This is a genomic window from Marinifaba aquimaris (genome assembly GCF_013328345.1).
GTDB lineage: Bacteria > Pseudomonadota > Gammaproteobacteria > Enterobacterales > Alteromonadaceae > Marinifaba > Marinifaba aquimaris.
Genome location: NZ_JABULX010000009.1, coordinates 1 through 57671, shown reverse-complemented (window position 1 = coordinate 57671; position 57671 = coordinate 1). Strand labels below are relative to the sequence as shown.

45 protein-coding genes and 1 pseudogene are annotated in these 57671 nt (G+C 40.9%); 26 read left to right on the top strand and 20 right to left on the bottom strand.

Going from position 1 to position 57671, the window contains the following annotated elements:
• Positions 1–13 precede the first annotated feature (13 nt).
• Positions 14–670, top strand: coding sequence for a response regulator (locus HR060_RS07790; protein ID WP_174199737.1), 657 nt, complete (start codon positions 14–16; stop codon positions 668–670).
• Between the two features lie 25 nt (positions 671–695).
• Here the strand turns inward: HR060_RS07790 and HR060_RS07785 are convergent, their stop codons facing one another.
• From HR060_RS07785 to norR, 3 genes are all read right to left on the bottom strand, one after another.
• Positions 696–3053 carry an ATP-binding protein gene (locus tag HR060_RS07785; RefSeq protein WP_174199736.1) on the bottom strand — a complete coding sequence of 786 codons (2358 nt, stop codon included), beginning with the start codon at positions 3051–3053 and terminating at the stop codon, positions 696–698.
• Between the two features lie 182 nt (positions 3054–3235).
• Complete coding sequence (locus HR060_RS07780; protein WP_174199735.1) at positions 3236–5698, bottom strand: reprolysin-like metallopeptidase; 2463 nt, start codon at positions 5696–5698, stop codon at positions 3236–3238.
• 196 nt (positions 5699–5894) lie between these two features.
• Complete coding sequence (gene norR / locus HR060_RS07775) at positions 5895–7496, bottom strand: nitric oxide reductase transcriptional regulator NorR (RefSeq protein ID WP_174199734.1); 1602 nt, start codon at positions 7494–7496, stop codon at positions 5895–5897.
• 189 nt (positions 7497–7685) lie between these two features.
• On the opposite strand from norR, the gene HR060_RS07770 reads away from it, so the two are divergent.
• The 4 genes from HR060_RS07770 to HR060_RS07755 all read left to right on the top strand — a co-directional run bounded on the left by HR060_RS07770 (position 7686) and on the right by HR060_RS07755 (position 11039).
• On the top strand, positions 7686–7958 hold the full coding sequence (locus tag HR060_RS07770) for a hypothetical protein (RefSeq protein ID WP_174199733.1): 273 nt from the start codon (positions 7686–7688) through the stop codon (positions 7956–7958).
• Between the two features lie 9 nt (positions 7959–7967).
• Positions 7968–9203: an NnrS family protein gene (locus HR060_RS07765; protein WP_174199732.1), complete on the top strand. Its 1236-nt coding sequence runs from the start codon at positions 7968–7970 to the stop codon at positions 9201–9203.
• Positions 9204–9239: 36 nt separating this feature from the next.
• Entirely contained in the window at positions 9240–10421 is a 1182-nt protein-coding gene (hmpA, locus tag HR060_RS07760) for an NO-inducible flavohemoprotein (RefSeq protein ID WP_174199731.1), read from the top strand.
• 123 nt (positions 10422–10544) lie between these two features.
• Positions 10545–11039, top strand: a complete 495-nt coding sequence (locus HR060_RS07755) for a cupin domain-containing protein (RefSeq protein ID WP_174199730.1) — start codon at positions 10545–10547, stop codon at positions 11037–11039.
• A 7-nt stretch (positions 11040–11046) separates the two neighbouring features.
• Here the strand turns inward: HR060_RS07755 and HR060_RS07750 are convergent, their stop codons facing one another.
• From HR060_RS07750 to cyaY, 9 genes are all read right to left on the bottom strand, one after another.
• Positions 11047–11481 carry a hypothetical protein gene (locus HR060_RS07750; RefSeq protein ID WP_174199729.1) on the bottom strand — a complete coding sequence of 145 codons (435 nt, stop codon included), beginning with the start codon at positions 11479–11481 and terminating at the stop codon, positions 11047–11049.
• Positions 11482–11490: 9 nt separating this feature from the next.
• Positions 11491–12036 (bottom strand): hypothetical protein, encoded by a 546-nt coding sequence (locus tag HR060_RS07745; RefSeq protein WP_174199728.1) that lies wholly within the window; start codon positions 12034–12036, stop codon positions 11491–11493.
• A 17-nt stretch (positions 12037–12053) separates the two neighbouring features.
• Positions 12054–13265 carry a heme biosynthesis protein HemY gene (locus tag HR060_RS07740; protein WP_174199727.1) on the bottom strand — a complete coding sequence of 404 codons (1212 nt, stop codon included), beginning with the start codon at positions 13263–13265 and terminating at the stop codon, positions 12054–12056.
• Positions 13262–14725, bottom strand: a complete 1464-nt coding sequence (locus HR060_RS07735; RefSeq protein ID WP_174199726.1) for a uroporphyrinogen-III C-methyltransferase — start codon at positions 14723–14725, stop codon at positions 13262–13264. The genes HR060_RS07740 and HR060_RS07735 overlap by 4 nt, the downstream gene beginning before the upstream one ends.
• A gap of 13 nt (positions 14726–14738) precedes the next feature.
• Positions 14739–15509: a uroporphyrinogen-III synthase gene (locus HR060_RS07730; RefSeq protein WP_174199725.1), complete on the bottom strand. Its 771-nt coding sequence runs from the start codon at positions 15507–15509 to the stop codon at positions 14739–14741.
• Entirely contained in the window at positions 15493–16425 is a 933-nt protein-coding gene (gene hemC / locus HR060_RS07725; protein ID WP_174199724.1) for a hydroxymethylbilane synthase, read from the bottom strand. The genes HR060_RS07730 and hemC overlap by 17 nt, the downstream gene beginning before the upstream one ends.
• 116 nt (positions 16426–16541) lie before the next feature.
• A complete protein-coding gene (locus HR060_RS07720; protein ID WP_174199723.1) occupies positions 16542–17414 on the bottom strand; it encodes a DUF2914 domain-containing protein in 873 nt (290 codons plus the stop codon).
• A 12-nt stretch (positions 17415–17426) separates the two neighbouring features.
• Entirely contained in the window at positions 17427–18110 is a 684-nt protein-coding gene (locus HR060_RS07715) for an alpha/beta hydrolase (RefSeq protein WP_174199722.1), read from the bottom strand.
• Between the two features lie 9 nt (positions 18111–18119).
• Positions 18120–18467 carry an iron donor protein CyaY gene (gene cyaY / locus HR060_RS07710; protein ID WP_246283117.1) on the bottom strand — a complete coding sequence of 116 codons (348 nt, stop codon included), beginning with the start codon at positions 18465–18467 and terminating at the stop codon, positions 18120–18122.
• Between the two features lie 75 nt (positions 18468–18542).
• Here cyaY and lptM point away from each other — a divergent pair, with 75 nt between their 5' ends.
• The 4 genes from lptM to HR060_RS07690 all read left to right on the top strand — a co-directional run bounded on the left by lptM (position 18543) and on the right by HR060_RS07690 (position 21396).
• The gene (gene lptM, locus HR060_RS07705) at positions 18543–18686 is read left to right on the top strand and encodes an LPS translocon maturation chaperone LptM (RefSeq protein ID WP_174199720.1); all 144 of its coding nucleotides are present in this window, start codon (positions 18543–18545) and stop codon (positions 18684–18686) included.
• Positions 18687–18703: 17 nt separating this feature from the next.
• The gene (lysA, locus tag HR060_RS07700; protein ID WP_174199719.1) at positions 18704–19948 is read left to right on the top strand and encodes a diaminopimelate decarboxylase; all 1245 of its coding nucleotides are present in this window, start codon (positions 18704–18706) and stop codon (positions 19946–19948) included.
• Positions 19949–20176: 228 nt separating this feature from the next.
• The gene (locus HR060_RS07695; protein ID WP_174199718.1) at positions 20177–20851 is read left to right on the top strand and encodes a helix-turn-helix domain-containing protein; all 675 of its coding nucleotides are present in this window, start codon (positions 20177–20179) and stop codon (positions 20849–20851) included.
• A 137-nt stretch (positions 20852–20988) separates the two neighbouring features.
• Complete coding sequence (locus HR060_RS07690; protein WP_174199717.1) at positions 20989–21396, top strand: hypothetical protein; 408 nt, start codon at positions 20989–20991, stop codon at positions 21394–21396.
• Here the strand turns inward: HR060_RS07690 and HR060_RS07685 are convergent.
• From HR060_RS07685 to HR060_RS07675, 3 genes are read right to left on the bottom strand one after another with little or no spacing between them, the layout of a single operon-like run.
• Positions 21378–22736, bottom strand: coding sequence for a serine hydrolase domain-containing protein (locus tag HR060_RS07685; RefSeq protein ID WP_174199716.1), 1359 nt, complete (start codon positions 22734–22736; stop codon positions 21378–21380). The two genes, HR060_RS07690 and HR060_RS07685, sit on opposite strands and share 19 nt — an antisense overlap.
• Before the next feature lie 59 nt (positions 22737–22795).
• Positions 22796–23119 (bottom strand): hypothetical protein, encoded by a 324-nt coding sequence (locus tag HR060_RS07680; RefSeq protein ID WP_174199715.1) that lies wholly within the window; start codon positions 23117–23119, stop codon positions 22796–22798.
• Positions 23120–23177: 58 nt separating this feature from the next.
• Positions 23178–24950 carry an ABCB family ABC transporter ATP-binding protein/permease gene (locus tag HR060_RS07675; RefSeq protein ID WP_174199714.1) on the bottom strand — a complete coding sequence of 591 codons (1773 nt, stop codon included), beginning with the start codon at positions 24948–24950 and terminating at the stop codon, positions 23178–23180.
• 86 nt (positions 24951–25036) lie between these two features.
• Between HR060_RS07675 and HR060_RS07670 the strand changes: the two genes are divergently transcribed.
• The 7 genes from HR060_RS07670 to HR060_RS07640 all read left to right on the top strand — a co-directional run bounded on the left by HR060_RS07670 (position 25037) and on the right by HR060_RS07640 (position 35781).
• Positions 25037–25735, top strand: a complete 699-nt coding sequence (locus tag HR060_RS07670) for a M48 family metallopeptidase (RefSeq protein WP_174199713.1) — start codon at positions 25037–25039, stop codon at positions 25733–25735.
• Positions 25736–25744: 9 nt separating this feature from the next.
• On the top strand, positions 25745–27574 hold the full coding sequence (locus HR060_RS07665; protein ID WP_174199712.1) for a dipeptidase: 1830 nt from the start codon (positions 25745–25747) through the stop codon (positions 27572–27574).
• A gap of 27 nt (positions 27575–27601) precedes the next feature.
• Positions 27602–28288, top strand: coding sequence for a VC0807 family protein (locus tag HR060_RS07660; protein ID WP_174199711.1), 687 nt, complete (start codon positions 27602–27604; stop codon positions 28286–28288).
• Positions 28289–29195: 907 nt separating this feature from the next.
• A complete protein-coding gene (locus HR060_RS07655; RefSeq protein ID WP_174199710.1) occupies positions 29196–31784 on the top strand; it encodes a TonB-dependent receptor in 2589 nt (862 codons plus the stop codon).
• A gap of 156 nt (positions 31785–31940) precedes the next feature.
• Complete coding sequence (locus tag HR060_RS07650) at positions 31941–33503, top strand: tryptophan halogenase family protein (protein ID WP_174199709.1); 1563 nt, start codon at positions 31941–31943, stop codon at positions 33501–33503.
• Between the two features lie 10 nt (positions 33504–33513).
• The gene (locus tag HR060_RS07645) at positions 33514–35067 is read left to right on the top strand and encodes a tryptophan halogenase family protein (RefSeq protein WP_174199708.1); all 1554 of its coding nucleotides are present in this window, start codon (positions 33514–33516) and stop codon (positions 35065–35067) included.
• Between the two features lie 21 nt (positions 35068–35088).
• Complete coding sequence (locus tag HR060_RS07640; protein WP_174199707.1) at positions 35089–35781, top strand: SapC family protein; 693 nt, start codon at positions 35089–35091, stop codon at positions 35779–35781.
• A 43-nt stretch (positions 35782–35824) separates the two neighbouring features.
• On the opposite strand, the gene HR060_RS07635 is transcribed toward HR060_RS07640, so the two are convergent.
• Positions 35825–38488, bottom strand: coding sequence for a TonB-dependent receptor (locus HR060_RS07635; RefSeq protein WP_174199706.1), 2664 nt, complete (start codon positions 38486–38488; stop codon positions 35825–35827).
• 211 nt (positions 38489–38699) lie between these two features.
• Here HR060_RS07635 and HR060_RS07630 point away from each other — a divergent pair, with 211 nt between their 5' ends.
• The gene (locus HR060_RS07630) at positions 38700–40832 is read left to right on the top strand and encodes a winged helix-turn-helix domain-containing protein (RefSeq protein WP_174199705.1); all 2133 of its coding nucleotides are present in this window, start codon (positions 38700–38702) and stop codon (positions 40830–40832) included.
• On the opposite strand, the gene HR060_RS07625 is transcribed toward HR060_RS07630, so the two are convergent.
• Positions 40829–42208 carry a TonB family protein gene (locus HR060_RS07625; RefSeq protein ID WP_174199704.1) on the bottom strand — a complete coding sequence of 460 codons (1380 nt, stop codon included), beginning with the start codon at positions 42206–42208 and terminating at the stop codon, positions 40829–40831. The two genes, HR060_RS07630 and HR060_RS07625, sit on opposite strands and share 4 nt — an antisense overlap.
• 229 nt (positions 42209–42437) lie before the next feature.
• On the opposite strand from HR060_RS07625, the gene dapF reads away from it, so the two are divergent.
• The 6 genes from dapF (at position 42438) to HR060_RS07595 (ending at position 49896) form a co-directional block, all read left to right on the top strand.
• Positions 42438–43268, top strand: a complete 831-nt coding sequence (dapF, locus tag HR060_RS07620; RefSeq protein WP_174199703.1) for a diaminopimelate epimerase — start codon at positions 42438–42440, stop codon at positions 43266–43268.
• Positions 43265–43948, top strand: a complete 684-nt coding sequence (locus HR060_RS07615; protein WP_174199702.1) for a DUF484 family protein — start codon at positions 43265–43267, stop codon at positions 43946–43948. The genes dapF and HR060_RS07615 overlap by 4 nt, the downstream gene beginning before the upstream one ends.
• Positions 43949–43950: 2 nt before the next feature.
• Positions 43951–44850 (top strand): tyrosine recombinase XerC, encoded by a 900-nt coding sequence (gene xerC / locus HR060_RS07610; RefSeq protein WP_174199701.1) that lies wholly within the window; start codon positions 43951–43953, stop codon positions 44848–44850.
• 113 nt (positions 44851–44963) lie between these two features.
• Entirely contained in the window at positions 44964–47144 is a 2181-nt protein-coding gene (gene uvrD, locus HR060_RS07605) for a DNA helicase II (protein WP_174199700.1), read from the top strand.
• A gap of 270 nt (positions 47145–47414) precedes the next feature.
• Positions 47415–48647, top strand: a complete 1233-nt coding sequence (locus tag HR060_RS07600) for a diguanylate cyclase (protein ID WP_174199699.1) — start codon at positions 47415–47417, stop codon at positions 48645–48647.
• A gap of 1 nt (position 48648) precedes the next feature.
• Positions 48649–49896, top strand: a complete 1248-nt coding sequence (locus HR060_RS07595) for a GGDEF domain-containing response regulator (protein ID WP_174199698.1) — start codon at positions 48649–48651, stop codon at positions 49894–49896.
• 17 nt (positions 49897–49913) lie between these two features.
• Here the strand turns inward: HR060_RS07595 and rarD are convergent, their stop codons facing one another.
• Positions 49914–50840 (bottom strand): EamA family transporter RarD, encoded by a 927-nt coding sequence (gene rarD, locus HR060_RS07590; protein ID WP_174199697.1) that lies wholly within the window; start codon positions 50838–50840, stop codon positions 49914–49916.
• A 271-nt stretch (positions 50841–51111) separates the two neighbouring features.
• On the opposite strand from rarD, the gene recQ reads away from it, so the two are divergent.
• Positions 51112–52950: a DNA helicase RecQ gene (gene recQ, locus HR060_RS07585; RefSeq protein WP_174199696.1), complete on the top strand. Its 1839-nt coding sequence runs from the start codon at positions 51112–51114 to the stop codon at positions 52948–52950.
• 141 nt (positions 52951–53091) lie between these two features.
• Positions 53092–53973, top strand: a complete 882-nt coding sequence (locus tag HR060_RS07580; RefSeq protein WP_174199695.1) for a MipA/OmpV family protein — start codon at positions 53092–53094, stop codon at positions 53971–53973.
• 59 nt (positions 53974–54032) lie between these two features.
• Here HR060_RS07580 and HR060_RS07575 read toward each other — a convergent pair whose 3' ends face one another.
• Both HR060_RS07575 and hemN read right to left on the bottom strand, forming a co-directional pair.
• Positions 54033–55583 carry a methyl-accepting chemotaxis protein gene (locus tag HR060_RS07575; RefSeq protein ID WP_174199694.1) on the bottom strand — a complete coding sequence of 517 codons (1551 nt, stop codon included), beginning with the start codon at positions 55581–55583 and terminating at the stop codon, positions 54033–54035.
• Between the two features lie 34 nt (positions 55584–55617).
• On the bottom strand, positions 55618–57036 hold the full coding sequence (hemN, locus tag HR060_RS07570) for an oxygen-independent coproporphyrinogen III oxidase (protein WP_174199693.1): 1419 nt from the start codon (positions 57034–57036) through the stop codon (positions 55618–55620).
• 219 nt (positions 57037–57255) lie between these two features.
• On the opposite strand from hemN, the pseudogene HR060_RS07565 reads away from it, so the two are divergent.
• A pseudogene (locus tag HR060_RS07565) lies at positions 57256–57642 on the top strand (helix-turn-helix domain-containing protein); the annotation flags it as partial.
• Positions 57643–57671 lie beyond the last annotated feature (29 nt).

Sequence of the window (57671 nt, the reverse complement as noted above, 5' to 3'; positions counted from 1 at the left end):
CGGAGAAAAACTCATGACGCGGATTTTGATTGTTGAAGATCACGCTTTGACACTTGAATTGATCGCACAAGGTGTTCAACAAAACTTCGCAGATATAGAAGAAGTCGTTCAGGCTGACTCAGTCGCGAAAGCCAAACAACTTATTAAGACCAAGGTTTTTGATATTGCCTTAATCGATATCAACTTAACAGATGGCAAAGGCATTGAATTATTGCCGCTATTGAATGCTGAGCCGCACAAAGCGGAATGTATTATGCTAACGGTAGAAGATGAGCGTGATGTCATCGTTGACTGCCTAAAACACGGCGCGCAGGGGTATTTGCTGAAAAATCAGCACATCGATGTGATCATCAGTGAATTGGCGAAACGCGTATCTGATTCTCCGGCCATTACACCGTCAGTGACGAAAAAGATTCTTTCTTACTTGCACAAACCTGAACGAGAAATCGAGCACGAAATTGAGCAAGATCGTCTTTATGAAAGCTTAACTGGCAGACAAAAAGACGTACTTAAACTGATGGCAAAAGGCTTTACTCACAAAGAGATCGCTAAATTCCTAGACATCTCGAACTATACTGTGTCCGATCACGTCAAAGCCATCTATAAAAAGCTGAATGTGAATTCAAGCGCAGAAGCGATTCAATTTGCCGTCAAACACGGTGACAACTAAATATCATCGCTTACACATCACGCTTTTATTTCTCAGCCATCACCAATAATTTTAGTCTTGCTAATAAATGCTCAACATCTTGTTGGGCGCTATCATCGTATGCGCGCTTTAACTGCTTTTCAGTCTTGTGCGCTAATTGACTAATTTCCTGATATCCCATTAACCCTGTTACGCCAACTAAACTATGAATATGCTTTTGCAAGCACTGCCAGTCTTTGACTTTGAGCGCGTGACTGAGCTCAGCAAGTGTTTGTGATAAACCTTCAATAAAGCTATCTTGATACAGACTAATATCGGTATTAATAGCGACTGCGCGCTGTTTTTTCGAAATTTTAATATATTCCGCAACTTTGACTAATAACTCTTCACGACTGACAGGTTTAGCTAAATAGTCACTGAAACCATGGCGCATTAATTTGCTGACTTCCGAGTCCAGTGTTTTACCAGTAAAGGCCAAAATAGGTAATGACAAACCGTTATTGCGCATCATCAACATGGTCTCTACACCATTGATAATTGGCATTTCAATATCCATCAAGATCAAGTCAAAACTGTCTTGCTCAGCCAATCGAATAGCCTGATAGCCATCATCAGTAGCAGTTACTTCATGCCCAATCGCTTCAAGCATTGTTTGCACAACAATACGATTATCAAACTGATCATCAACAACTAAAATTTTACCCGTTTCTGATAGTTTTCTTTGGTTTTGATTTTCATTCATATCGAGGTTTTGATTCAGCTCTTTGGCTGATTTAATCCATTCATTAGATCGAGGGATAGAGCAAGGTAAACTGACAGTAAACACACTGCCCTGCCCAACTTGGCTTTCGACATTAATTTCGCCTTGCATCTGTTTTACTATGTTTTTGCACAGATATAAACCTGAGCTGCCAAATTGTAATGTATCCGATAAATCATCATCGTGATGTCTACTTTCAAACATGCGCTGGCACTGTTGTTCTGACATACCAATACCGGTATCTGTCACTGTGATCTGCAACGCATCATTGGTATATCTGACATGTAATTCGATCTGGCCCTTTAAAGTAAACTTGATGGCGTTATTGGTAAGATTCAGTAGAACCTGCCTTAATCTCGGCGCATCAATCATCACCTCAGATGGCATAGGGAATTGATAATTAATATTGAACTCTAGACCTTTATCAATCGCATTTTGCGCCTGTAAATGTTTTATCAACTCCATGTGCTGAGGCAATTTAGTCACTGATGCTTCGAGTTGTAAATGACCGGCTTCAATTTCCGATACATCCAAAATACTATCAACGATTGATAACAATTGATGACTACTTCTAGCAATCACTTCCGTTGCATGTGCTTGCTCACAAGGTTTGATATCTCCGGCTTTTAAACTCTCGGCATAACCTAAAATAGCCATCAAAGGTGTACGAATTTCATGTCCCATACTACTGAGTACCTGATTTTCGTTGAGGTGTTTTTTACTTAACTGAATCCGTAATTGTTCCAGCGCTTTAGTTCGTTCTTTAAGTGTTTTCTTCAAACTTTTTGTGTACTGGCCACGCGACTTAAATAAGCTTTTATAACGCTTAGCAATGGCTAACGACATCATTAAACCCGCGAGCGTTGCACTGCATAAACCGTAAACATGGCATAGTTTGTCATCGCTTAATGCATTAGGGGCTTGTAAGTGAATAAACAGAAAACAGGCATGAGGGATAGCCAGTATTACCATACCCAGCAACATATAAATCGCAAATGACTTACCTTGTTTGTGCCAGTAAAAACTGACGTAGGCAGCATAACTCGAAATTAAACTAATGTAGAAGTATGACCAAAACACAACTTGTGCTGGCTCAGTTAAACTCAAAGGCAAACCGACTACACCTAATAACGTTAAACCGAGAAGCGTCTTAAATTGACCTGAGTTTTTTTCAGGTAATTTTAATAAATGAGATAATAGTAAGTTTAGAAAAACTGAAAATAATAAAATGCCAAACCAGTATAAAATTGGGTCCATGGCATCCCACATTACAATGGGCCAATGAAAGAAGTAGCCCCAGATTAGGGCTGCGTTTAACGTAAATAGACAGCAGTAGAGAAAAGCGCGATCACGTGTACCTAGACCGACAATAAAATTAACCAAGATCAAAGTTGCAGCGATGCCGATCGTAAAAATAAATAACGTATTTTCCCAAACCGCATCATTGCTAAAATCTAATGAAAGTTTGACACTTGAATCAGTCGGTAAACTGATAAACTGACCGATTTCAAATTGATTGAGCAATTGAAAACCAATCGAAACGTTAACACTGGTAAAACCATTAACCAGTTGCTGAGCAACTGGTGCTGAAGACTGCAATAATTCAGTTGCAGCAGGATATTCACTCGCTCCTGCTGTATTCAACAGAGTTTGCACAATCAGTAAAAATAAGAAACAACACCGCATAGTCCCTAACCAACATCTGAAAGAAGTAAACCTTCTAACATTATTAGTGTGAAACACCTGTTCAGCTATCCCTTAACTTAGGGGGGTCGTGAAAAAACCTCAACGCCCCAGTAAAAATAAACACTAGGTGATTAATAAACTTAGTATTTTTCTGTGCGTTTTCGACGAATAAACAGTAGCGCAGATACAAAACCTACGATAAAAACAATGCTACCACCACCAGAACTGCTTGCAGCAGCAGGGGTTGTTGGCGTTGCTGTAACCTGAGTTTGTGTTTCAGTTTCGGTTTCAGTGACATCCTCCGTATCTGTTTCAGTCATAGTTACAGTATCAGTTACCGTTTCAGTCTCTGTTTCAATCGTGATTGTGGTATCCGTTTCTGTCGACGTATCCGTTGCTGTATCGGACTCAGTGTCTGTTGCTAAATCGGTGATCGTCTCAGTCGCCAATTCACTAAAGCAACTTTCATCAATATCAGCCACAGTTAAAAACTGCATAAAGATATCGTTGTTCATGCAACTAAGGTTATTAAATTGCAGGTCTAAACGTACCAAATTCAAATTCGCCAAGCCGGTTAGTTCCGTTAATTGACCATTGCCGAATAAGATAATTTGATCCAAATTAGTCACACTGGCCAAGCTCACTACCGAGTCAATTTCCGTGTTATACAAGTAAAGTCGGCTTAATGCAGAGTGGTTTGCCAAGGGCACTAGACTCGTAATAGGTGCTTCAATGCCCAAAAACTGTAACTGTGTCACGGCACTTAAAGCAGATAGGCTAGTAAAACTATTGCGTGAGTCATACAAATACAAACTGCTTAGCTGACTCATCGAAGACAACCAACTGATATCGGTTAGCGGATGGTAAATGGTTAAATTTCTCAAGCTAGGTAAGAACTGTAACTGCGTGTGATTAATTAAAGCACTTGAATCCAGATCAAGTAAATCCAGCTTAGCTAAATTGGCTAGTGGTGATAAATCACTGTAACTGCCATTTACATCAAGTGAGAGACTCTGGAGTTCGGTCAAATCAGTCAGGAAGTTGAGATCGGCCATGATGGTTTCACGACGAGTACCGGTTTGAGAAATCGACAGCTCAGCCATTTGATTCATCGTAGACAGTGGTGAATAGTCAATTTGTCGCACAACGTTAAAAGAAAATTCAACAAGATTAGTCAACTGTTCAACGCCAGATAAATCTGTCATGGTGCCATTGGAACGACAATTGAGAGCGGTCACTTCGTGTAAATAAGTTAAAGCCTGGTTATTGCTATCAGTCGCTTCACTGACACATTGCGTCAAAACAGGGTCGGCAAAGATAGCTTGGCTAATTAAGTTATCATTAAAACAACTGGTGTTGATGTCTTGATAAGCTAAGTTTTCATCTTCCGATAAACACGCTACAGGATTATTCACCAAATCCAAATTAGTCAGTAAAGTTAAACCTTGTGCAGCTGCAATTGAGCTCACATTATTATTGTTTAAATTCAGCGTCGTCAATTGAGTCAAAGTTGCCAACTCGCCAATATCAGTTATCGCATTAGACGATAAATTTAAAGCCGTTAAGTTAACAAATTGGCCCAACCCAGTTAGATCACTGATACCTAAATTAGGGCAAGATAACGAAACCACAGGTGCAACAGACTGAGCGTTTAACGCCGTCAGTTGTGTTTCGATACACGTTTTTAAGTTTGTATCTACAATCTTACTGGTTACATTATCTAGCGTTCGAGGTGCTACTAAATCTTGTGCTTCAAACCTCACTTGATTCAAAGCATAGGCAGCATCTGCACCGTGTTCAGTGTCATTTCTATCAATACCACAAGGTAAACCAAAGCAATCTAAGTTGGGGTTGGAAAAGACTAAAGCTTGGCGCTCATTGTCCTGCTGATAAGCCATCACGGTATTAAATACATTAGGCTCGATGTGCCCTAAAGCAAAATGAAACGTCGCCCCAATATCACCCTGCAATCTTGAATGCGCTAAACCTAAATTGTGCCCAAGCTCATGCGCCAAGGTATCATTATTACCCGTGCCAAGCATCACGATACTCACCATACTATCGGCACTACTGGCGACATCGCTATTTAGATAGGCATAACCGGCAATATCAGAATCGGTACCTGTCACATCCCCGCGTAAATACACCAGCATATCTGCACCTAAAATACCTTTGGCGCGATAGGCATCCACTAAGCTCCAATGAGCCGCAGTATTTAAATCTTCTAATATCGTTTGAAAGGGAGTACTGCTAGTTTCTGGGTAATTGAGCTTGCGTACCCCAACATTATTGAGGCGAATATGAACTTGGCTATCAGCATAAACCTGATTGCTAAAATTAATTAGGTTATCGACTCTAGGAGCAATTAAATTACCGTGCTCTTGCTCAAGTGGATCAGCATACACAAACAATACATCTAGCTCAGCTATCTCTGTACTATCTTCTGGCACACTGGCTATCTGAGCGCGAGGTTGGCCTTTATCAGATAAAACATAATCGAGCTTTTCAGTCGCGACACTCAACGTGGAGTACACGCTCAGTAGTGGCGCTAATAAGTACAGCAGCGGTTTGCTCCAATTGGATTTGTTTTTATCACTCGACATACGTGTACCTACCTTTAAAAAGAACTAATAAACCAAGTAATATCAGTTCTTTACCTTATTTTTTATACATATACTGCCCCTAATCTTAGGGATAGGCGCAGCACCTCATCTCTTCTACACTACACTTGTTTTGTAGTTGCAAAACTGTTTATATCCTCACTTTAGCCTGCTTTTGCAGGCTTTTTTTTACGCCACCCTAACGAGTGACTTGCTTGGTCACCGAAATCCCCAGCCGTTTCGCTAAACGCGTTAAGTTGGCTCTATCTGCTTTTAGCACTCTTGCCGCAGCTGACCAGTTACCCTGATACTCGTTTAAAACCGTGACTATAGCTTGCCTTTGAAAATCTTCAGTTGCGGCTTTTAAACCTAAGGTCAAATCAGGGTTAAACTGACTATCTTTTTGCAGTTCACCCGTTTCTGCTCGCTCTTTTATAGAACCGGTTTGCTCAGTTTTTATTTCACTATTGAGTAAACCCAAATGCAGCGTTTCAATCTGTACGATTTCACCTTGTTGATACTGCGCAGCCGCTTTAAGTGCAGCTCGACTGATCACATGCTCAAGCTCTCTTACATTACCAGGCCAATCATAGCTATTTAAATGTTCGATTACCCCTACTGCTAACTTTAGTTGTTGTAACCCCAACTTGCGACGCGACAACTCTAAGAAATAACCCGTTAGTAACTCAATATCGCCAATACGATTTTTAAGCGCAGGTACTTTAATTGGGTACACACTCAACCTGTGATAAAGATCTGACCTGAATACGCCCTTCTCAACTTCTTGTATCAAGTCTCGGTTAGTCGCAGCAATGACTCTAACATCTACATGCTGGATCTTATCTTGACCAACCGGTTGAATTTCATTTGATTGCAATGCCCTTAATAATTTACTTTGTGCAGCAAGCGGTAATTCACCAATTTCATCTAAAAATAAAGTCCCGCCATCAGCCAGCGCAAACTTACCTGCTCTGTCTTTATCCGCTCCAGTAAAAGCCCCTTTTTTATGACCAAATAGTTCACTCTCAATCAGGTTTTCAGGTAGCGCTGCACAATTGACATACACTAAAGGGTGATTAGCGCGAGCAGATTGCATATGCAAACTTTTAGCTACTAACTCTTTGCCCACACCTGTCTCGCCTTGAATCAAAACACTAAATGGCGAAGCGGCAACTATGGTTAATTCTTGCTTCAATTTTGCCATTTCTTGGCTTTGCCCAATCATTTCAAAGCCATCTCGAACCAGTGATTCTTTATTTAATTCAGCCACTAATAAGTGTGATTGTGCATTTTTATATTCCAGCTCATCTAATGTCAGGGCTATTTTTAAAGTAGCCGCGGCGATAGCAGCTAAAGCATCAAGCGAAGTTTGGGGTAAATGGCTAAAGGCTTGAGGTTTGAGGCTATCAAAGGTTAATACACCAATTAGTTGGCCAGCAAAATACAATGGAAGCCCCATACAGGCATGGATTGGTAAGTCACCTTGAACATTGGCAACTAAGCCATCGTATGGGTCAGGCAAAGGACAATCTGCTTCAAACCTCATTGGCGCTTTTGCTGCGATAATGGCTTTGAATCTCGGGTTGTCATTAATTATAAAACGTCGCCCCAAAGTATCCGAGGTTAACCCTTTGATAGCGAGTGGCTTTAAGACATCTCTTTCCAGCGCTAATAACGCAATGGCATCGCAGGGTATAGTCGCAGCTAAGGTTTGCAATAAACACTCAAACCTATCTTGATTATCTAGGCTCATCACTTGCGCTTTGGCAAACTCTAACAAGATATTTGAATCTAAATCCATCAACTAACCTCTGCAGTAAAAAAGTTACACATGAGTCATTATGACCCAAAAACAAACTATGTCAATTTGACTCAAAATAACTATAAAAACCATTAAAAACAACCTAAAGCATTGATTTAGTTAACAATATACAACTTGGCACCTAGCCTGCTATATAAAATTCAACTACATAATTTTTAGGGCAAAGCCATGCAAAGCGAACTGTTAATTAACCCCCAAACCTTACCCAGCATTCCACATGCACTTAACTTTCAAAGGTGCTTAGTTGCAGGAAATTGGCTCATGCTGTTTGCCAGTATTTTCTTCATCGTTAGTTTAGCGGTTAGCTATCCATACGCTGAGTTTTTCAGCATGACACAGCAAATGACAGCGCATATTGCCAGCCTATTTTTACCCGCCTTAATCAAAATTGGTTATGTCATGCGTTGTATCGCAAAAAAAGCGTTTGGTGAGCAAGTTTAGGAGCACACAATGCTGAAGATTGAAGAGCCTAAACATTATCAGAGCACGGATAACCAGACCGAAAAAGCTGAGCAGCCATTGTATCAACAAGCGTTTTTTCACCTTGCTTTTCGCTCAAGCTTTGTCCTTGGCACATTGTCATCGATCATCGCACTGGTTATTTGGTTAAGTTATTTAAACGCTTGGTTTGTACTCACCGAAATAGGGTTAACACCCACCGTATGGCACCTAAACGAAATGCTGTTTGGCTTTGGTGCCACGATAGCCGTTGGTTTTATTCTGACAGCAGCCCAAACATGGACAGGACAATCGAGTATCACAGGTAAGCCTTTAATGATAATGGTCGGTATTTGGCTAACTGCTCGAGCACTGTTTTTGTTGAATTTACCCAATACAGTATCACTGGCTTTAGTCTTACAAACCATCTGGTGGTTAGTGGCTATTTATCACTTTGCCCGCATGGTGTATGTCGCTCAAAACCGCAGGAATTATCTCTTTATTCCACTGCTGACCATCATGATGCTGTTAAATATCGCCATTGTTGTTTGTGACCTCAGCGGTCATACCGAAACGGCCTTACACTTGGGTCGAACTATGGTCTTACTGTTTGGTATTTTGATGTCGATAGTAGGCGGGCGAGTTATTCCCTTCTTCACTAAAGCGGGAGCAAAATTAACACAGGTTTCACACCCAAAATGGTTAGACAACACAATACTGCTTAGTGCTATTGCGGGTAGCACGGTATTTCTACTTGGCCATTTTATCACTTTGCCCTTTACCCCTGCAGCATTAATGATAGTTACAGGCTTACTACACCTAATCAGGCTGAGTTATTGGCAAAGTGTCAAAACAACAAGCATTCCTTTGCTTTGGTCATTACACCTTGCTTATTTGGCTCTGGCCAGCGGCTTGATAATACTTGGCTTCAGTTATCTCACCCCTGCAATACTATTTAGCGCAGCCTTGCACTTAATCACAATTGGCGCAATGGGATTAATGATCCTTGCCATGATGGCCCGTGTTTCACTTGGCCATACAGGACGAGTTTTATCACCGAAAAAAATAATCAACTTGGCGTTTTTATTGATGCTGCTCGCGGCTATTTGTCGCAGTCTATTAGCGATCACAAGCCAGCCACAATGGGCTTGGACAAGCAGCATAGTACTTTGGTGTTTAGCTAGCCTTATCTTTCTTATCGTCTATTGCCCCATTTTATTTGCACCGCGCAAAGACGGCCGACTTTAACTCTATTTAATTAATTGACTGTACTTGAGGTTTTCAATGTTAGAACAAAAACATATCACTATTATCAAAAGCTTAATTCCACTACTAGAGCAAACAGGTGCAGCGCTGACTGACCACTTTTACAACCGCATGTTTAAACACAACCCCGAGTTAAAACATGTGTTTAATATGAGTCACCAAGCATCGGGAACCCAAAAAGCAGCACTGTTTGAAGCCATCGCCGCTTATGCCAAAAACATAGAAAGTGTGGAGATTTTACAAAGTGCAGTAGAGCGAATTGCGCAAAAGCACACTAGCTTTAATGTCCAACCTGAAATGTATGACATTGTTGGCCACCATTTAACAGAAACGTTGCGAGAGCTAACAGGCGAGCTTTTTACTGCTGAGGTTGAAGAGGCTTGGACTTGTGCCTATCAATTTTTAGCAAGTATTTTTATCAAGCGCGAAGGTGATTTATATCAACAACGTGTGAGTACTAAAGGCGGCTGGCAAGGTACACGACAATTTACTGTAAAGGCGAAAATAAACGAGTCTGAGCTTGTCACCAGTTTTGTGTTTGAGCCAGCAGATGGCCAACCGGTGATTGACTTCAATGTAGGGCAATACTTAGGCGTTGAGGTCAACCCAGTGGATCACCCCTACACTGAAATTCGTCAGTATTCATTGTCTGATAAACCCAATGGTAAAACCTATCGCATTTCAGTTAAACGAGAAGCACAAGGTGTGCCCGGCGTAGTTTCTAATTACCTTCACGATCAATTAAACGTCGGCGATAGCATTAATTTACATGCCCCTGCTGGTGACTTTTTCTTTACTGACAAACAAACACCCATCGTTTTAATTTCAGCGGGCGTTGGGGTGACCCCGATGCAAGCCATGTTAGCTAAATTAGCCGAAGATGAATATCAGCACGATGTTTATTACCTACACGCTTGCCAAAATAAGGCACAGCATAGTTTTAAACAAGCGACCTTATCCCTAACCGAAAAACACAATTGGCAGACACATACTTGGTACCAAGAAGAAGTGAACAGTGAAGCGCAAACCTATCAAGGTAAAATGAATATTGCCGACATAGCACTGCCTTTTGGCAATGCCAACTTCTACTTATGCGGCCCTGTCGGCTTTATGCAATTTGCTAAAACTCAACTGTTAGAACATGGCGTAGCGAATGAGCGAATCCATTACGAAGTATTTGGCCCTCACGCCCATTTCTAAAGCGTTAAGTTCACTCAAATTAGCACCTTGACTTCAAGCTAGCTTGAAGTTGCATGATAAAGATCAATGACAATATCGTCGTTGGTTTTTATCAAACTCGATAGCAAATAGGGGTTAACTAGCATGCAAATGCAAAATGAAGTAATAGTGAAAAAAAATGACTCAGGACCTTATATTGAATCCATGGGTAATGTTTATCGAATAATCGTCACAGGAGAAGAAACTCAAGGCCAATTTTCGATGATGGAAGCGTTTGTCGAGCCGGGTGATGGTGGCCAATATCACCTTCACGAAAGAGAGTATGAATCGTTTTTGATCACCGAGGGTGAAATGGTATTTTTTGATGACGATAAGAAAATATCAGCACCAAAAGGCAGTTTAATTGTTTGCCCACCCGGTAGTACCAGAGGATTCAGAAATGAATCTAATACCTTAGCCAAAATGATGATTTTCTATACCCCTCCTGGCATTGAAAACATGATAAAGATAGATGGTAAGGCCGTTGAGCCCCATCGCCCTCGGGTTCAAAGCAGCAATAAAGCACAAGCACCTTGTTCGGTATTATCTAAGCAATTTGGCATTACCGATTTTGCTAAATCGTTACCTGAGCCAAAATAGCATTGAATTAACGTGGATCGACTTCGTTCCACGTTTTTAGATTTTCAGACTCAAAAACTTTGGAAACTTGATGTGAATCTGAGATCGCTAATTGCCATACTGAACCCACTTTGTATATTTGATAATTTTGCTGCAAATCAATCTCTTCTAGAGCGCGATTATTCTTTGATATGTAGTGAAAATTGGCGATCTTAAATGGGCCATAAGGAGGAATAACAGGTAAATAAGATACCGTGACATCATAGCCAGCACCTTCATAGTGACTCCGCATTTTACCTGTGAGTTGTAACTCGCCACTGATGAATTGATTAACCTTATAATCAAAGGTCGTTTCATCTCCTGCAAATAAAAAATAAACAAGCCCAATAAAAGCAAAGATAATTAGAGAGAAAAAACCAATTAACGTGCCAATGAGCTTGATTTTATTTTTTAATTGAAGCAATCAATATCCCTATCGATTTAAACTCTGATAACAAGTGTTTTGTTGTAGTTCAGCAAAAACCTCTGGGGTGTTAATAGCTTTGAACATGTCTTCTCTAAAAGAAGACAATACCGTGCGCATATCTTGATTATCTGTCACCCACCATTTTCCCTCGTGGTTCAGATAAACTTTTTCAACATTCTCAGGAGCCATGCGCTGGCGCACCATATTATGTTCAACAATCGCCAGTACCAAGTCACCTAACACGATGGCGCACACTTGACGACCCATGTCTATTTCTACGCTAGCAATTTTATCAGGTGTACTTTGATCAATCCCGAAGCGATAACTCGCATAATCTTGACCAGAAAAAGTGGCCTCTGCAATATGCCTTGGTTCATGGTTAATCGTCCACGAAGTATCTCCCGCTTTTAATGCAAGTTGATGATCTTCAATAAAGCTATTTAGTCCTGCAAGTTGTTGCTCACTTGCTGTTAAGTCGACTGCGCTAGCAGCGTTACTGAAAAGCAGGCCAGTGATCGCCGCCAGTAGGGAATGTTTAATCGCTAATTTCATCTTTTTTCTTATTTTTGTTATGTCGATTGCGCCATAGATAAACCTTTTCGATAACACGCTAAGGCTTGTTCAGGCAAACTTAGCTGCTCCAAGGTTTGACCTAAAAGCTGGTAATCTTGGCTCGTTGGATTGAGTTTAATTGCCGCTTCTAATGCTTTTTTCGCTAAATCCCAATCTCTTGAAGCAGCGGCTACATAGCCCAATGCTGCAAGGCTGGTATATTGGTTATTATCTTGTTTAACTAATTTTTCTAACTGGCTAATCAACTTAATAGGTTCGGCTAATGTCAATTGACGTAAAGAACTTAAAATCACTGGGCTCACGCCTTTTTTAACAGCCTTGATCAGATAATTCTCAGCATCTTGTTTTGCGCCCGCACTTATCAGGGCATTGATATACAAAAATTCAAACTGCTCTGCTTCAGGCATTAACGCTAGCATAGCCTTGTGATGCTTATTTAAAGCTTTGACATCATTGGCTTTGGCATCATTTTGATATAACGCGCTATAGGTTGACTCGATAAAATCGAGTAAAATTGGTTTAGGTAAATCACTCAGTTTGATCACCTTTGGTAATAAATCAGCTAACGCATCAAAGAGATTGGCCTGCTGATATAAATTAGCTAAGGCAGCGATTACTAAACCGTTTTTTGGCTGCTCGTTTTTGAGCTTTTCAACGGCGGCCAGTGCCTTGTCGATTTTGCCTTCGGCTTGTAAGCTTTGCGCCATGGCTAATTGCTTTTCAAACTCAGAACCATATTCTGTTGCTCTTAGCTGATACTGACTGTATTCAGTAAATTTTTGCTGATTTTTCGCCGCTTCAGCGGCGATTAAATACTGAGTTTTATTCAGCGCTTTATCTAAATTATTCGCTTTTAATGCACCTGACTCTAATGCCAACTTTTGTACACTAAGTTTTTCAGCCAAAGCGTAATTTTGTTTAAATAACGCATCTAAGCTTTGTTGAATCGCAATTTGAATACGGTTTTGCAGTCGATTATGACGCCATTGACGATTTTTATTGCGCAGTTGAAATAAGTACTTAACAAGAACAACAGCCAAGTGGAGCAGTGCATAAGCCAATAGCAAGATAACACAACCACCAACAACTGATGTTTCTATTGTCCATTCTCCCATTAGAATGATTACTCGACCTTTTTCACCTATCCAAGTTGACCCCATAAACAACAGGCCAAATAAGAAAATAAAAAAGAGAATTAATTTAATCATAATACCTCCGGCTCAGTACCAGCAGGCTTAACGGGTTCATTTCCAGCAGCTTCAGGTTTAGCAGCTTTCCCCTGTTCAATCACTTTTTCAGTTTGTTCAGCTGCCTGTTCTACCGCTTCTACTTGCGCTTCGACCTCTTTTTCAATGCGCTCTTCACGTTGCTGTTGGCGCTCTAATTCAGTGGTTAATTGCTGGCGAACAAACTTTAAGCTTTGCAGCTGCAACTTAGGTAAAGGTGCAGCAATTTCAAACTGAGCTATGTCCGTTAACGTTTTGTGAGCGGCTGCGACCTCAGCCAAATCCATGTTGTAGTAATCGGCTAACCAAAGCGCAGCATCCTGTAATGAACGCTCATACACACCCGCTTTGTAATTGAGTAATGCAGACTGTGCTTGCACAATTTTAGATAAGATGTTTTGTCGTAAATTCGCTTCTTGCTGAGGTGAAAGAAGCGACTCAGTAGCACTTACCCGACGATTTACACTGATAAAGTCACTTACCAACTGGCGCCATACTTTGGCAATATTACTGCGCCAATCAGAGACCGAATCCGATAGTGCTAAATCTTCTTCTTGCGCTACTGGCTCTGGTAATTTCACTTGATTGAGCGGCAACTTCATTACTTGTTGAGCAAGGCTCGACAGCTGGAAAAACACGGCTTGTTGATCAAATTGCGGTAAAGATTGAATGTTGCCAATATCTTCAGCTAGATGCTGTTGCAATGTCAGCCACTTTGCATCCTTTACCCCATCAAATTTTACCGCGCGTTTTTGCGCTAATTCGACCAAAGCCAATGCACTTTTACGATCATTTTGGTACCACAAATGTCGACTAGCCGCACTGAGTACATGATTAATGTCAATTAACGCCGCTTCTTGGTCAACATCGACATAGCTTTTGGCTAACTGATCTAACAAGGCTTTGATGTTTTGTGTTTGGTTATCAGATGCTTGCTGCCATGTTTGTTGCGCTTGATTAAGTGAACGTCCAAGCTGATTCTCTAACGCCTTTTTGTATTGCGTTAAAGCTTGTTGATTTTGCGTTTGTTGCGCTGTGAATTCTTGGTGCCATTGATAAGCTAACCAGCCCACATATGCAGTGGCACCAGCCAATAGCAAGGTTAATAAAAGGCTGAATACCGCTAATTTACTTATTTTCTGTTTTACTGCGGTTTGTGGTTCAGGTCTTGAGCGAGGCGCTTTGTCACTTGAAGCTGTTGCAGATTTGGTAACTTTAGCAGAGGTCGTATCCTTAGCTGATTGCACCTGCGTTGATACTTCAACTGGTTTCTCATCTACCTTTTTCGCTTCAATGACTAACGCTTTTTTCGATTGTGCTGTCGAAGTTGTTGCATTTTCGTCGCTTTTGTCGACATTTTTGTCAATATTTTTCTCAAGCTCGTTAGCGTCAGCTTGCTCTGCTTTTGACGAAGTATCTGTCGTTTTTTTGCTATCTGTCATTCGCTTCTCAAACTTAAAATTTATCTTTTAGTGCATCTATTAAGGCTTGGTTTGTCGCATTTTCACAGCTAGTGACATGATGAAATCCTAGCTGAATAGCTTGCTGCGCTATACGATTGCTCGGCACTAATAAGGGTTTATTTTTATCTATCTCAATTGCTTGCTGCGTTAAGCTAGTTACTAGGTGCTTGAGCATTTCACCACTGGTTAGCCACCAAATATCCAACGAAGCAATTTGTTTTAATTGGTTACTCGTTAACTTTAGCCAACAACGTCGATAAAGACTATATGTTTCAACACAATAGCCTAAATTTGTTAGCTCCTTTGCCAAGGTTGTGCGACCTTGCTCGCCTTTTAAAATGGCAAAACGACTCGTTTTTGTTAACTGACGTTGCTCAGCCAATAGGGATAAAATACCTTCAGAGGTTGCTTGTTCTGGTGTGAAGACTTTGGCAACCCCTTGCTGATACAAGGCTTGCTGTGTTGCCTGACCAATAGCAATAACAGTACAAGCTCCTGACCTTAATACCTTTTCAAACGAGCTTATTTGACTCAAAAACTGCACCGCATAGACACTGGTAAAAATAAGAGTTTGCGCGGCTAATTCAGGTTGTTTAGTACTTAATGACTCGAAACTGTCACTCGGCTCGATATTAAATAATGGGCAAGAAAAAGGCGCAAACTGATGCGCCTTTAATAATTCAGTTAATGCCAGCGCACGCTCACCCTGTCTTGGATTGAGAATACTCAGCATAGTTGTGTTGGCCTTACTGGTTATTGCCATAAACTTCTGCGAGTACCTTATCTGCACCGTCAGCGAGTAATTTATCGGCAACTTGAATGCCTATTTGCTCGGCTTGTTTGATGCTTGCGGTTACTTGATGTGTGAATTTTGTTTGCCCGTCAACAGACGCCACTAGGCCACGTAGCGTAAGCTGGTCGCCATCGAGTTCAGCAAAACCACCAATTGGTACTTGGCAGCCACCTTGTAAGCGCTTATTAAAGGCACGCTCTGCCGTTAAGCGAATAGTGGTATCGAAATGAGCGAGAGGAGCAAGTAATTCCAATACAGCTTGATCACCCACTCTGGTTTCAATACCAACAGCCCCTTGGCCAACAGCCGGTAAAATCACCTCTGGGGCAATATACTGTTTGATGCGATCTTGCATTTCCAAACGGATCAAGCCGGCTGAAGCAAGAATAATGGCATCGTATTGACCTTCATCTAATTTGCGCAAGCGCGTATTAACATTACCGCGTAAAAATTTAATTTCTAAATCAGGGCGAACGGCTTTCAATTGGCACTCGCGGCGTAAACTCGATGTTCCCACTACTGCACCTTGAGGTAACTCGTCCAAACTCGCATAGGTATTAGAAACAAATGCATCACGCGGGTCTTCGCGCTCACAAATACAAGCTAACTGTAGACCTTCTGGAAATTCCATCGGTACATCTTTCATCGAATGAACCGCAATATCAGCTTCTCCTGCTAACATAGCTTGCTCTAATTCTTTGATAAATAAGCCTTTACCACCAATTTTAGATAAAGATACATCTAAAATTTTGTCACCTTGGGATTTCATCGGTAATAAAATCACCTCTAAATCAGGATGAAAGCGCTCAAGCTCGGCTTTAACAAATTCGGCTTGCCACATAGCAAGTGCTGATTCACGGGTGGCGATGGTAAGTTTTTTGCTCATGATTTTTGGTATCTGTATTTACTTTGCTGAATAAAAAAGTCCCTGCATAAGCAAGGACTTCTGAAAGTATATAGCGAATTGGCTGTAAGCTAAATGCTGATTACACTAAGTTTGATCTAAGTACCGTATTTAAAGTACTTAGTTTTGATTAACTCGCCATCTTGGCCTCGTACTTCAACACGCCAAGAGCCTTGCCACTTCCACAAGATGCGTTTTGAAGACCAAGTACGCCAGTGTGCATCATCACCAATTTCAAGTTTAGTTTCAGCCATGACCTTGTCGCGGAAAATCCACTTATGCGTAATAAAGTCACCTTGATAACCTTCTAGCTCAGTGAATAAGAACAATACAAAGGTATTAGACTGCGAAGGTATGCGCTTTTCTTCTTCACCTGATGGCTCTTTGTCTTTAATTTTGCGAGTTAATACTAAACGCTTAATAGGGTCGACTGGCTTTTTATCAAAACTTTCAGGCTTCTCTAACGTAGCAACTTCAATCACACCAGCGTCAGTTGCCTTGTCTGTTGTAACACTAACCTCATCTGTTGTTGCTGCAACTGCATCTGTCACATTAACCACTTCAGCGTCTACATTGGTAGCAATTTCTTCTACCTCTAAAGCAAGCTGCTCAGTCATAACCGCTTGCGTTTGCTCTGTTGCGACAGCCGTTTCAACTTGTGCATCTGTCATCTGCTCAACGACAGCTTCTACTTCAGTCGCGGCCTCTTCAGTTGCTTGAGCGCTAACCGATTCGGTTAAACTTGCACGAGCAGGAGCAGGCGCATCAACACTGCTAAGTGCAACACCCGTTGCTGCTAATGTGGGTTCTTCAGTGTTAAAGGCGTGTACTAGCCCAGTTAAACTAGCGCCAACAAATAATAATGCTGCGCTAATTTTACTTTTTGAGAAAGGAGGTTTTACTTCTTCTTTGACCTGTTCAGGTGCCGAATTTTTTAATTTTATTTGTATTTTTAATTGTTGTTTCGACATAAGCCTAAGTCCTTAAGCGAGTATATTTTTAATCCAGGCGCCGATATCCATGATTTGTTGAGGACACACATTATGCTGCATAGGGTAATCATGCCATTCAATGTTAAAGCCTAATTTCGATAGCGTATCTGCTGCATTTTTACCCGCGCTGTAAGGCACTATATCATCACTTGTACCATGAGCAGAGAAAATTGGTGTTTTTTTATTCACATCAACCACTTCATCTGCCAGTTTGTCTGGCGCGGATAAATAAGTGGATAATGCCATAATCCCCGCAATTTGATAAGGCAAACGTGTACCTATGTGGTAAGCCATTACCCCACCCTGCGAGAATCCAGCCAAAATCATGCGCTCAGGAGCGATACCATCTTGTAGTTGATCATCGATTAACGACAAGATCTGCTCTGCCGATTCTTTAACGCCTTTCTCATCAGCGCGTTTGGCAATATCACCGTCACTAAAAGAAAAGATGTCGTACCAGCCAGGCATTACCATATTGTTATTTGCAGTAATTGCACGATTCGGTGCATGTGGGAATACAAAACGTACAGATAAATCTTTAGGTAAGTTGAGGTGCTCTACAATCGGCGCAAAACCGTGCCCTGAATCACCTAAACCGTGTAACCAAACCACCAATGCATCTGCTGGTTTTGATTTATTCGTTTCAACTGCAACAAAAGGTAATAACTCGGCCATGGTGTTTCCTTATTTATTTAATACAACTGGCTGACCCGCTTGTTTTGATGCGGCGTCATTAATGAAGTGCCAAAACTCATCACCAAAGCGCTCGTCAATCCAAACACCTTTGTCGGCTTCAAAGTTGAAGTGATGGCCGTTGAATTTAGTCGCCACCCAAATTTGGTGAAGTGGTTCTTGCTTATTGATGATGATCTTAGAGCCATCTTCAAATGTTAGATCTAACTTACCACCGAATGATTCATAGTCGATGTCTAAATCGCCGGCAGCTTCCTCGATTTCGTCCAAACGCTCTTCAATTTCTAATAAAACCGCGTCTACTTTTTCGTGGTATTGGATGTCAGTAAGTGAACTCATGTGCATTGCCTTATTTACTAAGCTTTCTATGAATGCGATTATAGAGCCCAAGTCTCGACAATTTAAGACCTGATCATGATAAAAGCACGCATTTATATGCTAGTAACAGTTTTTAGTTTGTTTTTTAGCCTAACAGCTTGTGGCCAAAAAGGCTCTTTATATATGCCTGAGCCTGAAGAACAAAATACAGAGACAACGACACAGACAGAAACAGAATAACAATAGAGGATCGCACCTTGGATCATTTTAATTACCGCGAAAACAGTTTATTCGCTGAAGATGTTAGCGTTAGCAACATCGCTCAAGAACACAACACTCCTTGTTATATTTATTCTCGCGCAACAATCGAGCGCCACTGGAAAGCATTTGATAATGCGGCGAAAAACCACCCTCACTTGGTATGTTATGCAGTTAAAGCCAATTCAAACATTGGTGTTTTAAGTGTCATGGCTCAATTAGGTTCTGGTTTTGATATCGTATCAGGCGGCGAATTAGCACGTGTAATCAAAGCGGGTGGCGATCCAAGTAAAGTGGTTTTCTCAGGTGTGGGTAAAACAGAAGCTGAAATTGAATACGCTTTAGAAGCAGGTATTTACTGCTTTAACGTTGAATCACCTGCAGAACTTGATCGCATCAATAAAGTCGCTGGTGAAGTAGGTAAAAAAGCACCTATCTCAATTCGAGTTAACCCGGATGTAGATGCGAAAACACATCCATATATTTCTACAGGCCTAAAAGCGAATAAGTTTGGAATCGAGCGCGAACAAGCCATCGAAGTATACAAATACGCCGCCTCGCTCGAGCATTTAGCCGTTAAAGGTATCGACTGTCACATTGGTTCACAGTTAACTGAGATCCAACCTTTTGTTGACGCACTCGATAAAGTACTGGCACTGATTGACGAATTAAAAGCAGCAGGTATTGAGCTTTCTCACTTAGACTTTGGTGGCGGCCTAGGGGTAACTTACACAGATGAGAAACCACCACACCCAGATGAGTACGCGTCTGTCATTGTAGAGAAATTAAAAGACCGCCCTAACCTAACCCTCATTTTTGAACCGGGTCGCGCTATCATGGCCAATGCTGGTATCTTAGTGACTAAGGTTGAGTTCTTAAAACAAGGTGAAGAGAAAAACTTTGCCATTGTTGATGCTGCGATGAACGATTTAATTCGCCCATCTCTTTATTCAGCTTACCAACAAATTGTTGCTGTTGAACAACAGCAAAGAGAATCGGCCGTTTACGACATCGTAGGCCCTATCTGTGAGACGGGTGACTTCTTAGGTAAAGACCGCGACTTAGCAATTGCACCAGATGATTTACTCGCAGTTCGCTCAGCCGGTGCTTATGGTTTTACCATGGCATCAAACTACAACTCTCGTTGTCGAGCAGCTGAGATTTTAGTCGATGGCGACAAAGCGATTGTTGTGCGTGAACGCGAGCAATTAGAAGATTTATGGAAAGGCGAGCACACCGTTTAAGCGCAAGCTAGTCCTTATATATCTAAAAAAACCGAGCGCTTGCTCGGTTTTTTGTTTTTGGAATATACACACATAATAATATGTGTACGTTAATCAATTTTACCGTCCATAAAAATGGCTTGTTAAGCTTTAAATACGTGTGTCTATGTCATGTCACTCAAATGTCGTGGTGATGTCGTGACTATTTATGCCATAAAGAATACTTCATTTACCTTTTGAGAAAATTACATGAAAGCTTCACCAGATAGAATTAAACAATTAAGAGCAGAGCACGGTTGGTCGCAAGAACAATTAGGAGAAGTTGCAGGCATAAGTAATCGTACCGTCCAAAGAATAGAGAAAGATGGAAAAGGCTCACCAGAGTCCTTTATGGCAATAGCATCAGCATTCAATGTCACTCCAAAAGAGTTATCTGCGGAATATAAAACCCATATAGGCTCAGGTAAAATCAACTGGAGTGGAATATTAGGATTGTCTTTATGCGCTTTCTTTATAGGTTTAATGATTAAATTATCTGGGGAGGGGACACTCTTTTTCGATTGTATAAGCTTATTACTGATATTAGGCTTTTCCTTCGCTTTACTGGTTATATCGTGTGGCATTAAACCTACCATTGAAGCTTTGTTTTTACTACGCTGGTTCATTAATGAACCAAAAGATGCACCTTTACTCCAACGCCACTTACCTGTACTGAGAAAATGGATAATATATTTATATTCATCGGGGGTAGTTTCAACTCTCTTCGGCTTAGTGGCAGTGCTAACGTCTCCACAAACCAACCATGACAATGTTTATCAAGCTACATCGGTTGCTTTTTTGACTATTATTTATGCAACAGTGATTGCTGAATTTATAGTAAGACCTTTAAAAAATAAACTTACTCATATGCTTACTGTGGGTTAAATAAAGCTGTTTAAATAGTCTTTTGATTGGTTTTCATCCCAGCAACTTTCGCGATTTTAGTGGTGTTAACCCCAACATTAACACCACTTAACTGATTTTCACTTGCTTTATATTTGTTTCTAGGCAAACTGCCAATTATGAAACGTATTTTTATTCGGTCAGTCACTTTTGTTCGCTCGCTAAAAGGCAAACGTCAACAAGCTGGACAAAGACTTAAATCAGACTTGTTCAAAGTCAAATCCGCTTTGGCCCAAGAGACAGAAGAAACCAAGGTTATGTTAGATGTTTATCGTCGTTTTACGATGAAACAAGCATCTAAAGAAGAAATGCGTTTTGCCAATAAGCAATTTGGCGACTTACTCAAAAGCCTAGGCCTAGGTGTTATCGTTATTTTGCCTTTCTCTCCTATCACCATTCCACTTATTGTGAAGCTAGGACAAAAAGTTGGTATCGATGTTTTACCGAGTAGCTTTGCCGATTGGAGTAACAAGCCGGATCACAATGGCGCAACTCCTATAGATAAGGATCAAGCTTTAGGTAAATGAGCCAAGATAGTCGAGAAATTCTTCTGTAAGGTGTAAGGGCCTTTGGTCCAACCTAAACGCACAATAACTGCATTACTAGACGGAATCACCATAACGATTTGCTTGCGGTTGCCGCGCATTGCATAAGCATCTGCCGGTAGATTTTCCCAACGCAAATCGTCATCTTGTGAACCGCGATTAAGCCACAATTGATAACCATAGCGACTATCGTTGTTACTTAGGTTTGCTGTAATGGCTTGCTCAACCCATTGTTCGGTTAACAAGCGCTGGCCGTTAATCTCTCCCTTGTTCAACAACAAATAGCCAAATCTGGCCCAGTCTCTTGCATTGGCATAAAGATAAGAGCTACCCACTAACACGCCTGAGCTATCTGCTTCAAAAACAGCGTTTTCAATGCCCATTGGGTTAAACAAAGCTTGATACAAAAAGTCGTATTGAGCCTGAGTAGACTGACCTAATTGTTGGTAAAGCCATAAATTAATTAAGTTAGTCGTACCGGATGAATAATAAAACCTTTCACCAACCTTAGCTTCAAGCGGTTGAGCAAGTGGCACGCTACTCGCTTGAGGCTGATTAAATAACATTTCAGTCGCATCGGTACCTGGCGTATAAGATTCATCAAATGCCAAACCAGAAGTCATTGTCAGTAAATCAGCCGCTTTTATTGTTTTGCGATCATCATTTTGCCATTGCTCAAACAAGCTTTGATCTTGATTCGATAGTAACCCTAGCGCCTCAGCTCGGCCTTGCATAATTGCAGTAATACTTTTTGCCATAGACCAACCGAGTAAAGGTGTGTTGTGATCAAAACCTTTTTGATAACTTTCAGCAATTAACTTGTCGTTGTGAATAACCACAAGTGCACGAGTATCTAAGCCTGTATCATTGTCTCGCTGCATGATGTCGGCTAATAATTGATTCAACTCTTCAGATTGCTCTGATGAAAGCCCCCCTAATGGCCATTCTGCTTGACTTTGATTGTCATTTTCAGCAATGACCACATCATCAAGTTCAGAATTTGGGTTATCTAAGCTACAGCCAATCCCTTTTCTATAAGTCGCACTTGCTTGCTTTATTCCCAAAAAGTCCGTGGTTACACGATTGTCTAAATATTGAATGTCGAGTACATCATTAGCAGGTGAATATGAATTGAGATCTTGACGTATTTGCTCTGGTGACAACCCTGTTACGAACCGCGCTGAGCAGGCAATTTTTGCCCCCATAGCTGCAGAAACCTGCATCGCTTGCGGTAATTTGTCTAGGCTGAAATTTAAAATTTGTGGGGCGACCAAGTAATTAATGGTCAATAAAAAGGCAACAAGGGCCGCTAAACGCTTCATTATAATTTTTATATTGGTTTAATTTTGAGCGAGTGTACGCATTTTAAATGGCAGAAAAATTAACAGTCAAAAAACTCGTCGATTAATTCAGAAAGTTTATCTGCAAGGTGTTCTTCAAATTCAGCCCATTCTTTATCGAAATATTGTAGGTATTGATCAACTTGCTGCATATTGAGCTTTTTGCCACGGACACTGGTCTCTACTTCATCTAATGACTTGTCATAACGAGGTACGATTTTCCAAATGATAAATTCACTATCGAGTGCTTTGAGCTTATCTTCTGCAAAAGGGCAAAAAGCTTCAACATGATCGCCCCCCGTCGGTCCAAGTGAACCTGGCTCGATTCTAAATAAAACAGTTAATTTCTTGTCTTCGCTAACCATAGATAGAACCTGAATAATTTTGATAGTTTCAGTATATGCAAAAAAGAGTCGATTAACATTATTCTTCTTGCTGCATTAACCACAATTTAGCGTACAAGCCCTGTTTCGCAAGTAAAGCTTGGTGTTGCCCTTGCTCAACTATGCGCCCTTGACTTAACACTATAATATTATCGGCATCAACTATGGTGGACAGCCGATGGGCGATGACAAGGCGTGTATGATTTTGTTCGAGTTTAGCCAGCGCTTTTAAGATGTTTTGCTCAGTTTGACTATCTAAGCTCGACGTTGCTTCATCAAATACTAAGATCGGAGCATCTTTTAATATCGCTCTGGCAATTGCCACTCTTTGCTTTTCACCGCCAGATAATTTGAGACCGCGCTCCCCTACTAATGTATCTAAGCCATGCTTTAATTCACCAACAAACCCGCTCAAATCAGCCAAATGTACCGCGCGATTAATTTCATCATCACTGGCATCAGGTTTGGCATAACTGATATTAGCTTTTAGTGTATCGTTAAATAACACTGTATCTTGCGGAACAATGGCAATGTTTTGTCGCAGGCTGGCTTGGCTTACTTGATCAATCGCTTGTTTATCTATGGTGATTTGACCTGCATCTAAATCATAAAAACGAAACAGCAACTTAATTAACGTCGATTTTCCAGAACCGCTATCACCCACTATCGCCACTTTTTTACCGGCTGGAACGGTAAAACTGACATCATGTAATATCTTTCGATCTGCGCCATAGCTAAATTCAAGGTTGTTAAAAGCGATCTCGCCTTTACTTATTTCAATTTGCGATACATCATTTTTATCAATGACTTGAGGCTGTTTAGCCAGCAATTTGAACATATTTTCTATGTTTGCCAGTGAACCTCTAATCTCTCGATAAACAAAGCCAAGGAAATTAAGCGGCATAAATAATTGCATCATAAAGGTATTGATTAATACAAAATCGCCAATTGAGATATGACCTTTGACTAACTCATTAGCCGCGAGCAACATAATTGCCGTCATGCTTGCACTGATAATAAAGCCTTGCCCGCCGTTCAAAGCAAATAGAGATAAACGGTTTTTTCTTCTTGCTACTTCCCAATCAGCCAACGACTCGTCGTAACGCTTCGCTTCAAACGCCTCATTGTTGAAATATTTAACCGTTTCAAAGTTAAGCAAGCTATCAACCGCTTTTGTATTTGAACTTGAATCAGCTTGCGCTGCTAAACGCACAAAGCGCGTTCGTTTTTCAGTAGCAAAAACCGAAAAGGCGATATAACTCGCAATGGCAACAAAGATGACTAACGCAAATACCCAGCCGTATTGGTGAAAAAAGATACCAATGACAAACAGAACTTCTAATAAGGTTGGAATAATATTAAAGACCATAAAACGCATTAAAAACGAGATGCCATTGGTGCCGCGATCGATATCGCGCGATAAACCACCTGTTTTTCTTTCTAGATGAAAGGCAAGCTCCAAAGTATGTAAGTGCTTAAATACCTTTAAACCAAGACGTCGCATAGCCCTTTCTGTTACGCGGCCAAATAACGTATCGCGAATTTCACCTAATAAAGTATTCATTAAGCGAGCAAAACCGTAAGCCAAAATCAAGGCAACAGGAATCGCTACTAACAAGCTATTACCGTTTAAGTCATCAACGATGTGTTTGAGCAAAAAAGGTAAGCCAATGCTGGCAACTTTAGCCAGCACCAAACACAGCAGTGCTAATGCAATTCGGGTTTTATATTCCAATAAATATGGAATAATTTGCTTTACGACCGCTACATTAAGTGGGGTATTTTCAGTAAATTCTCGTCGCATGCCGCGCATATGGTGTCCTATCAGCTCTGTTTAGCTACAATAACCTACCCATCTTAACCTGTGATACTCATTGATAAAGCGGAAGTTATACAAGCATGCCTTTTGATTATCAGATCAAACCATCAAAACGACGTAAGTCTGTTTCAATTATTATCCAAAAAGGCCAAGTTCGCGTCTTAGTACCCAGCTGGTTCCCCAAAATTGAAATAGAAAAACTAATGGTTGAAAAGCAGGCTTGGATATTGGCAAAGATTGCTGAGCAAGAAGAAGAAATCAGTAAGCGACCTGATCCCAAGATTTCAAACGATGCTGAGCTGTATTTATTTGGTCAACGACTCAAGGTCGCAATAAGTTTATCAGGTAAAAAATCAGTATTTGTCGACCCAACTAATCTCAGTGTTCAACTAATATTGTCTGCTAGAACTCGGCCTGAAAACCATCAAGCTCATTTTCGCGCTTTATTACAGGATGCCTATAGCCAGCGGCTCTCAGCTTACCTCGAAACCAGGCTACCCGAACTCGCTAACTTGATGAAATTGAATTATCACAGCTTCAAAGTTAAAAACTATAAAGCGAAATGGGGAGCGTGTAATAGCCGAAAAGAGCTAAGTTTCAATTGGCGTTTGGCCTGTATGCCTGTCGAATTAATCGATTCGGTCATCATCCACGAACTAGCTCACTTAAAGCACCTTGACCATAGCCGAGCATTTTGGCAGTTGGTTGGACAATTCGATGCTAAATTTAAACAACACAAGCAGGCATTAGCAGATTGGTCTAAACAAATCATATTATAGAGATGTGTTATGAATGGGTTCTTCAAACTAGCAATTGGTTTTTCTCTCTTGTTCTGGCTGACCAATAGTGTTGCCGAAACAGACATTGAGCTCAATAAAGTTAAATACCATCACTTTGATCACAGCCAAGCCGAAGTCATCGTTCAGTATTACACTGAAAACCCTCAGGCTTTTTCTCAATTCAATGATTTTGAAGGCTTTTTACGCGATTTGGTCTCTGGTCGCCTGATGAAAATGAAACTCCCCCAATCGACCAGTGAAATTATCAGTTGTTACCTGGCTGAATGTGGCTTAGCAATGCGTCACTATAAAAACTATATCTACCGATTACTTGGCGTTTACAACCGCTTGGCCAATGCTGAAAAAGCGAGGCAGATGTTGAGTAACATGGTGGCGATTAAAACGTATAACTCAGCCAATGTCCCCGCTCATCACAATCCTGAGATTATTAAGTTTGGTCGGTATATAAAGCAAATTGCGGCTGAGTTTAATTTGGGGTATCGCAATATTGATAACCGCATTTTTGAAGTCACTTTAGATGCTGGAACAGAGGCAGATGGACAATCAAGTGCTGATGTTTTTGGTATCTTAACCCATGCCGATGTAGTGCCTGCCGATATCAATAAATGGCGCTTACGCAATGGCCGCCAGCTCGAACCTTATCAGCTGACAGAAATTGACGGTAAGTATTATGGCCGAGGTACTGAAGATGATAAAGCATCGATTGTTGCCGCATTACTGGCCATGCGCACCATTACTAATAGCGGTATTGTTTTAAAACGCGATATTCGTTTAATGATTGAAACGACTGAAGAAACCACAGGCGCAGGTATTGAATACTACATGCAGAGGGAGACAATTCCTGACTACAACATAGTGTTAGATAGTCGTTACCCAGCCGTTATTGCAGAAAAAGGGCCCGGTTACATTCGCAGCTTTTTCCCTCTTATCGAGCAAAACCAAGGCGATCAAAATGTCATTACCGATTTGCGTGCCAGTATGGCTGGTAACCAAATCACTAAATCTGCTTATGTCGATATTGTAACGAGCAATGCGGATTTACTAAAAACACAACTGATTGATACGGTTGATGACTTTATTTTTAATACCAAGCTTAAGCAAAAAGGTATGTTCTCAATTCTGATCGATGCTAAGTATCCCCAACTTTTAAGAATAACAGTTGTTGGGGAGTCAGCTCATGGCTCTCGTCCAGAACAAGGCATTAACCCACTGCCTAGGTTAACTGCATTTATTCATCACACTAACCAGATACTCTCTCTTCAGGCCAACCATTACCTACATGCAGTGAATTACGTCAATGATATCTTTAGTTTAAAATACCTAGGTAATAAGCTGGGGATTCAAGTTAGAAATAGCTTTATGGGGCCGTTAACTGTGGTGCCAACACAATTTACTATGCATCAAGGTAATTTAGAAGTTGTTGCTAATATTCGTGTCCCTGAAAATGACTACACAATTGAACAAACCAAAAACCAAATTAAACAGCGACTTATTTCGTATTCCAAAGAGCTGAACATTCCTTTTCAACATACCGTTGAGATTGGACAATGGATGGTTCGCAATCCCAATGGCGCCTGGATTGCCACACTATTAGATATTTTTGAGCAAAACACAGGTGTTCCTGGAAAACCAGTAGCCACAGCAGGTTCGACGACAGCAAAACAATTACCAAATGCGATAAACTTTGGCCCATCGCTACCCGGACAAAAATATATGGGGCATAATGCCAACGAATTTAAATTTATTAAGAACTTCCATCTCGACATTCAGATGTTTACAGAAATGATGGCCCGTATCGGTACACAAGAAACATTATGATGTTCTTCGGTGGATCTTTAGAGAGTTATGCAAAAACAAAATAACCCATTATTAGAACTGATTTTTAATATTATTGTACCTTCTGTGATCTTGATGAAATTCAGTGGTCCTGAAGATTTAGGCGCAGTAAACGGTTTAATCCTCGCGCTAGCTTTCCCTTTGAGCTACGGTGCATACGAGCTTGCTAAATATAAAAAGTTTAACTTTATATCCATTCTCGGTTTCGTCAGTGTATTACTAACAGGTGGTATTGGTTTACTTGAATTAGATAACCAATGGTTAGCCATTAAAGAAGCCGCTATTCCGGGTATTATTGCGCTTATCATTGCCATATCTGGTGTGCTTGGTAAACCTCTCGTCGCTAAATTACTTGTCAATGACACTGTAATGAAGACCGATGTACTGTATCAAGCGCTCAAAGACAATGGCACCGAAGATGCGTTTAAAAAAGCGTTAGTCAAAGCAAACTACCTACTTGCCAGCACCTTTTGTTTTTCATCTGTCGTTAATTACTTTTTAGCGAAATTTATCGTCACAAGCCCTGCAGGTAGCACAGAATTTAATGAACAATTAGGTGAGTTAACGCTTTGGAGTTATCCGATGATTGTCTTGCCAAGTATGATCATGATGTTTGCTGTTATGTATTTCATTTGGAAGAGCATTAAACGCAATACAGGCCTAAATCTGGATCAGGTATTTAATACCGAAGGTTAAAAGACCGCTCTTCTTCTAGTATTTTCACCCTATTTTAAAAAGGCTTAAGCTTTCGCTTAAGCCTTTTTTTTATGTCTGTTTCACCGCTGCATCAATGGTTTTTAGTACTCATTTATAACCTATAAGAGCCTGTGCTTCCCCATCTAAAACCCTTATATCTAGTCTATTTACTCATCGAATAATTGGCTTATTTAGCTTTCTAAGTGTTACAAAACCAGCCTTTATCAGCTGAGTTAACGTATCGTTTTGCTCTCTTTTAGCGCCATAGCGCCTAGTTTTTTAATTTTAACCAGTGTTTTTTTACCGTTATTGAAGAGCTAATAGCCCTCTTTTTGTGCTTTATTCAGCGCTCACTTTTGACGGCTAAAAAGCTCATCTAACCTGAAATTTATCAATGTTAATGCACAAATTGCGTCATTTTTAAATTATCTAAAATGCCATACTGCTTATAAAACACACCAAACAGACAAAAATAAAAATAAAAAAACATAAATAGCTCAAAATAAAAACAATCATTTACAATTAAAGCCCTGATAGAAAAAACAAATAAAAACCAACGGTCATTTAAATCAATATAAACAATATCAATAACATACAAAAATAAAAAAAACCAAAAACCCGACAAAAACCCAACACAAATCAACCCATTCACAACTATTTACTGCGTTTTATTTTTATTCATAGCAGTCTATTCATAGATTAGCTGTGCGCTTTGTGTATTTACGTAAACGCGCAGACATACTCAAGACACTTATTACCTGACTTGATTATGTATTTCTGTTGGAAAGTAGTATTTGAGCTAGGGCTGATACCCCCTGATCGCGTAAAAGCCCTAGCTCAGTTTTTAGTCGGGTAATGACAAAATAATAAGAGTAGAACTCACATAACAATATTAAAGGGGACAGAAATGTCATCTATAAAACTCAACAAAATCACACAAGCAATGAGCCTTGCTGCAGTAATGGGCACATCAGTTTCAGCACCAGTTGTAATGGCAGCAGAAAGTGCGGCAGAAGAAACTGAAGTAATCCAAGTACGCGGTATCCGTGGTTCATTAAAACAAGCTCTAAACACAAAGCGTTTTTCAAACGCAGTAGTTGATTCAGTATCAGCTGAAGATATCGGTAAATTCCCAGATAAAAATATCGCTGAGTCATTACAGCGTATCCCTGGTATTGCGATTAGCCGTACTTTCTCTGGTGAAGGTGGTGAAGTATCAATTCGTGGTACTAACCCAGAATTAACCAGTACGACATTAAACGGCAACTATGTAGCTTCAACAGGTTGGTTCGTACAACAAGAATTATCACGTTCATTCAACATGGACTTAATGCCACCAGAAATGGTTGCAGGTGTTGATGTATACAAATCACCAACAGCTAAATTAGACGAAGGCGGCGTAGGTGGTACGGTTGTATTACGTACACGTAAACCATTAGATTTAGAACAACACCAAGTATTTGCTTCAGCTGAAATGCAAATGAACTCAATCGCTGATGACGATGAAGGTTACGGTTTAACAGGTTTATACAGCTGGAAAAATGAAGACGAGACTTTTGGTGCTTTAATCGCGCTTTCAACATTAGAAACTGTAGGTCGTGCACACAAAGCAGAAAACTACATGGATGATGCTTGGGCAGGTGCAGGTATTGCTGAATTCAAGCAAGACCGTGAACGTGATTCAATCAACATTGTTGCACAATACAACCCAACAGAAGAGTTAGCTTTCACAGCTAACTACCTAGACATTGAACTAGATGCAGGTAATACCAACCAAAACTACCTATACATTGCCGGTGGTAATGACTTAGTGGATGGTGCTACTCAATTCAGCCCTGAGTTTAACAATGCATTAAATGGTACTGCACAAGCATCACCATTAGATGAGTCAAATACACGTCGTGCAATTATGGAAACATCTGTGTTTTCATTTGAAGCTGAATACAAAGCTGACAACTACGTGATTAAGAGCATCATTGGTAAAACGGAAGCAGAAGGTGGTAACGGTGGTCGTTATCAAGCAGGTTGGCAATCAGCTCAACCAAATCAAACAATCGACATCGACTTTACAGGTAATAACAGCATGTTGTTATCGCCAAGTGTTGATGCATCAGATCACTCAGATCAGCGTTTAACATACGGTGGTATTTTACAGAACGAGCGTACCGATGAAGAAAGCTTCTTCCAAGTAGATGCAACTGTTGACGTTGAGTGGGGCCCAATTGTATCTGTTGATACTGGTTTCAAAGTGCGTAGCCACGAATTCAGTTCTCAAACATTCAACTGGACTTTCCAAGAAGGTACATTCGATTACGCACAAAACGGCGGTATCACTAAAGCAGACTTTGCTGATGGTGATTTCGATCACTCGGGCGAAGGCTTAATGGGTGATTCTCCTCGCAATATCGCACGTATTGATGGCTTTAAATACGCTAACTACTTAGATAACCAAAAAGTAGACAAAGTACTAGATGAATCTTCTTGGGGTAAAGTAGAAGAAGACATCATGGCGTTATACTTCCAAAGTAACTTTGAAGGTGATGGCTATCGCGGTAACTTAGGTATGCGTTATGTTGAAACAGACGTAACGGGTACATCATTTGACTTAGATGAGTTAAATGCTGGCAACCGCGTAGTAGCTAAAGACGAAAATGACTACAGCGACTGGTTACCTAGCTTAAACTTAGCAGTTGATATTTCTGATGAGATGATTTTACGTGCTTCTGCAGCTCGTGTAATGTCGCGTCCTAACTACACCTTCTTATTACCTTCATTTGACTTTGATGATTTACGTCAAACATACACTCAAGGTTCAGCAGATATTGACCCATACCGTGCTACACAGATGGATTTAGGTGTGGAATGGTACTTTAGTGAAGATGGCTTAGCATCAGCAACTATCTTCAGCAAAGACATCCAATCATTTATCATTTCTGGTGGCCAAAAGACAACACAAAATATTGGTGGTGTTGACAGAGACGTATTCACACCGGCGCAAGGCTTAGGTGGTAAAATTGAAGGTATCGAACTTCAATACCAACAAAACTTTGGCAACTTTGGTGTCATTGCTAACTTTACATACGCAGACGGCGAAGGCCAACGTAATGTAACGGGTGAAGTCATCGATGAAAACGGTGAAAGCCACACAACTTTAGAAGGTGTTGAAACTGCTCCTTTACCAGGTACATCTAAGTACTCATACAACCTAACAGGTTTCTATGAAGATGACTTAATCTCTGCTCGTTTAGCTTATACATATCGTGATGACTTCCTAGGTCAATCAACTGGTATCGGCGGTAACGTATTATGGGACGGTCACGGTTTCTTAGACGGTGGCGTAACATGGCACGTAACAGAGCAAATCGACCTGAGCTTTGAAGCAACTAACCTATTAGGCGAAGTAACGGTTCAACGTTTAGATACAGCTTACGACGCAATGCGTTTATCAGCTGATAACGGTACAAACTACTACTTAAAAGCTTCATTCCGCATGTAATAAGGCCTCGTAAGAGTTTGGTTTAAAGGGGAAAGCCTGTCTTTCCCCTTTTACTTTCCAGGCTTTTGTTTAATCGCAAGAACTTGTAAATAACACTTATCAAGGCGAGCGTTTTGCGATTAAATAAAACCGATATAAAAACAATAGTGGTGATATATGACTCGAGCAATTAATGATGTATTGATCGTCGGCGGGGGGACTGCCGGCTGGTTAAGTGCAGCGGTTTTAGCCAAACAATTAAGCGGTCAACAAGGAATTAATATCACATTAGTCGAGTCGCCCAACGTACCTATTTTAGGAGTCGGTGAAGGCACCTGGCCAAATTTAAGAGCAACATTAAAAAAAGTCGGTATCGATGAAAGTGAATTTATGCGCGAATGCGATGCTACGTTTAAGCAAGGCGCTGAATTTATTAATTTTGCTAAAACACCTGAGTCAGGAAAATCAGATGGTTATTACCACCCACTCAATACCGTTTTTCATTCTTCTTATGAATTTAACTTAGCCAGCTATTGGTTATTGGATAAAGATAAAAGACAACAAAGATATGACTTAGCAGTCGCAACGCAGGCACATGTTTGTCAGTCGGGCTTAGCTCCAAAAAAAATTACCACACCGGCGTTTGCCGCTGTTCAAGAGTATTCATATCACCTCAATGCCAATAAGTTTGCTGATTTCTTAATGCGTCACTGCACACAAAAGCTCGGTGTTAAACACATCAAAGCTGATGTGAATAAAGTCAATTTAGATAGCTCAGGTTATGTCGAATCAGTGGAAACCGCGAATGCGGAGTATCCTAAGATCACAGCTGACTTTTTTGTCGATTGCAGTGGTGGTAAAGCCATTATCATAGAGCAAGCCATGGATATTGGCTGGCGCAATATTAACGATGTGATCTTTAATGATACCGCTGTGGCTATGCAGGTCCCTTATCAAGATCCTGAACGCCCTATTTCTAGCCATACCTTGGTCACCGCTCAAGAAGCGGGCTGGATTTGGGATATCAACTTATTCAATCGTCGCGGCGTTGGCCATGTTTACAGCAGTAAATATACCAGTGACGACAGAGCTGAGGCACTATTACGAGAGTATATTGGCCCAGAAGCAGAAGGCTTAGCAGCGCGAAAAATTAACATGCGTTTGGGCTATCGCGATAAATTTTGGCACAAGAACTGTGTAGCTATCGGTATGTCTGCCGGCTTTGTTGAACCGTTGGAAGCATCAGCGATTTATTTATACGACGCCGCAGCGAACATGATTGCCGATCAGTTCCCGCGCAATTTTGATAATTTGGCCTATGTTGAACGCAAGTTTAACAATAACTTTAAGATGCGAATGGAACGCACTATTGAATTTATAAAGCTGCATTACTGCATTTCGCAAAGGCGCGACAGCCAGTATTGGATTGATAACTGTGATGCTAAATCAATCCCAGAGAATTTACTGTGGCGCTTAGAACACTGGAAAACCCATCCACCTACCAAGTACGATTTTGATTTTGCTTGGGAACCTTTCAACTTAGATAGTTACTTGTATGTTTTATACGGCATGCATTTCCAAACAGACTTGAGTGCTAATGCCAGTGCCTTCCCGCATGAAAAAATGGCCACGCGCATGTTTAGTGACATCGAAAAGTTGTCTGCCAAATTAACAAGAGAATTACCCAGCCAACGCGACTTACTGAAAAAAGTTTACGAGTTTGGCTTTAGCCCTGTGTAAGGTGGTTGCAATGAACCAAGCAAATATTAATCAAGTTCTGATTGTAGGTGGTGGCACCGCAGGCTGGCTAACCGCAGCTAAGCTAGCAAAACAACTAAACAGCCAAGATCCAACTGCAGTTCAAGTAACGCTCATTGAATCGCCGGATATTCCAACCGTAGGTGTCGGCGAAGGAACGTGGCCGACAATGCGTAAAACACTGGCTGAGCTGGGTATCAGTGAGAGTGAATTCGTTCGCCATTGCAATGCATCGTTTAAGCAAGGTACACAGTTTGTCAACTGGAAGCAGGCACCCGAAAATGGCAAAGACAATGACTACCTGCACTTGTTTAGCTCTGTTGTTGAAGCCAGTGATTTTAATTTGTCACCTTATTGGAGTTTATCTGAACAGCAAAAAAACTTTGCCGACAGCATCAGTGCTCAAGGCGCACTGTGCCGAGATAAACTCGCACCTAAAGATTTAACATTAGCTGAATATCAAGGTGCACAAAACTATGCCTATCACCTTGATGCAGCTAAATTTGCTGAGTTATTAAAAAGTCACGCGTGCAACCAGCTCGGTGTTAAACATTTAAGCGCCAATATCACAGCAGTAAAACAAGATCAGTCAGGAGATATTGCTTCAGTTGAAACAGATTCAGCTGGCGAGCTTTTTGCTGACTTCTTTGTCGATTGCACCGGCTTTAAGTGCTTATTGTTAGGTGAAACGCTTGGGATTGGTTTTAACAATATCCAAGATAAATTGCTAACTGACCATGCAGTGACCATTCAAGTTCCTTACCAAGATGAAAATGAACCCATTGCCAGCTGTACTATCTCCACTGCCCACCAAGCGGGCTGGACTTGGGATATAGGTTTACAAAATCGCCGTGGTACAGGTTATGTTTACTCTTCAGCTCACCAAAGCCATGATGAAGCCGAAGCGACACTTAGACGTTATTTAGGTGCAAATACCGATCATTTATCGTCACGTTTGATAAAAATGAACTGTGGCTACAGAGAGAAATTCTGGCACAAAAACTGTGTGGCTATTGGTTTATCAGCAGGTTTTATTGAGCCACTTGAAGCTTCAGCCATTTTCCTTATTGAAGCTTCTGGCAATATGTTGGCTGAGTTATTCCCTCGACAAAAATCAGCAATGGCGCATGTTGCCGATAAATTTAATCGCTCATTTTTGTTTAGATGGCAAAAGAGCATCGATTTTATCAAGCTGCATTACTACCTATCAAAGCGCCAAGAGGCATTTTGGTTAGACAATAAAAAGCCTGAGACTGTACCTGAGACCTTGCTTAATGCAATAGCACATTGGCAACATCACCCTATTTCACAATATGATTTTGACAATGTTTATGAACCCTTTCCGTTAGATAGCTATCAGTATGTTTTACACGGGATGGAGTTTAGCCAAGCACTGGATCACAATCGCGCTCGATACAATAAAACCATGCAAGCTCAGTATTACTTTCAGCGTGCAGCCAAACTCACAGAGCAACTTCAAAAGCAATTACCGAGCAATAGGGACTTGCTCAATAAGCTAAAACAATATAGTTTTCAGAAAATATAAGAATAAAAACTGGAGAGCCCAATGGCCAAAGTAAGTCCTATTAACGCCCAAGCACATGCTAATACAAAAATTAAACAAGACCCGGGCTTTGCTCATAGCCAAGGTCAACATCTGATCCCAATCGTCGTACATGAGTTTGCACCAGCGTCGCAAGATACGCCTATTGTCTTTATCAAAGATAGCGAAACTGGCCGCTTTATGGCGATGTCACTTGTTGGCTTAAAGCCAGGTGAAAATGTTTTAGTAGGTGAACAATGGAAAGGTACTTACATCCCGCAAGTACTGAGAAACTACCCTTTAGTCGTGGCTAAGGGCAAAGAAGAAGGCCAAGCTATTTTATGCTTGCACCAAGATTCACCACTTATCAGTGAAACTGAAGGTGAAGCCTTATTTGATGAAAATGGCGAGCAAACACAGTGGTGTAAGAAAATGGCTGAACAAGTCATTAGCTCTGTAGAACAAAACCAAATCACTCAAGGCTATGTTCAGTACTTAGCAGAGAAGCAATTAATTGCGCCGCAAACATTGAATATGAACATCTCAGGTGAACAATACAGTCTGAATGGTTTGTATGTCATCAACGAGCAGGCACTTAATGACTTGGCTGATGAAACTTTATTAGAAATGAAGAAGCTGGGCTACCTAATGCCGACTTATGCCGCATTATTATCACAGCAACGCGTACACAATTTAGCGCGAATCAAAACGGCTTAATACGATTAATCAACCCTGTAATACATGCAGGGTTGATTACTCTCTAGAGCTCGAATCTAACGCCTGCAAATAATCGACGACCGTTTTTATAAATGCCGATTGGCGCGTATTTATTGCGCTCGTAATTATAAATAATCTCATCGGTCAAATTAATGCCATCGAAAATAACAGATAGCTGCTCTGTTACTTCAAATCGCAAACTCGCATCTAACTGACCTATTTTATCTGTTACCTGTTCACCAATACCCGTGTCATATTCAGTTCGATAATTGTATGACAGACGGCCGCTAAACCATTCATTTTCATAGTAACCCGAAATATTCATGGTGTGACGAGAATGGCCAGGAATAGCAACGCGGTCATCAGGAACATTAATATCCCCATCGCGCTTACCATCAACATAGGTATAGTTAGCAATAATACCTAAACCGTATATCAACTCTTGCTGATAGCTAAACTCCATACCTTGAATTTGTCCACCATGGCCATTAGTCGGCCTATCGATAACCATAGGTACATCTTCATACACTTCAATATTTCGAATAAACGAGATAAAAGAATCAATTTCTTGAGTAAACACGGTCGCCGATAACAACGCAGCTTCATCAAAATACCACTCAAGCCCGGCATCAAATAAAAATGCGCGATAAGGCTCTAAATCAGGGTTACCACCACTGCCTTGCATTTGAGTGAGGTTATAATTGGTTGATGCCATAAGCTGGCTGTATTCAGGTCTTGCCATCACGCGTGAAGCAGCCGTTCTGAGCACTAAATCTTCGGTAATATCAAAGCTAAAGTTCAAACTAGGCAAGAAATCCGTATAACTTTGTTGATGATTTTGCCATTGATAGATTGGCTGACCTGTTTCATCGGTATCGGTTTGTGCCCAAGCGGCAGAGTCTTGGCGAGTGTGCACGACCCTGAGGCCAACATTCCCCTTGAACGCTGTACTTTCAAGATTGATCTTGCCATACAAAGCAAAACTCTTTTCAGTAATATCGAAGGTACTTTCGCGCTCTTCAGTGCGGATAAAGGTCAGCTCATCATGAGCTGGCGCTAAACGACCAATATCAGCATAAGCGTATTGTTTTAGGGTATTTTGATCGCCGATGCCCGCCAAAAAATCACTCGGCATGGCGGTTTCAAAATCAGCAAGCGACCAATTAAGCTCTGCGGCGAGGCCGTCATAACCGCCATTTCTGGAGCGATATCGAACAAAGCTGCGATTGTGATCTTTGTATTTGGCGCCAAATTTAAAGGAGTCTATAAGGTTTTTCTCAACCGATTTTTCAAAATCAGCTTGCAGATAAACTTCACTGTCATCGGTGTCGAAGCTGTCATTTCGAATATCCGATAATTGCCATAAACTCGCATCATTCGGGTCAGCTTGATAGTAAGTGCGGATGTTTTCCGTTTGACGCGTATCGTAGCTATAAGCGGTATTAGCCGACCACTGCGCGGTATTGTCTTGGCTGGTGCCACCGCCGCCTTTAGTAAAGCCAAACTGGTAACTATTTTGCCAAAAGCCGGCTAATTGCTCAGCGACTAGGTGGACACTAGAGGTATCGATTTCCGATTCGCGCCAGATAGACTCCATGCCAGTACTAAATGGAAAGCTAGCATCATCTTCTACTTGGCTAAATTTAGCATAAGCCAAGGTGTTATCTATGATGTCAAAATCTGTAATGCTGCCACCACCATTGACAACCCAAGTGGGTTGCCAGAGAAAGTTTTGGTTGGTGTTATCGGCACTTAATTGCGAATAGAGAAAGTTACCCAATAGGTTCCAGTTTTCATTGGGTTGCCACTGTATACTCGCTGTAGCACTACTTCTTATACTTTCTTGTTGGAAAATAGCCGAACCGCCGCCAGTTGGGGTCCAAATATCGTGATAATCTGCGAACTTTCGACTACTGGGTTGTAACTGCCCTTGTTGGCCGATTGCAAAGTCTTGTTCTCGCCAGCCCCATGACTCTATACCATCGCGTCTTAAATTGCGTTCATGCCGAGTTAACGACCAAAGAATACCTAATTCATCAGAATCTGAACGCCAATTGTGTAACAGCGAGAGTTGTGGGTCTGTTTCACCAGAATTATCACTGTATTGCAGCAACCCAATTGCGACAAATTTGTCGTCCTGCGTTTCTAGCGGTTTGCGCGTTTTGATATTAACCGAACCACCTAAAGAGCCCTCATCGTGGTCAGCTTCAGGTGATTTGTGTATTTCTAATGAAGAAACAATTTCAGATGGTAATAACGTGTAGTTGAAGCCTCGGTTAGGGCGAGATGAGATCCACCAATCAGCAGAAGCAATAGCTTGGCCATTCACAGACGTTAAGTTTTGATTAGGTGCAGTACCGCGAATACTGATTCGCTCTCCTTCACCAAAGGCTCGGGTGAGTGAAACCCCGGTTATTCTTTGCAGTGACTCAGCGACATTTTTATCAGGAAATTGGCCAATATCTTCAGCCGTAACGGCATCAACGATGCTATTGCTAAAGCGTTTGGCATTAAGTGAATTCGCTAAACTGCCTCGAATACCTCGAATTTGAATGGATTCAAAAGGCGTGCTTTTTTTAGATTCAATCTCAGCGTCGACAGACTTACTATCAGCCTGTGCTTTATCTTCTTGTGTTATCGCCGCAATGCTTTGACCTGAAAGGCCTGCCATTAACATTGAGAAATAAAGATAAGAAGGTTTGAACATAAATCTTGAATATTTCCGCGAAGGTCTCAAATAGCGGCTGAAAAAATCAAGCCTGCGCTACTGTTATTGTTTGTTCGAATATACAACAATTCGTCACATGATGACAGCACCGTTAAGCCCTTAGCATTACTCACTTTTTCCGTTTGCGCGCAATTGCCCAGTAGCTTAGAATGCCAACTATCCTGTACCAACTTTTGCATTCAGTTTTTTAATGGAAAAAACAAACCCAGACAGAGTAAAACTCAATAATTTATGGGTTGATTTTTCCGCTTTAACCATAGAAAACCAGAATGTCACCCATCATGTTGAAGCGAGGCAGCTCAACCTATTAAAAGTATTGATTCAATATCAAGGTCAATCTGTCAGTCGCAAGCGCATTCTTGAACTGGTCTGGCCCGATACGATCGTCAGTGATAACTCCGTCAATCAAGCCGTAACTCAACTGCGAAAACTCTTAGGTGACAACAGCCAAAATAGTATATTTATCAAAACCATTCCTAAGGTCGGTTACCAACTGGTCGCATCCGTTTATTACCCAGAACCAGAAAAACGCGGTCTGGCTAAATTCGATATTTTTGATAAATTAAGTCGAGCACAAACGGCCACTTTCAGCGCAATTGGCGGCATAATAGCGACCATATTTGCGTTTATCATCATTGAGAACCAATTTAACCAGCAGCCGTTAAGCAATGCCTACCAGTACGAATCTCGCTTAACATCAGTCCCTGGTGCTGAAACCTTATTAAAATATTCGCCGGATGGCCGCTATTTAGCTTTTAGCCAAACAGCGCGCGATCGACGACAGATGGATTTAGTCGTTTACGATATTGAAAACCAATCAATCCACACTGTACGTCGTTCGGGTTATAGCGAAGAAGCTGCAACTTGGTCACCTGATGGTCGCTGGCTAGCTTATGTCAGACACGATCCACTGCGCTGCGATATCCGCGTGATGTCTGTAGCCAATCCAATTGAAACTTGGCGCTTAAGCCCTGACTTTCATTTGACCGACTGTACACCTGGCTTCGAGCAACAAAAGATGCATTGGCCAAGCCAACAAACCTTTTACAAGGTTCAATGGTCAGCTGAACACGAAAAGAAAATCTTGTATCGCATCAGTTTATCAACCCAAGGTTTGCCTAAGCAGCTACTGTCAGAGCCTTTACCCTACTCGCCTGATTTAATGGATATCAGCCCATCTGGGAAACAAATGCTGGTTGTTGAACAAGAAAACAATCAGCAGGCGTTAAAGCTGGTCAATTTTGCAACCAACAAAACCCATGTATTAGAAACACAGCTCAATAACTACCGCGGTTTAAGCTGGTATGATGAATCCAGTTATTGGCTGGGAAATGAGAGTTTAAGGCTAATGAGCTTAAACGGCTTAAGCCAGACCATTCACTTACCTTTGGGTTTTATACCCGATTTAGATTTAAACAAAAAAACAGGCCAGCTTGCCTATGCCGAAGGTATTGCCAAAGTAAATTGGTACCAACTGACACTGAGTGACTTTGGTGAGCAAGGTATCGTTAAAAAACAAAAAATGTCGTCCTCTGCCCGCTTTGATATCTTGCCAACGTTATCGGCTGATGCGACACAAACAGCATTTATCTCCTTTCAACGCCGTCGTTTAGATGGGAAAAGTCAAATAGAGTTATGGCTTAAACACCAAAGAAAAGAAGCCGCCAGTTTATTAGTAAACCTGCCTTCCGGTATTAAACCTAGCTACATTCTCTGGTCACCTAATAACGAGAACTTGCTATTAGGCGATGGCCAACACAGTGTCTATTTAGTGAACATTTTCAGCAAGCGAATGCTGCCGGTTATCAAGGGCAAAGACAAACTCGATCAAGTCAGTTGGTCACAAGATGGTAAACAAATCTTATATAGCCGTTTTGTTGATCAAGAATGGCAGCAATGGCAATACGATTTAGAGTTAGCCAGTGCCCAACTGATTGCATCAGAACCCAAAGCATTGGCGGATATCGACCAAATCAACCCAGGGCACTCCAATTACGAAAAACAAATCAAAGCCTATTTAATTGAAAGCGAAGTCCCACTAGATATCCAAGATTTACTAGCACCGTCGTTGCAGCTATATCGCCCTGCCGTAACTGATATCGGTATTTATTACGTGATTAAATTTGGCCATCAATTGAGCCTGTATTTATACCAATATGAAAATGGTGAAAACACTTATATTGCTGATTTAGGTAATCACGAGCATGATTTAAATATTGTACTCAATATCACAGCGTCAAAAGACGGTAAGCATGTTGCTTATTCACATGTTGAAGGGTTAGAAACCGATATTTTCTTACAGCGAAAGTTATCTGAAGATTAAAGAGTGCCTAGATACGCTTCATAAGGCTGAGGGTTCCACTCGCGATATTCAGCCTCATCAATAGCATCTTTAGCCAAGCGTTTTGCCCGCTTGCGATCATTTTTTCTGACCATATATTTGCTCTCGAGCAACAGCAACTCAGGATGGTCATCGTCAATCTCCTTCGCCAAATCTAAATAATGAAGGAAACGGCTTTCTTGCAGTAAATCTTCAAACAACAAGGCAGAAATATCTTTTAGCGCTCTAAAGTGGCCTTGCTCAGCTGCGGTTTGCAGCCAAGTTTCCGCTTTTTTCTTGTCGTACTCGAGATCATTTTCTTTTAGTAGCTCTTTACCTAAACGGTATTGAGCAGGTGCAAAACCACCTTGGGCAGCATGCAAGATCCAGTTTAATCCTTTGCGACGATCGCGCTTAGCATATTCTCCGCGCAACAGATTTGCGCCCAGTTGATATTGCGCATTAGGAAAGTTGTTCATTGAAGATTCAAGCAACAAATCAAAACTGGCACCTTTATCTGGCCAATGGGCTCTTAACAACTGGGTTGCATTGTACTCATCTGCCATTAGCCAGTTCGAGACATAGTATTGAATAACCGCATTACCTTGCTCTGCGCCTTCAATGAGCTCATTAATCTTATTCTGATACTGTCTTTGCTGACGGAAAAAGCTTTGTTTATAACGCTTACCTTTTACCGTCGTGAAATGAAAAATGACCGAACGCTGTGGGTACTCTTTTGGTTTATCATTAAGCTTGTAGGGCTCGTATTTCCAACGGCTGACGGCATTTAAAATAGGACGAGTAAATAGCTTACTTGGATAGGAATCTAAAATACTGATATTTTTAACCGTTCCGCTTACATCAATATCAAATTCGAGCCAAACCCAACCTTCTATACCCTTTTTATATGCTTGTTCAGGATATTTAGGTGTGACAGTTAAGGTTCTACGCGGCGGAGTGTGTTCCTGAGCTACAAATCGCTCTTGCCGAAAAATAGGCTTAAGCTGCTCGCTGTACATTTCATAGTTAAAACTGCGACTTAACTGTTTGTAAGCCTTATCGAGATCTGACGGAGTGTGGTAATTTTCTCGCACTTTATCAAGACTTGCCCTCGCTTCTGTCAAACCAAATTCAACAGCAATGGAGAACCAAGCATAAGCTTTGGGTAAGTCTTGCTTAACCCCTTGGCCATGTAAATGCATTACCCCTAAATTGTAAATGGCGTCAGTGTTACCCAGAACAGCGAGTCGATTAAATTCGTTAAATGCGGCTTGATATCGCCCAGAGTGATAATCCAGCGTTGCTGATAAGATATCTGCTTTGAGTTCTTTCGAACACAAAGCAAAAATAATCGTTATAAAAACAGCAATACGCAACATAAAAAATTATTAACCATTTCATCGCTATTTTGCGATGTTTTTTAGACTTGGGATATTTGAATCTATCGCTTAGATTAACCTAAATTTACAAAGCCCGCACTAGCAAAAACCATGATAAACCGTCTTAATATCAGGCTGATAAAATATTTCACTTTTGCTAATACACAAGCTAAAGCTAACACGTTACACTAGCCTTATTCTCTTCTCGATTTAGGAAGACTTTCCTGCAATGCAGTTTAACTTTTCAAAAATGCACGGTTTGGGTAACGACTTCATGGTATTGGATAATGTTACACAAAACGTTTTTTTATCTCCGGAACAAGTCACCAAGCTAGCGGATCGCAACTTTGGTGTTGGCTTTGATCAGCTTTTAATTGTTGAACCTCCCTATGCGCCAGAGCAAGATTTCCATTATCGCATCTACAACAGCGACGGCAGTGAAGTGGAACAATGTGGTAACGGCGCGCGTTGTTTTGCGCGTTTTGTTCGTTTGAAAGGCTTAACGAACAAAAACGAAATTAAGGTCAGTACCACTAAAGGAAATATTGTTTTAAATGTTGAGCGCGACGGTCAAGTCACCGTAGACATGGGCGTGCCGATTTTAGCACCTCAAGACGTGCCTTTTACTGCTAATAAACAAGAAAAAACTTATATCCTTAAAGCGGGTGAGCACAACATCTTGTGTGGTGTGGCTTCAATGGGCAATCCGCATTGTGTATTAACAGTCGATAATGTCGATACAGCTGATGTGGAAGAGCTTGGTCCACTGTTAGAGAGTCACGAACGCTTCCCCAACAAAGCAAATATTGGCTTCATGCAAGTTCAAAATCGGGAAAAAGTGCGCTTACGCGTATTTGAACGCGGCGCAGGTGAAACACTTGCGTGTGGTACGGGTGCTTGTGCAGCCGTTGTCGTTGGTATTTTACAAGGCAAGCTCGACAACAAGGTAACTGTCAGTTTACCTGGTGGTGATCTTGTGATCAGCTGGGAAGGTGAAGGTCAACCTGTAATGATGACCGGATCGGCAACACATGTATTTGATGGGCAAATCAACATATGACAGAACAAGCAGAGTTAATCGATTTATCTGCAGAAGATTTAGTGCACTTTTTGCAAGAAAACCCTGACTTTTTTGATAAGCATCCAGATACACTGGCAAAGATAAAGTTGCCACATAACGAGCGAGGTTCTGTCTCGTTATTGGAGCGACAACAAGAAATTCTGCGTAACAAAAATATTCAGCTAGAGCAGAATATCCAAAAATTGATTCAAACCGCATCGCAAAATGAACGTATCTACAAGGCCTTTGTCAATTTGTACATGGCCTTGTTGGAATGCCCAGATAGCAAACAACTACTCTATGTATTGAACGATGTGTTAATTGATCAAATACAACTTGATGCGGTCAAACTCACTTTATTTATCGCAAATGACGATAGCAATACCGCAAAGCTTGTTCAGCCAAGAAGTCGGTTTTTAGATGTATTGGAGAAGCGTCTATCGCGGGACACGTATTACTTTGGCCGCTTGCCACAATCTGAGCTTGAGTTATTTTTCGACCCAGAAAAAGACATTCACTCAGTTGCCCTTGTCCGTTTGGGTGACCAGAAAGACTTGGGAATTTTAGCTTTTGGCAGTAGTGATGACAGCCACTTCCAACCAGAGATGGACACCGTTTTTCTCGAACCAATGGTTAAATTGATCAATCGAATATTGTTCGATTTTACCCCTGCTGAATAGATATGACTAAAGCACTCGACGCTTATCTGACGGACTTTTATCAGTACCTTAAATATGAGCGTCGTTTAGCTGACAATACATTATCAAGCTATCAAAGGCAGTTAATCGCAATATTTGAAACCTGTCCGATTGAGCATATAAGTGAAATAGATACTGACTTTGTTCGCAATCAATTATCTGAAGCGAGAAAGCAAAACTTATCAACGCGCTCAATCAACTTGCGTTTATCCAGCTTAAGAGCTTTTTGCCAATTTCTCGTCAAACTCCAACTATTAACACACAATCCCGCTAAGGCGGTGTCCGCACCTAAACAAGCGAAACCTTTGCCAAAGAATTTAGATGTTGATGAAGTCAATCAATTGCTCGATCACGATGCCAACACAGATATATCAAAACGCGATAAATCTATATTTGAACTAATGTATAGCGCGGGATTACGTGTAACCGAGTTAGTTGAACTCAACATACAAGATTGTGACTTGACTGAAAAATTAGTCAGAGTCACAGGTAAAGGCAGTAAAACCCGTATCGTCCCTATTGGTACAAAGGCAGTCCAAGCACTCAACGGATACATCGCAATACGCGATAATGGAGTTAAGATTCAATCAGACGCAGTCGATGCACTCTTTATCACGCAACGTGGAACGCGTATATCAGCTCGTTATTTACGTCAGCGTTTAAAAGACTGGGGGCTCAAAGCAGGTGTTGCAAGCCACGTGCATCCGCATAAACTCAGACATTCATTTGCTACGCATATGCTGGAGGGCAGCCAAGATTTAAGAGCGGTACAAGAGCTACTCGGCCATGAAAACCTATCCACGACACAAGTTTATACCCACTTAGACTTTACCCATTTATCTAAAATTTATGATTCAGCTCACCCAAGAGCAAAAAAGAAATAATCGCAATTAGCGATACACTCTTTCGCATACAGTTTTTATACAGTATTTAATGGACAAGACACAGGTTTAGTGCCAAGATCCGCCCCCACATCAACTGCAATATTTAAGGCTCTATGGACGTTTCATCTCTGATTGATTCTTTAAATGAAAAACAACGCGCTGCGGTCAGTGCACCTCCTAGCGATTTGTTGGTACTAGCAGGTGCAGGCAGTGGTAAAACACGCGTACTTGTCCATAGAATTGCCTGGTTAATGCAGGTAGAACGCGTTTCGCCCTATTCCATTTTAGCCGTTACCTTTACTAATAAAGCCGCTAAAGAAATGCGTGGCCGTATTGAAGAGTTACTCAATATGTCTGTGCAAAATATGTGGATCGGTACTTTCCACGGTTTAGCACATCGGCTATTAAGACTGCATTACCAAGATGCAAAACTACCTGAAGGTTTCCAGATCCTCGACTCGGATGACCAACTCAGGTTACTCAAACGCATTATCAAAGCCATGGAGCTAGATGATAAAAAATGGCCTGCAAAACAAGCCATGTGGTACATCAATGGTAAAAAAGACGAGGGCCTGCGACCCAAGCACATTGAGGTTTACAACGACCCCATTGAGAAAACGTGGCTAAGCATTTACCAGAACTACCAAGACACTTGTGACCGTGCCGGATTAGTCGACTTTGCGGAATTATTGATCCGCGCTCACGAACTTTGGCTTAATCACCCTCACCTTTTAAAGCACTATCAAGGTCGATTTAGCCAAATTTTGGTCGACGAATTCCAAGATACCAACAGCATTCAATACGCTTGGCTGCGCATTTTAGCGGGTGGCGATAATAATATGATGATTGTCGGCGATGACGACCAATCTATTTATGGCTGGCGTGGTGCAAAAGTTGAGAACATCCAGAAGTTTTTGGATGATTTCCCTAATTCACAAACGATTCGCTTAGAGCAAAATTATCGTTCGACAAAAACCATTCTAAAAGCATCTAACAAACTTATTGCTCATAATGCAGGACGACTAGGTAAAGAACTTTGGACTGACGCCGTAGAAGGCGAGCCTATTGGTCTTTATGCTGCATTTAATGAATTAGATGAAGCACGATTCATTGTCGGCCGTATTGCGACCCATGCTAGCAAACAAAAATTATCTGAAATTGCGATATTATATCGTTCTAATGCGCAATCTCGTGTATTAGAAGAAGCGCTTATCTCAAGTCAAATCCCCTATAAAATATACGGTGGCTTGCGTTTCTATGAGCGCCAAGAAATTAAAGATGCACTTGCTTACCTTAGGTTAATCAATAATCGCCAAGATGATGCCGCGTTCGAGCGTATTATCAATACACCCGCGCGTGGTATAGGCGATAAAACATTATCGCAAATACGGATATTTTCTCGCGCGAACCAAATGCCATTATGGCAAAGCGCCACAGCCATGTTGGAGCAGGCTCAATTAAAAGGCAGAGGAGCAACAACCGTTCGCAACTTTGTTGAGTTGATCCAAACTATTGATGACAACATCAGTGAAGTGTCACTGGCCATGAAGGCTGAAACTGTTATCAAGCAGTCTGGTTTGCAAATGATGTATCAGGCAGAGAAAGGCGAAAAAGCACAAGCCCGAATAGAGAACTTGGCAGAACTAGTCAGTGCTTGTCGCAGTTTTGAAGGTAGCGAAGCCAGTGAAGACGAGACCATGTCTGAACTGAGCGCCTTTTTATCTCACGCTGCATTAGAATCTGGAGATAACCAAGCAGAGAGCCATCAAGATGCTGTACAAATGATGACAATGCACTCGGCTAAAGGTTTAGAATTTGAAACAGTATTTATTGCCGGTGTTGAAGAAGGCATGTTTCCAAGCCAGTTATCCAGTGAAGAATCTGGACGAATGGAAGAAGAGCGTCGCCTTTGCTATGTGGGCATGACACGTGCGATGCAAAAACTCTACTTAACTTATGCCGAATCACGCCGTATTTACGGACGAGAAAATTACCATTCTCCAAGCCGCTTTATTCGCGAATTACCTGTCGAGTGTATTGAAGAAATTCGCTTGCAAAGTAAGGTCTCTAAACCTGCTCCTAGCAGTGAAAGCCGATTTAGCTCAGCCAAAATAGAATCTGCTTTTGAAGAAACCGGTCTGTATTTAGGTCAGCGAGTTGAACACGCTAAGTTTGGTGAAGGAACCGTTTTGCACTACGAAGGCTCAGGCGCGCAATCTCGTGTCCAAATCAACTTTGATGATGTCGGCACTAAATGGTTAGTGGTCGCCTACGCCAAACTTAAACCTTTATAAACTCTTCTGATAAGCCGAACAGAATCTCTTTTTGTTCGGCTTTCATTTATTCCTAAATGCTGTTTGCTAAAAAACCATTATTTGCCAAATTATAACTTTTTAATCTAGACAGAACTTTTCCGCTTGTTTTAATCTATTGATAATTCAGCAATTATGGTTCTTTGAGCCGAGTTGTTACAAATTTTCAGTAGGCGATTTGTTCTAGTTATTCATATACTAAGATCACTTAACCTAGATAGTTAAATAGAATGTAACGGAACAAGCAGTTATATGGCTGAAAAATTACTCGTCATCGAAGATAGCGTCCCTATTCTCAAGCTTATAAACCATGTGGGAAAAAGGGCTGGCTATGATGTCGATTCTGCGCAATCGCTTGAAGAAACCAAAATTCTTCTCGCTCAGAACCAATACGCTATCGCGTCTATCGATTACAACTTACCCGATGCACCTCAAGGTGAGGCCATAGACTATGTGCTCAGTAAAGATATTCCGAGTATTGTTTTAACGGGCTATATGAATGACGAGATTCGAGATAGCATACTTAGCCGACCTGTGGTTGATTACATTCCAAAAGAAACCACTCAAGCTCTATATTATCTAGAGAAATTACTTAAACGTCTCAGAATCAATAAACAAACCAAAGTGATGGTTGTAGACGACTCTCGCTCTGCTCGCGCATATTTAACAAATTTGTTAGCTCGCCATAATTTCCAAGTCATTGAAGCCCAAAACGGCTTAGAAGGGCTTGAGCAAATGAATCGTCACACTGACATCAAATTAGTGATAACCGACCATGAAATGCCAGAAATGGGCGGTATTCGTTTTGTCTCTGAAATGCGCAAAAACTTTAATAAAGATAAAGTAGCTGTTATCGGCTTATCTGGCGCTAACACAGAATCACTATCTGCTCGCTTTATCAAAAGTGGCGCCAACGATTTTTTGAAAAAACCTTTCTGTCACGAAGAGTTCTATTGTCGAATCGTTCAAAATATTGAACATTTAGAACAAGTTACACGTATAAAGTTGGCGGCAAATACCGATTACCTTACCGGGTTATTCAACCGTCGTTACTTTTTTGATCATGCCGAGCAAGTGCTAAAACAAAATCCAATGTCGCCGATAGCTATGATAGATATCGACCATTTTAAGAGCATAAATGACGGTTATGGTCATGATGCTGGAGATGCTGTGATCAGAGATATTGCCGAACAGTTAAAAACAAAATTTTCTGAATGCTTATTGGCTCGATTCGGCGGTGAAGAATTTTGTATCTTAATGAAAGATTTCACTAGTACAGAAGCATACGAAGCACTTGATTATTTCCGACAGGACCTAGCAGAGCGCTCGATTAAACACGATGATGATGTAATCGATTACACAATAAGCGTTGGACTTTGTAATACATTTGATGAAATCCACGCTGGTATAACCCGATCAGACGAACTATTGTATCAAGCAAAACAAGCAGGCCGTAACCAAGTGATGAGTGATTTAGAGCAATAACATGGATAAAATTTTAGTCATAGATGACAGTGAATTTATAACCAAAATCATCACAGTTGTTGCTCATCGAGCAGGATACGCCCCATATGTTGCATCATCACTAAAAGAAGCAGAAGCCATCTTAGAACAGTCACACAACTTCGCTTGTGCTTGTGTAGATTACAACTTACCCGATGCCCCAAATGGCGAAGCCATCGACTTTGTTGTCAGCCAGGACATTCAAACATTTGTTTTAACAGGCAATTTGGATGAAACCATTCGAGAGCGTATTCTAAGCAAGCAAGTCATTGATTATATTCCCAAAGAAACAGCACAATCGTTCGATTACGTGCAGCGTTTATTGGTTCGTCTAAGAGAAAATCGCGAAATTCGGATTTTGGTTGTCGATGACTCTAAATCATCTCGTAACTATGTAAAAACCTTACTCAAACGCCAAAACTTCTTAATTGCCGAAGCTGAAAACGGCCAACAAGCACTTGAGTTATTAGGCCAGTACGATGATATTAAACTCATCATTACCGACCACGAAATGCCAGTAATGAGCGGTATTGATTTGACCAGTGAAGCTCGCCAAACCTATGAATATGAGCGACTTGCTATCATTGGTATTTCAGGTAGTAGCTCAGTGTCACTGTCAGCACGCTTCTTAAAAAATGGTGCCAATGACTTTCTTATCAAACCTTTCAGCCAAGAAGAGTTCTACACTCGCGTATTTCGCAATGTTGAAGCAATAGAGAACATCGCCACCGCTCGTCATGCAGCTGAGCACGATTTCTTGACGGATCTACTAAACCGCCGTGCATTTTTTGAAAAATCAGCTGGCATGATTGATCGTGCGTTTAGTATTAATCAAGCCTGTGCCGTTGCGCTAATGGACTTAGATCACTTCAAACAAGTGAATGATACCTATGGTCATGATGCAGGTGATACCGTCCTCAGAGAGATGGCACACCGACTTAGACAGCACTTCCCTGAACCCAACATTCTCGTTACCCGCTTAGGCGGAGAAGAATTTTGTGTATTTATCGCCAGTTGCGAACAAGCTGAAGCAGCTGGACGAATGGAGTTTTTCCGTCATCACTTAGAAAGTTTTAAATTTGAATTGCCAGAAAAACAACTCCAAGTCACAACCAGTATCGGCTTAGTCATGTTAGAGCAAGGACAAACACTAGCAAAAGCGCTTACACAGGCAGATCAAGCGCTCTACAAGGCAAAAGAAGCGGGTCGTAATACGCTGTTCGAAGCGTAATACGACCGTGTATTGTATTAGGACGTTTGTTGGTTGAGTGCGTTATCAATGGCGCGCTGCATCTTAATCTTCTTGTAATTGAGAAAGGCATCATAACTGAATACCCCTAGCGCTAACCAAATTAAGCCAAACGTCATCATTTTGTTCGCTTCAAATGGCTCATTATAAAGCGCTACCGCCAGACCAAACATCAGTGTTGGCCCTAAGTACTGAATCATACCTAAACTGATCAAACTAATGCGTTTTGCTGCCGCATTAAAGCAAAGTAACGGCACTGTTGTGACGATACCTAAGCCTAAAATCAGCATTTCCACATCCCAACTCAGTTCAAAAAAGTGAGTCCAAGATGTTGAATCAATGAAAATAAGATAGACCAAAGCGACCGGAACCATTAAACCGGATTCGAGACACAAGCTTGAGATAGCATCGAGCTGTAAACGCTTTTTAACTAAGCCATAAAAACCAAAGGTGGCGGCTAAGGCAATGGCTAACCAAGGTAATTGGCCAAAGTGAATAATCTCAGTCAATACCGCGACACAAGCGATAACGACAGCAAAAATTTGTAAGCCGCGAAGCCGTTCACCGAGAAAGACCATCGCCAGCATTACATTAACGAGTGGATTGATGTAATAACCCAAAGAAGCATCGAGCAGTTTATCGTTTGCAATTGCCCAGATAAACAACAACCAGTTAACTGACAGTAGCGCTGAAGCAACCAGCATTGCTGACAGTTTTTTCTTATCTTTGAGAACGGAGATCATTCTGCCATGGCGTTTTAAGATAAACACCAAACCTAGCAGCAGCACAAAAGACCAAATAATACGATGAAGTAGGATCTCTGTTGGAGCCAGTTCATGCAAAAACTTAAAATAAATAGGGGCAATACCCCAAAGCCCATAGGCGGATACTGCAGCTAAAATGCCTACCTTGCTTGATTGATTCATTTTGTTTTGAATACTTATGTGATCTGAATGCTTAATTCATTATTAAACTTGTTAGCCCTTCATCGCAAACAAAGCAGCATAATCAGTGCATAAACAGCAAGTTACTTCGTAATAATTAGTTTACATACAATTATTAAGCCCTTAAAAATCAACAGCTTACACAAAGAATAAAAAGATCATTTTTTTGAATAATTATTCATTGGTTTTTATTCTTCAACTTCTCTACTTATTTCTCTAAAATAGCCAAACAAATACCAAGACTAGTATTCCCTTGCAAACAACAGCCGCAATTCAAGCCGAGTCACTTACGCCTCAACAAGTACTTTCACAAACATTTGGTTATCACGAATTTCGTCCGGGCCAGGCGTCTGTTATTGATTCAATTTTAGCCGGCCAAGACACGGTTGTTGTGATGCCTACAGGTAGTGGTAAGTCTCTGTGTTATCAAATTCCTGCATTAATTTTGCCTGGCTACACAATTGTCATCAGCCCACTGATTGCTCTGATGCAAGACCAAGTTGAACAACTAGCAGCGCAAGGGGTCAATGCTGCGTTTTTGAATTCGACCCAAGACTATCAACAGCAACAACAAGTGATGAGCAGTTTGTACCAAGGTCAAACAAAGCTCTTGTATATCGCACCTGAAAAATTACTGACACCGCGCTTTATTGATTTTATGCAAACTTGCCCACCCGCGATGTTTGCCATTGATGAAGCACATTGTATTTCTCAATGGGGTCATGACTTCAGACCAGAATATACACAACTTGGGCAACTTAAATTAAACATGCCTAATAGCCCAATTATGGCGCTTACGGCAACGGCTGATCACGCTACTCGGCAGGATGTCAAAAACCAACTTAATATTGGCCAAGCCTTCGAGTACATAGGCAGCTTTGATCGACCGAATATTCGTTATACTCAGCAAGAGAAATTTAAGCCATTACAACAAATTGAACGCTTCTTAAAAGAGCACGAAAGTGAAGCTGGTATTATTTATTGCTCGACACGAAAGAAAACGGAAGAAGTATCTGAATATCTAGCAAGACATCAATATCGTGTAGCCTGTTATCACGCAGGTTTAGAATTATCACAGAGACAAAAAAATCAAACGGCTTGGCTCAGAGATGATATCGATATTATCGTCGCAACCGTCGCCTTTGGTATGGGTATCAATAAGCCTGATGTGCGTTTTGTCATTCACTATGATATCCCTCGCTCAATAGAAAACTTCTACCAAGAAACGGGCCGCGCTGGTCGTGATGGTCTAGAATCAGAAGCTTTGATGTTATACGACTATGCCGATGGTGACACCATTAGATGGTTTATCGAGCAAACAGAAAACCTCGATCGCAAAGTAATAGAAGAACAAAAATTTGAAGCGATGACTGCGTTGGCTGAATCTGAAACATGTCGACGCCAAGTGCTGCTTAACTATTTTGGTGAACCGACCCATAGCAATTGTGGCAACTGTGATATTTGCCTAGACCCACCGAAATCATTTGATGGTACAGAGGTGGCCCAAAAGGCGCTTTCTACGGTTTATCGTACTGGGCAAAACGCAGGCTTTAATTACATTATTGATGTACTGCGTGGTGCCAATACAGCAAGGGTAAGGGATTTAAAACACGACCAGCTATCTGTCCATGGTATCGGCAAAGAAAAAGCCGCAGACTATTGGATTAGTGTTTTAAAACAACTTGTCCATAAAGGCTTACTCAGACAAGATATCACGGATTCAAATCATCTGAAGCTAACGGAAGCTGCTCGCCCCATTTTGCGCTCAGAGCAAACACTTACGCTAGCCGAGCCTAGAATTAATATTGCTAAGCCCGTGCAAAAAACCAAATCGAGCAAATCTAAAATTCCTGCGAACTACGATAAACGTCTGTTTAGCCGCTTGAAAAAACTGCGTAAAGAAATTGCCGACCAACAAGATATTCCACCGTACATTGTATTCAATGATGCAACATTAGCTGATATGGCTAGCTTAGCGCCAACAAATGAAGCAGAGATGTTGCTCGTATCGGGTGTTGGCCAAACCAAGCTTGAGCGCTATGGCATTCAGTTTATTAATGAAATCCAAGATTACTTAGCGCGCTTCGAGTAATTTTCTTAGCTTTTGCATCAAACTCAACCGCCTTAGCTCCCGCTAGGATACAGACGGTTACACAGCGTTAAATAGCGATACAGTGTCATCGAGTGAATTGCGTTTTAATTACTCCCGTCAATAAAGCTTAGGGAGCTAGTTATGAAAGCATTACCATCAAAATTCAAATACATCAGTTTAGCCGTTGCCTCGATATTTACTCAAGCTGCTGCCGCGCAAGATATTCACTTTTTACTACAAGATCAATTTCAATTAAATGGTTTAGATAATGGTAACTATTTTGAAGCTGGTGCCGGTATTGGTTGGATTGAAACCGCTGATTATTTTGTTGAACAAGATGATGATGAAGAAGGAATTTTTGCTTTAATCATTGGTGGTCGTTATCAGACTCATGGCTTTTTTATTGAAGCGATAGACGGAGCTGATGATGGTCTTAATTTAGGTTATCAGTTGTTTAATTATCAGGATCAATTCACCGTTGATCTTATCGGTGCAAATTTAAGAGGTGAGCTATCTGAAGATGATGACTACGACGATTTAAAAGATTCAGATAACCTTAATGAACGTGAACGTCTTGAGCTTCTCGAAGACAGAGACACTTTTTATGCCGGTGCAGGTTTACGTGCTACTGTGCGGTTTGGCCAATCGGTTATTCAAGGCAAGATCGTTACAGATTACAGCGGCAACGGGGAAATAGCTTCGTTGAAAGTAGGTCATAGCTGGATGTTATCCGAAGACTTAACCTTATATGGATTAGCTGGCGTTGAGTACCTCTCTGAAGATACCAGCCAATATTGGTATGGCATTGAAGCCGATGAAACTGTCGCACAGTTTGGTGAATACTCAGCAGACTCCGCTGTTAACTATATTACCGAAATTGGGATTAAATACGCGTTAACAGAAAATTGGCATTACAAAGCTTATGCTATCTACAAAAAGTTAGATGATGAAATTGTCGATAGCCCAATCATCAATGATGATTATCAAGCCGTTGTAATGAATAACTTCACCTACCGTTTTTAAAGCTAGTAAGGCTAGTTGTTGGGCTAGGTCTGATAGTTAATTATCAGCTAGCCCTTTTTTTATTTATCTGAAAATGCGTGGCTAACGTTGTTGATATAATCGATCGACTCGGTTAACTCTTTCGAGTTGCCTTGTAATCGGTTGGCGTTGGCTAAGCCATCATCAGCCAGCTCACTAATCGATTGCACGTTGCGATTTATCTCTTGAGATACCGCTCCCTGCTCTTCAGCAGCAGTTGCAATTTGTACTGATAAATCGGTAATGGTTTGCATCATCCGATTGACTTCTTCAATCATACGCGCAGAAGCTTGTGAACTTTCATCACAGTCATCAGCTTGTTGTTTATTGCGCTCCATTACTTTGGTCCAGTTTTCAATAGTATGTACCATTGACCCAATACTGTTTTGAATTAACTCCGCTGAACTTTGGGTACGGGTTGATAAGGCTCTTACCTCATCTGCCACCACAGCAAAACCTCGGCCATGCTCACCTGCTCTTGCTGCTTCTATTGCTGCGTTCAATGCCAATAAGTTGGTCTGTTCAGCAATGCCTTGAATTTCACCCATCACATTGGATACATCTTCAGCTTGTTGTTTTAATTCAGTTGCAGAACAACTCGCTTCATCCACTTCTTTTGCTAACAATCCAACACCCTTAGAGTTCTGCTCCAACAACTGTTTAGCAGAGGCACAATGCTGTGAGGTTAATTCAACTTGCTCTGAAGTCTCAGATGTATTTCTGGCAATTTCAGCCGCGGTTGAATTCATTTCATTCATCGCTGTCGCAATTTGAGTCAGTTCGAATTTCTGCTGTTCACTACCTTGTTTGGTAATACTGACCGAGCTATTCAGTGCATCGCCAATATTTTTTAAATTACCGCACAGGTCAACAAAGCGATCCAGTACCGTTCTATTTTTGGCTTTTGCTAAACCTAAATGAAAATCTATGATAGAGCGACTGCCCTTCCCGGCATAAACCAAACGACTTACTGAATCAAAATCTTGCTTGATACCATTTAGCTTATTTGGTGTATCAATCAATTCATCTTTGAAGATAGCGAGCAGTAGCAGTAAACTAATCGCCGTAATTAAAGCTGCTAAACCACCTGCATCTATTCCTGCTATGGTAACTGCTGTAATTGAGATTAAACTCGCTAGTGCTCTTTTTTTCTGATTATCTAACTCTGCCAGCTTATTCGTTTTGCCATCGTTTATAGCTTGGTATAAATCAGTAGCATCTTGCTTCATTCGTTCAGTTGGCTTTACCCGAACAGATTGATATCCAACTTTTTTACCTTGTTCGGTAATTGGTGTCACGTAGGCATCAACCCAATAAAAGCCACCGTCTTTTGATCGGTTCTTCACTACACCACGCCATGAATTTCCCAATGCTAAGTTATCCCACATATCCTTAAATGCCGCCTTTGGCATATCTGGATGTCTTACTAAATTGTGATTTTTACCAATCAGTTCTTCTTTTGTATAACCGCTTATTTCAATAAATGCTTCGTTGGCATAGGTGATCACACCTCTTAAATCTGTTGTCGATACCAGCTCGCTATCATCTTTTAATTGGTGTTCTTGCTGTGTGATGGTTTGATTTTTTCTCATGCCTAATCTCTCCCAAACATCCTTTTTAGTTCCTTTAAATAGCCTTTGAGAACTGCTTACTGATCATCTTATCTTGTAAATATTGATCAAATTCTTTGCAAATCAAACGAGCAAATAGTCGTCCTAAATCGGTAATTTTGATTGATTCATTGCTAATTTTTACTAGGCCATCACGTTGATAAGTCTGTAATTTCGCTATTTCATTTTTGTATTCTTCATTGAATAGGTGACCAAATTTAGTCTCGTATGGAGTGATATTAAGCTCAAAGTTACAGATCAAATTTTTGATCACATACCATCTTGCCTGGTCTGACAATGACTTGTATAAGTGCTTAGTGATGGCGACTCCATCATTTGATACCTTGTGCTGGTAACCGCTAAGTTCTTTTTCATTTTGGAACATCAGCTGACCAATTTGCGATATTGACGACAAACCTATACCCAATAAATCGCAATGACCTTTTGTTGTGTAACCTTGAAAGTTTCTATGAAGCTGTTGTTTCTTCTGCTCTTGTGCGAGTGAGTCATCTGGTAAAGCGTAGTGATCAATACCAAGATATACATAACCATCGTCCGTCAGCTGCTTCATTGTATTGAGTTGTATTGCCAATTTTTCAGTTGCACTAGGTAAAGCGGCCTCATCTATCCTTCTTTGCTCTGCAAATAAATGCGGCATATGCGCGTAATTAAACACAGAGAGCCTATTAGGCCTTAATCTAAGCACTTGATTAACCGTATCGTTAAAACGGCTCTGTGTTTGATAGGGAAGCCCGTAGATAAGGTCAAAGTTAAATGGAATAGCTTTGTCCTTCAATACCTTGACCAAAGGCTCGATCATCTTGATATCTTGCTGACGATTAATCGCTATTTGTGTCTCTGGATTGAAGTCTTGGATACCAAAACTAAAACGGTTAAAGCCCATTTCAATCAATTCGGCTAAGCGTTTAGCATCACAAGTACGCGGGTCAAACTCTATACTAATTTCTGCGTTTTCAGTTACGCTGTAATCTGCACTGATTTTTCCTACAATTTTACTTATGGTTGAGTTGTCCACAAATGTCGGTGTACCACCACCAAAATGAATCTGACTGACTTTATAGTGCTCATTACAACTTGCTTGCCAGCTTGCCAATTCTTCAAGAATAGAATCAACATAAGCAAACGCTTTGCTTTCATTTCTCGCTAGATATTTATGACAACCGCAGTAGTAACAGAGTTGCTTACAGAAAGGGATATGGATGTATAACGACAGCTCGTCATTATCAGATTTAGCCATCGCAGTCGTTACACTTTGCTTGTTTAACGGTTGCTCTTTTAGCTCTATGGCTGTTGGATAAGAAGTGTACCTAGGACCATTAAGGTTGTATTTCTCAATCAGTTGTTTTTCATTCAGCTGACCAATACGGGTATCAAAGCAGATGTTGCCATCTACCCTACTCTTTTCATTCCACATTTTATCTCTCACTCTTAGTGCAAACTGCGCACTTATTTGCTTAGAGTAAGTATTATCTATTCTCCCGACTACACCTTGATTTGTATCAAGCTTTCGCTCGATTATCGCTGCAACTTTGTTTTAGCCATAAAAAAAGCCAGCTTTAAGCTGGCTTTTTTATTAACTATGACCCGTCCTGAATAAGGTTGACACTTTTCCAACTTCAATTTGAAGAAGATAATGAAACCAATAACTAAGCGTACACAAAAAGATTATTCACTTGCCTTTAAATTATCCGTCGTTGATAAAGTAGAAAAAGGCGAATGTACTTACAAACAAGCTCAAAACCACTATGGAATACAAGGGGCTTCAACCGTTTTAACTTGGCTTCGCCGGTATGGTCAACTAGATTGGAGTAAAGGTACACCCAATCATATGAATGAGCTTCCCCTTATGTCTAAACCCAATGACTTAACACCTGAGCAAAAAATCAAAGCCCTCGAAAAAGAGCTAGAAGATACCAAGATAAAAGCACAATTCTTTGAAACGATAGTCGATGTACTTGATAAAGATTTCGGAGTACGTATCACAAAAAAGCAACGCAACGCGTTATTGAAGAAAAAAACATAACCAAGCTATCTGTCAGTAGAGCTTGT

Excerpts from the sequence above, each read along its gene's own strand:
- HR060_RS07740 (WP_174199727.1), bottom strand. The coding sequence starts at position 13,265 with ATGATTAAATTAATTCTCTTTTTTATTTTCTTATTTGGCCTGTTGTTT.
- HR060_RS07755 (WP_174199730.1), top strand. The coding sequence starts at position 10,545 with ATGCAAATGCAAAATGAAGTAATAGTGAAAAAAAATGACTCAGGACCT.
- HR060_RS07650 (WP_174199709.1), top strand. The coding sequence starts at position 31,941 with ATGACTCGAGCAATTAATGATGTATTGATCGTCGGCGGGGGGACTGCC.
- uvrD (WP_174199700.1), top strand. The coding sequence starts at position 44,964 with ATGGACGTTTCATCTCTGATTGATTCTTTAAATGAAAAACAACGCGCT.
- HR060_RS07715 (WP_174199722.1), bottom strand. The coding sequence starts at position 18,110 with ATGGCCGAGTTATTACCTTTTGTTGCAGTTGAAACGAATAAATCAAAA.
- lptM (WP_174199720.1), top strand. The coding sequence starts at position 18,543 with ATGATAAAAGCACGCATTTATATGCTAGTAACAGTTTTTAGTTTGTTT.
- HR060_RS07635 (WP_174199706.1), bottom strand. The coding sequence starts at position 38,488 with ATGTTCAAACCTTCTTATCTTTATTTCTCAATGTTAATGGCAGGCCTT.
- HR060_RS07735 (WP_174199726.1), bottom strand. The coding sequence starts at position 14,725 with ATGACAGATAGCAAAAAAACGACAGATACTTCGTCAAAAGCAGAGCAA.
- HR060_RS07655 (WP_174199710.1), top strand. The coding sequence starts at position 29,196 with ATGTCATCTATAAAACTCAACAAAATCACACAAGCAATGAGCCTTGCT.
- HR060_RS07670 (WP_174199713.1), top strand. The coding sequence starts at position 25,037 with ATGCCTTTTGATTATCAGATCAAACCATCAAAACGACGTAAGTCTGTT.
- HR060_RS07745 (WP_174199728.1), bottom strand. The coding sequence starts at position 12,036 with ATGAAATTAGCGATTAAACATTCCCTACTGGCGGCGATCACTGGCCTG.
- HR060_RS07690 (WP_174199717.1), top strand. The coding sequence starts at position 20,989 with ATGAAACGTATTTTTATTCGGTCAGTCACTTTTGTTCGCTCGCTAAAA.
- HR060_RS07665 (WP_174199712.1), top strand. The coding sequence starts at position 25,745 with ATGAATGGGTTCTTCAAACTAGCAATTGGTTTTTCTCTCTTGTTCTGG.
- HR060_RS07780 (WP_174199735.1), bottom strand. The coding sequence starts at position 5,698 with ATGTCGAGTGATAAAAACAAATCCAATTGGAGCAAACCGCTGCTGTAC.
- cyaY (WP_246283117.1), bottom strand. The coding sequence starts at position 18,467 with ATGAGTTCACTTACTGACATCCAATACCACGAAAAAGTAGACGCGGTT.
- xerC (WP_174199701.1), top strand. The coding sequence starts at position 43,951 with ATGACTAAAGCACTCGACGCTTATCTGACGGACTTTTATCAGTACCTT.
- HR060_RS07615 (WP_174199702.1), top strand. The coding sequence starts at position 43,265 with ATGACAGAACAAGCAGAGTTAATCGATTTATCTGCAGAAGATTTAGTG.
- HR060_RS07630 (WP_174199705.1), top strand. The coding sequence starts at position 38,700 with ATGGAAAAAACAAACCCAGACAGAGTAAAACTCAATAATTTATGGGTT.
- HR060_RS07695 (WP_174199718.1), top strand. The coding sequence starts at position 20,177 with ATGAAAGCTTCACCAGATAGAATTAAACAATTAAGAGCAGAGCACGGT.
- HR060_RS07645 (WP_174199708.1), top strand. The coding sequence starts at position 33,514 with ATGAACCAAGCAAATATTAATCAAGTTCTGATTGTAGGTGGTGGCACC.
- HR060_RS07685 (WP_174199716.1), bottom strand. The coding sequence starts at position 22,736 with ATGAAGCGTTTAGCGGCCCTTGTTGCCTTTTTATTGACCATTAATTAC.
- dapF (WP_174199703.1), top strand. The coding sequence starts at position 42,438 with ATGCAGTTTAACTTTTCAAAAATGCACGGTTTGGGTAACGACTTCATG.
- norR (WP_174199734.1), bottom strand. The coding sequence starts at position 7,496 with ATGGATTTAGATTCAAATATCTTGTTAGAGTTTGCCAAAGCGCAAGTG.
- HR060_RS07770 (WP_174199733.1), top strand. The coding sequence starts at position 7,686 with ATGCAAAGCGAACTGTTAATTAACCCCCAAACCTTACCCAGCATTCCA.
- HR060_RS07625 (WP_174199704.1), bottom strand. The coding sequence starts at position 42,208 with ATGTTGCGTATTGCTGTTTTTATAACGATTATTTTTGCTTTGTGTTCG.
- hmpA (WP_174199731.1), top strand. The coding sequence starts at position 9,240 with ATGTTAGAACAAAAACATATCACTATTATCAAAAGCTTAATTCCACTA.
- HR060_RS07680 (WP_174199715.1), bottom strand. The coding sequence starts at position 23,119 with ATGGTTAGCGAAGACAAGAAATTAACTGTTTTATTTAGAATCGAGCCA.
- HR060_RS07675 (WP_174199714.1), bottom strand. The coding sequence starts at position 24,950 with ATGCGCGGCATGCGACGAGAATTTACTGAAAATACCCCACTTAATGTA.
- hemN (WP_174199693.1), bottom strand. The coding sequence starts at position 57,036 with ATGTGGAATGAAAAGAGTAGGGTAGATGGCAACATCTGCTTTGATACC.
- HR060_RS07575 (WP_174199694.1), bottom strand. The coding sequence starts at position 55,583 with ATGAGAAAAAATCAAACCATCACACAGCAAGAACACCAATTAAAAGAT.
- HR060_RS07600 (WP_174199699.1), top strand. The coding sequence starts at position 47,415 with ATGGCTGAAAAATTACTCGTCATCGAAGATAGCGTCCCTATTCTCAAG.
- rarD (WP_174199697.1), bottom strand. The coding sequence starts at position 50,840 with ATGAATCAATCAAGCAAGGTAGGCATTTTAGCTGCAGTATCCGCCTAT.
- HR060_RS07790 (WP_174199737.1), top strand. The coding sequence starts at position 14 with ATGACGCGGATTTTGATTGTTGAAGATCACGCTTTGACACTTGAATTG.
- HR060_RS07640 (WP_174199707.1), top strand. The coding sequence starts at position 35,089 with ATGGCCAAAGTAAGTCCTATTAACGCCCAAGCACATGCTAATACAAAA.
- HR060_RS07720 (WP_174199723.1), bottom strand. The coding sequence starts at position 17,414 with ATGTCGAAACAACAATTAAAAATACAAATAAAATTAAAAAATTCGGCA.
- HR060_RS07660 (WP_174199711.1), top strand. The coding sequence starts at position 27,602 with ATGCAAAAACAAAATAACCCATTATTAGAACTGATTTTTAATATTATT.
- hemC (WP_174199724.1), bottom strand. The coding sequence starts at position 16,425 with ATGAGCAAAAAACTTACCATCGCCACCCGTGAATCAGCACTTGCTATG.
- HR060_RS07580 (WP_174199695.1), top strand. The coding sequence starts at position 53,092 with ATGAAAGCATTACCATCAAAATTCAAATACATCAGTTTAGCCGTTGCC.
- HR060_RS07595 (WP_174199698.1), top strand. The coding sequence starts at position 48,649 with ATGGATAAAATTTTAGTCATAGATGACAGTGAATTTATAACCAAAATC.
- HR060_RS07765 (WP_174199732.1), top strand. The coding sequence starts at position 7,968 with ATGCTGAAGATTGAAGAGCCTAAACATTATCAGAGCACGGATAACCAG.
- HR060_RS07730 (WP_174199725.1), bottom strand. The coding sequence starts at position 15,509 with ATGGCAATAACCAGTAAGGCCAACACAACTATGCTGAGTATTCTCAAT.